The sequence below is a fragment of the Enterococcus sp. AZ103 genome, assembly GCF_051714685.1.
Taxonomy (GTDB): domain Bacteria; phylum Bacillota; class Bacilli; order Lactobacillales; family Enterococcaceae; genus Enterococcus_A; species Enterococcus_A alishanensis.
Genome location: NZ_JBIOSI010000001.1, coordinates 1,207,538 through 1,265,208 on the forward strand (window position 1 = coordinate 1,207,538; position 57,671 = coordinate 1,265,208).

A 57,671-nucleotide genomic window follows, 5' to 3' on the forward strand; every position below is an offset into this window, starting at 1 on the left:
GTCCTAGTACTAAAACACCAAAACTAGGAGCAAGAAAACAAGTAATGACCCCTAATAAAAAGAGTAAATTCGCCGTAATAAATAATTTCTTCACCGCAAAGTTTCTCATTAAAAAGGCAGAAACAGGTACAGTAATGGCGAGAGCTAACAAGTTACTGGTGGTAATCCATTGTACAGTTGTTGTGTTAATCCGGAATAAACGCATCAAGGTGGGAAAGGTGACATTCATTGAAGTTTCGATTAACACCCCGACAGAACTCATAATTGCAGTGGCGATCACGGCTGGTAATAGCCGCCATTTTTTTGTTTCCATAATAAACTCCTAACTAAACTAAAAATCAGCAAAAAAAAGCTGATATAACAGGGAAAATGACTATTAAATAATTAGTCTTTTCTGTTCTTTGGCTGTTATCTTAGCTTGGTTTTAGTTCGGGGTCAATCAATTTGATTACAAAAAAAGTCAACGAAATAGGTTCGTTGACTTTAGCGTTGCGCGTATTGTTTTAAATCAATTCCTCGCAGCTCGGCCCATTCTCTTGGCTGACCGGAAATAATCACTGGACTTTTAATTAAATCAGCTGTTTTTTCACAGTTGGTTAAGACATATAAGTGTTTCAACTCATTTTTCCAACTTTCGATCATGGCGATGGTTTCATCGACCCCTTTTGACATTAATTTGTCTAAAAATGTCGCTGAGATACCGACAGATTGGGCGCCAAGGGTCAGAGCTTTAAAGATGTCAAAGGCATTGCGAATGCCGCCAGATGCTAGAATATGTCCATCGTGAGAAAAACTTTTGGCTTCTAGTAGGGAGATCACAGTGGATTGTCCCCAATTGTCTAAATAATCAAATTCTCTTTTTTTGCGGCGGGTGTTTTCAATCTGTGTAAAACTGGTACCACCATTGCCAGAGACGTCAATATTTTTAGCACCTAAGGCTAATAATTGCTGAATCGTTTCACGGGTCATACCAAAACCAACTTCTTTAATAATAATTGGTTTTTTGATAGTGGTAAGAATTTCTTTTAGATTGTCTTGCCAATCACTAAAATCCCAATCACCCTCCGGCATGACAATTTCTTGTGGCACATTTAGATGGACTTGTAGACCGTCTGCTTGCATCATGTCGATGACTTTTTCAGCATCTTGGGCATTTCGACCTGCACCAACATTGGTTAGTAAGAGTCCATCAGGGTTTTCTTTGCGGACCACCGAGTAGGAATCAGCTACGGCTGGATCTCTTAAAGCAGCAGAAGCTGAGCCAGTCGCCATCATTAAGCCGGTTTCTCTAGCAATAATAGCCAAATTTTGATTGATCTCTTTGGTTTTTGGACTACCACCGGTCATAGCATTAATGTAAAAAGGAAAGTCTAAATGGAAGCCAGAAAATTCAGTCGAAAGATCAACATTTTCCAATTTAGCTGAAACCAATGATTGGTGAACAAAAGAGACTGCGTCAAAATCATTATTTGTTTTTGTGTGGTAAAAAGCTTTCGCTAAGGATACGTGTTGGTCTTTTCGATTCATCTTATTCTCCTAAATGATAGACATGTAACGGTAACGGTGTGATGCCAGCTTTTTCCCAAGCACTCATTAAGGGTAAAATACCGGCTTTTTTATCGACAATCACGATGCCGCAATCACCGCCGCCAGCACCAGAAGATTTAGCTGCACCATGATATTTTTCAGCTAAGTCGCAGAGCTTTTTCAGTTCTTCTGTTTCGATCACAACGTTACTAATCGTAGTTAATTGGGCTAATAATCTTCGGTTTTCCCGAATTTTTTCTTGAACAGCTTCGATATCACCTTGTTGGAAGTTTTCAATCATGGCAGTCACACAAGCGTTGCTGTCTTTTAGAAATTGTTGATAGGCATTTTCTTTTTCTTCCCGGGACTGATGAACTTGATCGACCAAGTCAGAAGTTGAAGCAGGAGAGCCAGTCCAACCAATCAATAAGCGCAAATCTTCCGGTGCTTCTAACGGCTCGATCCGCAAGCAAGGCCAGTCGCTGGCAATTAGATCCGTAATTTTTTGCTGTTTCAAACGTTCTAAGACCCAATCATGATCAAAGGTTGAGAAGGCTAACCAACCACCATAAACGCTAGCGGCAATATCACCACAGGAACCATTTCCTTGAACGTTTAAGTGAGCCAATGTGGCTAACTTGAATAATTCTAAGTTAGATAATTGTAAATCATAAAATGCATCTAAGGCTTTAACAGTGGAAACTGTCACGGCACCACTAGATCCTAGACCATATTTTCGTCCATTGGAATTATCCAACTCGCTAATCACTTTCAAATCAAAGAAGGCTAGTTGTTTGCCTTTTTCTAGGGCATATTTTTCGGTAAAGTGAATCGCCGCTAAAATATAATGGAAGGGATTGTCTCGAATATCTAAAACTAGTTCGCCTTTACGACGAGTCCAACGAATCGGCATATCACTATATTGGGCAGATTGAATAGAACCACTTTTTTTAGCGGCCTCAATTGTAACAGTGATAAATTGATCGATTGCTACAATAATCGCCGGGTGACCTGGTTCCACTACAGCATATTCACCAGCTATGTAAAGTTTTCCTGGTGCAGAAACTTCAATCATGGGTTCACGTCTTCTTTCGTTAAAATTTCAATTCCTGGCCCTGCATGGGCGACAACTAATTGTTTTTCTGGAAATTTTTCTTTTAAGGTCGCGATTAATTGTTCTTCATTTTTTCTCTCCAGTAAAATTTTTACATTTGGTCCAGCATCCATGGTTGAATAACAAGCAAAGCCTTCAGCTCTTAACTGTTGGACAAATTGCATGATGCGCAAACTTTCAGATGACCAATAAGTAAAAGGTGGATTTGCTGCTAAAGTAGTGCCATGCATTTTTAAAGAACTGGCTTCGGTCACTTCACCGAGGGCGGTAAAATCTTTTTCATGGATGGCTTTTTTAGCTTTGGCTAAATCATGAGGGACTGAATCCAACCAACCTTGATAAAAGGCTGAAGTTTCAACTGTTCTTTGCATGCCATCACGACTAGAAACGGCTTTTTCTTGGTCGTCAACAATCATAAAAAGCATTGTTAATTCATTCTCCCAATGATCAGAGGCAATCGGAACAGCATAAGAAGTTTGATCATCTGTGCCTTGCAGCCATTCAGCAAAACCGCCATAAATACTGCGACTGGCTGAACCAGATCCGCGTCTTGCTAGTCGAGACAATTCTTGGCTAGACAAATTTAAATTTAAAGCTGCACTGGTAGCGCCAGCTAAAGCAGCCAAGCCACTAGCAGAAGAAGCTAAGCCAGCAGCTGTAGGTACGAAGTTTTGACTTTTGATTGTTGCAAACTGTTTTACTTGGTGTTTATCTCGTAAAACATCTAAAAAATTACTGATCTTTGCGGTTGCTTTTTGATCTTGTAACTTTTCATCTAAATAAAACTGATCAGCTGGGAAATCATCTGAAAAAGTCACCGTTGTTTCAGTGTAAAAAGCATCTAATGTTAGCGATAGACTATTATTCATTGGCAGGACCAAAGCTTGATCTTTTTTCCCCCAATATTTTATCAGGGCAATATTCGTATAAGCGCGAGCTGTTCCACTAGACATGGGCATAGGCTCCTAATCCTTCTACCCAAGTATTATTGGCACCGGCAGAAAGTAATGTTTCTTGTAAACGATGGGCACTTACCTCATCTTGCGCCAGCGCGATCATACAGCCACCGCGACCGCCGCCAGTTAATTTTGCTCCTAACGCACCATGGGTCAATGCCGTTTCAATCAAATGGTCTAAGGCTTGATTACTTGTTCCTAAAGTTGTTAAAACATGCTGTGCTTGATTCATATAATCTCCTAAACGTTCTGGAGAATTAGTTAAAATGGCTTGTCGGGCTTGTTTAGTTAGTGAACCTAGTTTATGAATATGCGTGCCGATTTTTTTAGGCATTTTTTCCATTAAAGTTGCAACATCTTTGACAGCTTTACGGGTTTGTCCTTTGATACCAGTATCGGCTACAACTAAATAAGCATCCATGTTTAACTCAAATGGTTCGATCCCGATTCTTTTTTGATAAAGAATAGGTGATACGCCGCTGATAGTGGTAGCGTCGATCCCACTAGGATTACCATGAGCAATTTTTTCAGCTTGATTAACAAAATATAAGACATTTGCTTGTGTTGCCGGGATGTCTAACAAATCGAAAAATGCCCGGGTAATTGATACTGCCACAGCGGCACTTGAGCCCATCCCACGTTCTGCTGGTACAGTGCTATCTATTTTTAAATAAAAAGGTTGTTGGATTTTAAATTGTTTGATCATTTGCCAAATAAGCACTTTGACACTGTTCATGCTGTCAGGTGCTTGACCGATTGGTCCGGTAAAAAAGCTGGACTCAATCCAAGACTCGTTTACGGGATGAAAAGAGATAGTAGTTTGAATACCAGTCCCACTAAAAGGTAAAGCAATGGCTGGTTCCCCATAAACGACTGAATGCTCACCCATTAAAATTATTTTTCCACTGGCATAGCCGTGACCATTTTTTTTCATAATCATTCTCCTAGAAAATTGGCAAAGCTGCTTACCAATTATTTATGTTGAGAAGTCCTCTCAATAAATGCAATCTATCCTATTTTACTCATAGTTTGCGAACAAGTAAATGAAAGCTTCTTATAGAAGTAGTAAACTGAAAAATTTTTTAAACATTTCCTTAAAATATTGTAACAATTTTATTGATTGTTAAAAATTGACACCACTAAATGTTGGGGGTATATTAGATAAGTTGAAAGAAGAGACACTATATTTTGTATGAAACGAGTTGGAGGTTCATGAGTGTGATAGTATTAGCTGGAACGATTGGTGCAGGGAAATCAAGCTTAACGGAAATGGTTTCAAAACATTTAGGGACAGATGCATTTTACGAATCAGTCGATGATAATGAAGTCTTGCCATTATTTTATGCCAATCCTGAACAATATGCCTTTTTGTTACAAATTTACTTTTTAAATAAACGATTTGATATGATAAAAAAAGCGATGCAAGCAGATCATAATGTTTTGGATCGTTCGATTTACGAAGATTCTTTATTATTCCATCTAAATGCCGATCTTGGTCGGGCAACAGATACGGAAGTAAAAGTGTATGATGAGCTATTGAAAAATATGATGGAAGAATTGCCTTTTGCTGCCTACAAAAAGCATCCTGATTTGATGGTTCATATCAAAGTTTCCTTTGAAACAATGTTAGACCGCATCGAAAAACGGGGACGGGAATATGAACAATTAAGTTTTGACCCGACTTTATATGATTACTACCAAGAATTAAATAAACGTTATGACCAATGGTTTGATAATTACAATGAAAGTCCAAAAATTCAAATTGATGGTGATGCACTTAATTTTGTCGAAAGTAAAGAAGCCGAAAAAATGGTTTTAAAAATGATTGATCAAAAATTAGCCGAAATTGAAAGTGCTGAATGGGCAAAAGAAGCATAAAAAAGTCGTTGAAATTCATTTTAGAATTTCAACGACTTTTTGTTTGAATTATTATGCAGCTGGATTTAATTTTAGTTTGTCGTTACTTTTCTTTTCTAAATGCTTACCTTCAAGGTAAATGAGCGCAAAGATAATAATCGGGAACCACAAAGCTTTGTTACCAAAATTAGAGGTTAATAATGTACCTAGCCAACCACCAAAACCGAACCCTAATAAAATTAGAGAATATAAAGCTGATTTTTGGAAGGCCCCAGCTTGTTTAAAGAAGCCCTTCATAAGATAACTAAAAGCATTTTGAACAACTAATGTCACGGCAACATTACCATAAACTAAATCTTGACCAAATTTATGGAACGCATTGCCTTGCATACCAGATATGAAGGAAATGATTATACAAATTGTCATAGTCGATAAATTGCTTGTTGTGATATTTAATGATAGTAAAAATAAGATAATAATTTCAATAATTAAAACTTTAAAAGACCAGTCTTTGGAATCTTCTCTTTGGATAACTGCTGTAATCGCTGCGCCAATTCCAAAAGCTAGAATAGTTGCTGCAACTGTAAAGAAATGCGACCAGTTTTTAGTTGCTAATGTTTGTCCTAATAAGATAATGTTCCCAGATTGAACAGTACTAAAGACTTTTCCAATAAAGTACGTATAGCCATCCATACCACCAGCTGCTACCGCAAGTAAGAATGCAATAATAGGGAAAGACATGTAAGGTTCGTTATTGTGTATATCGTTATTCATTTTGTTGATGTCCTTTCTTTGTCAAAAATATTTACGCTGACCTTAGTTACTAAAGCCAGCGTAACAAAATGAGCCACTTTTTTTAAAAGACGTCTTTGGCGTTTAAGCCGTTGCTATCTTCTGATTCGAAAGGATTGTTGCTGGTATGTTTTTTGACCTCTTGATTAATTTTATCTTGATCAAACCAAATAACTGGGCTTGGTGTTTCTTCTTGTGGCAAGCTTTCGACAAACTCTTTGGTTAAGTTCAAATGATCAGCCACGATTTGTGAAGGTGTAGTAGCTATCCATTTGTTTAGAGAAATATCTGAGTACTCAGGAATTTTAAAGACTTCTACAAAGATTAATTTTTCAGTTCCGGTATTTTGAACATAATGTCCAGCAACTGTTGGGACATAACCAACATCACCAGCACGATAGTCATAAGTTCTAGCTAATCCATTTGAATTGAAGACGGTCATCCGAGCTTCTCCTTGAATATAATATTGCCATTCAGCGCCTTTTGGATGCCAATGTAATTCCCGCATTGCACCAGGTTCTACTTCAACAATGGCTGCTGAAATTGTTTGAGCAGCTGGGAAAACTTTTGAATCGACAATCCAAACTCTTCCAGCTTCAGATTCAATTGGTTTTAATGAATCCATATGGAAAGTTAATGGTAGTGGTGTTTCGCCATTGTTGTTAGGACGTTTAACTTCTTCAATTGGTTTTGGCACTTCGGCTTTGAAAATATATTTTTCTTTTTTAGGTAAGCTTTCCAACTCAGAAACTTTCTTTTTAAAGTTTGCTGCTACGACTTCTGGTGGAGTATGAGCCAACCAATCAGTAATAAGCATCGTATTATTTTCAGAAAAATCTGGTTCGCTGAAGATAAGTAAAAATTCAGTTCCTTGATCTAGCCCTTGAATAGAGTGAGCCACACCTGCTTCAAAGTTCCAGATGTCACCAGCTTTTACGTCATCGATAAAAGATTTACCATTTTCATCAATGGCAGTTACGCGGGCATTTCCGTAAAGCATTAAACCCCATTCTGCTTCTTTATGCCAATGCATTTCCCGATAAACACCAGGTGCTAAGTTCATATCAACGCCGGCAACTTGATCAGATGCTGGAATTTCACGGTTCGTAATTTCTCTGGCCCAACCACCATCTTCTAGACGGTTACGAACATCATCGTAGCTAAAGCGCATATTTGGTAAAGTACCGTGGTCAGTTGCTGGAGGAGTTAAAAAATCTGGTCCTTCAATGTCACGCATGGTATCGTGTGGGCCACGATTGTAATAACCTTTGCCATCTGATTTACGAATTGGTTGTGGTGCATTTTCTTCATTGTTCATAGTAAAACACTCCTTTTTTTTAGAAAATTTTAGAAAAATCGCTTGCTAAGGAAGGATAAGCTAAGATCGTTTCCCGCAATTCCTGCTTGGTCATTTTCATTTTTAATAACAAGGTAAAATAATTAATGAATAAATCGGCTTCATTGCTTAAACTAGTGACACCGACAATTTGTTGGTCCGCCTTACGGATCACAATTTTTGCTTTGGCAATTGGTTCATTACTGCGATGATAGTTTAACCAGTGATGCATATCGATTTCTTCAATTGAATAAATGTTTGGTTCCTTTAAAGCATCATTTACAAAGACGCCTGTTTGAGCAATTTTTGGATTACTAAAAACCGACATGGAGGCTATAGGATATTCGATCGGTTGTATTTTTTCACTAAGAATCAAATCAGCAACATAATTGCCTTGAAACTCTGCATAATTTGTTAGTTTTGGTGCGGTTGAATCATTGGAATCGCCAATGGCATAAACATTTGGATTAGTGGATTGTAAATATTCATTGACCGCGACTCCGTGAGGACCATAGGTGATACCAGCTTTTTCTAATGCTAAATTTTCAACATTAGGTATCCGACCAGCCACACAATAAATGACATTGGTTTCAAAAGTTAAGCCTTCTTCGGTAGTTACTTTAAATAAATCATCTTTTAGCTTCTCAACTTTTTTAATCGTATTGTCAAAATGATAATCTACACCACGCTGTCTTAGCTGATCGATTAAATCACCCACCAGCTCTTGGTCAAATGCTGCAAGAGCCCGATGATTATGCTGTAGTACATGAACTTGATCACCAATAACACTGGCAATATTAGTAATGGCAAAAGCGATAATACCGGCACCAATAATCGTGATGGAAGAAGGAAGGCTTTCTGCATTTAGAAAATGAGAACTGTACTGTAGATATTCTTTACCCTCAATCTCTAACTCTCGTGGTCTAGCGCCTGTAGCCAAAATGATTTTTTCACCATGATAATCAACACCGTCCACGGTTACAGTAGTCGCATCCTTGAACTTGGCGCCACCATAGATGGTGGTGATTCCTCGTTCTGCTAAATCTTGTTGAATCACCTTTGAGGTGTCTGCGATTTGTTTGTTTTTGAACGCCATTAGTTGTTGCCAATTAATTTCTGGGACTGTATCAAATCCCTTGCCTAAATGACCTTCGACAGCTTGTTTGGTTTCAACGGCAGATAATAAATATTTCTTTGGGGTACTGCCGTGATTTGGCGTAGTGCCACCCCATTGATAAAATTCGATGATTGCTACGGATAAGTTTTTTTCTCGCAATCTTTTGGCAGTAGTTAGACCTGCGATACCACTACCAATAACTAATACATCAAAATAATTTTTCATTACGACCTCCAATCTAGCTTTAGTTCTAACAACAAGTCCAGTATAATCCTTTAAAAAAAAAACACTAAACGAAAACCATTTTAATTAAAAGCTATTATATTTTTGAATTATATTAAACTTTTAAAAGCTATTTCAAAGAAAAATTGTGCGGCTTCTTTCATTGACTTTAAAAATGATAAATGCTAATTTTTATTCGAGGAGTGAGGTGCAACATGGCAAATAGGCAATTATTAACGACAGTCTGTTGGACTATGGTACGCAAAAAGTAGCATAGTTATTTATCATGTCTGTTACCCACATTCGAAGTAAAAGGTAGTTTTTACTAGCGGTGCTGATGGATAAGTCAGCACCCTTTTTGTTTAATAAAGGAGGAATAAAATGATTGTCAATCAAGTAGAGCAATTAATTGGGAATACACCGCTGTTTGAATTTGCTGCGGAAGATTTTGGTGGCTATTACGGTACGAAGATATATGCTAAATTAGAATACTTGAATCCTGGCGGTAGTATTAAAGACCGCTTGGGAGAATATTTACTAAAAGCAGCAATGAAAGCTGGAAAAGTTCAGTCTGGCACGACTATTATTGAACCAACTGCTGGAAATACGGGTATCGGTTTAGCATTAGCCGCCGTTCCATTAGGGCTGAAAGTCATGGTGGTGGTTCCTGAAAAATTTAGCCTTGAAAAACAACAATTAATGACTGCTTTAGGAGCAAAAATAGTCCATACAAAAACAGAGGATGGCATTATTGGTGCGATTGCTAAAGCACAGGAATTAGCAAAAGAGATCAAAAATAGTTACATCCCGCTACAATTTGAAAATTTTGATAATCCGGCAGCATATTATCAAACACTAGGCCCAGAAATTTTTTCAGAATTGGCTGGTGAGCTGACTAGTTTTGTAGCTGGTATCGGCAGCGGTGGTAGTTTTGCTGGAACGGGAAAATTTTTGCAAGAAAATAGTATGAATCTCCGGTTAATCGGGGTAGAACCAGAAGGCTCGATCCTAAATGGTGGACCAGCTGGCAGTCATGAGATTGAAGGTATCGGTGTGGAATTTGTGCCGCCATTTTTAGCAGAACTTCCCGTCAATGAAATTTATACAATCAGCGACTTAACGGGTTTTACTTATACAAGAATGTTAGCTAAAAATTATGGATTATTGGTAGGTAGCTCTAGTGGTGCAGCGCTGGCAGCCGCGATTGAAGAAAGTAAAAAATTACCAGCTGGCAGTAAAATCGTGACTATTTTTCCAGATGCAGGTGACCGCTATTTATCAAAAAATATTTATAGTCCAACTTTATTTGATTAATTTTTTAATAGAAATTGGTATAATTAATGATGAAGAGAAAAGGGGTGGGAAATTTTGGGTCAAACAATTTTAATTGTCATCATGATGTTATTTTTTATTCGCGAACAAACAAGACTATCAAAAGTCTCCCGCTGGCAATTTTTCATCTTACCATTGTTTTCTGCTTACTTATTTTTCAATCACTTAACTACGACTATTCACTTAGGTGCGTTTTTAGGCATTGCGGTAATAAGTCTGATGATTGGCTTTTATCAAAGTCGCAGTTTAGTGGTGCGAATAGTTAATGAAAACAGATATTTTTTTGTGATCGATGGTAGAGAAAGTCCGATGTATCAGAAAAATCTTTATAGTAAGAGTGGTCGAACATATTTGATCGGTTGGCTGCTAGCATTTGCTTTTCAAATAGTTATAGCAATCTATTTTCACGGATTCAATCGTGGTTTCTTTTATGAATTGGCTGATGTTTTCAGCTTAACTGGGACAAAAGCTGTTTGGTATGCTTGGGAGATTTATTTTGTCTCAAGTTTCAGTTATTTATTGTTTGCTATTAGTAAATCTAAACGTTTAAAAAATGCCCTATTGAAAATTAATCAAGAAGTTGGAGAATAATGATGGAAGTCAAACAAACATTTAATGCCGAAAAATGTTCTTGGATCAATATCGATACAACTAAAGCCCATGAAGTTGAAAATCTAAAAAAAGATTTGTCGATTAGTAATGAGATGTTGAATTATTCATTGGATAAAAATGAACGGGCGCGAGTGGAGTATGACGCTGAAGATGAAGCGCTGTTGGTGGTTTTCAATGTGCCGCATTTAACAAAAACTGATAATCATTACGAGACAAGTCCGATGTCGTTTATTATGAAGGACAGTTATTTTATTACCTTTGTTAATGAGCGAACTGATTATGTAGAAAAGATCATTGAGGACTTATTGAAAAAAGATAGTCAGCAAACTACGGCCAGCTTGTTATTTCATAGTTTATTTATGATTTCCGATAATTATTTTCCATTAATCGATGAAGTCAACAATCAAAGAGTGGCTCTAAATAAAAAGTTACGCCAAAAAACCACTAACAAAAACTTGTTAGAAATGTCCGACTTAGAAATTGGTTTGGTGTATTTAGTAACTGCGACCCGGCAAAATACAGTTTTACTAGAACAAGTCAAAGCCCAAACGATTTACCAAGCTTTCAATGCCCAAGAAAAAGAAGAGTTAGATGATGTATTAATCGAAGCGCGCCAAGCGGTGGAAATGACTCGCTTAGCTAGTGACATTTTAGATCAATTGTCTGGAACCTACAATAATTTGTTAAACAATAATTTGAATGACACGATGAAAATATTGACTATTTGGTCTTTACTACTAACGATTCCTACTATTGTAAGTGGTTTTTTCGGAATGAATATGCCGCTGCCGTTTGAAAATTCAGAAGCTGGTTGGATAATTTCACTAGTGATCAGCTTAGCGTTGTCAGCATGGTTGATTATTTTATTGTGGCGCAGAATTAAATAAAACAGCACGTTTTTCGGCGATTATGTACCGATTCCCCAAAGTTTAGACCAAAAATCTAATGTTTTGGGGGTCACTACATTTTCCGAAAATGTGCTGTTTTTTTATAGAATAAATTTTTCAATCATTTCAGCAATCGCACTTTGATTGTGGTCTGCCGTGGTAGTAAATGTTGCTAATTTTTTAACTTCAGGAACTGCGTTAGCGACTGCTACACCTAAGGCTGCAGTTTCCAGCATACTCAAATCATTGATATTGTCACCAATCGCAATGGTTTGATCCAAAGGGACGTCTAAATGCTGCGCTAATTTTTTCAGCGCCGCTCCTTTGGTTACACCAAGAGGATTAAATTCCATGTAACGATTTGAAGAATAACTAATGTCTAGTTGTGCTTTTAAATCTGCCGGAATAAGCTTTTCTAGTGATCGTAAATAAGTAACATCACTATTTTGAAAAATTATCTTGTAACAGGTTTGATTTTTTAAATTCGAAATATCAGGTGCCGCTAAAAGATGGTGCTGGGGACTATTGTTGTAGAAGTCCAGCATTTCACTAGCATTATAAATATACGACATCTCAAAAGTATTAACATGGATAGCCACATTTAAATCTTTGCCGATCTCAAATAAAGCTTGAATCATTTGAAAATCCATTGACGTTGAATCAAGTAATTTGGCCCCATAATTTTCCATGATGATGCCACCGTTGAATCCGATCATGTAATGTTCCTTTTGGTTTAAAGCTTGCAATTCAGTTAGAGTAGGTTCAATAGAACGATAACCCCGACCGGTTGTAGGGACGAAATAGACACCTTTTTCTTTTGCAGCAGCAATGGCTTGTCGATTTCTTTCAGAGACTTGTCGCTGGCTATTTAATAAAGTTTCATCGAGGTCACAAGTAATTAAACGATGCATAGTTGAGCTCCTTTAGTCGATTGGATAAATTTATTATAGCAGAAACAGAGAAGTCTTTTAGGTCTTGACATAAAGGTTAATACCCTGTATAATTGAAAAAGTTGAGAAAATGAAAGCAGAAGCACCCGCTTCTCGCCTTACGCGAAAACATCGCTGGGCTAGATAGGAAGTCTTATTCTTAGGAGTAAGTACGACTATGTGCGGGTTCGTAAAGAACTCGTTTTTTTTCGCTTTCTCTCAAAAAAATTCGGAGGTGAATGACCATAGCAAAGGATATGATGGTAAACGACGGCATTCGTGCAAGAGAAGTACGATTGATTGATCAAGATGGCGAACAATTAGGTGTAAAATCTAAAGTTGAAGCTTTACAAATTGCTGAAAAAGCAAATCTTGATGTAGTTCTAGTCGCTCCTGGCGCAAAACCACCAGTAGCAAGAATTATGGATTACGGAAAGTACCGCTTCGAACAACAGAAAAAAGACCGTGAATCACGTAAGAAACAAAAAGTGATTAACACAAAAGAAGTTCGTTTAAGTCCAACAATCGATATTAATGATTTTAATACAAAACTTCGTAATGCTCGTAAGTTCTTAGAAAAAGGTGACAAAGTGAAAGCTTCGATCCGTTTCAAAGGCCGCGCCATTACCCACAAAGATATTGGTCAAAAAGTTCTTGATCGCTTAGCTGAAGAAACAACTGACATTGCGACAGTTGAGCAAAAAGCGAAGATGGATGGACGTAGCATGTTCTTAGTGCTGGCACCGAAAGAGAAAAAAGACTAGCAAGTCACGAAAAGATTTTGAGGAGGAAAATTAGTCATGCCAAAACAAAAAACACACCGCGGTTTAGCAAAACGCGTAAAACGTACTGGTAAAGGCGGTTTGAAACGTTTCCGCGCGTTTACAAGTCACCGTTTCCACGGAAAAACTAAAAAACAACGCCGTCAATTACGTAAAGCAAGCATGGTATCAAAAGGCGATTACAAACGTATCCGCCAACAACTTGCTCGCATGAAGTAAAACTAAAAATCAAGATGAACTATTTAGGAGGAAATCAACATGGCACGTGTTAAAGGTGGAACAGTAACTCGTAAACGTCGTAAAAAGACTTTAAAATTAGCTAAAGGTTACTACGGTTCTAAACACACTCTATTTAAAACAGCTAAAGAACAAGTAATGAATTCATACAACTACGCATATCGCGATCGTCGTCAAAAGAAACGCGACTTCCGTAAATTATGGATTGCACGTATCAACGCTGCAGCTCGTATGAATGGCTTAAGCTACTCAAAATTAATGCATGGCTTAAAAGTTGCCGGTATTGAAATCAACCGCAAAATGTTAGCTGATTTAGCAGTTAACGATGCAGCTGCTTTCACAGCACTAGCTGACCAAGCAAAAGATTCATTAGCTAAATAAGCTTATAAACGTTGATTTAACAACGTTAAAACCCGCTCATTCGAGCGGGTTTTTTGTTTGACCCAAAGTTTGACCCACACGCTTACCATTTGCCATAAAATCATCAAAGAGTGAGGCTGTTTCATCTTTTCCTTCTTGTGTAACATGGATATAGGTATTCATTGTTGTCTTAATATTGGTATGTCTTAATCGATCTTGTGCTTGCTTCATATCCGCACCTGCCTCAAAAAGTAACGAGGCATGGGTATGACGAAATCCATGAACCGTAATTTTTTTTATGTTTGGATGATGATGGTAAAAAACTTGTAACCAAGTAAGTGGCGTCCTTGAGTACAAAAGGGAATTTTCTTCGTCTTGACTAAAAACTAGTTGTTCGGTAGAAGCAATATGACCGAATCTTTTCAAGATACTATTCTGTTGAGCGCGCCATTCTTTTAAAGTGTTAATGACAGTATCATCAATGCTAATAGTACCGTTGCTTGCTTTTGTTTTTGGTCGTTGAATTATGCGAGCACCATTTTTACCAGCAGCCAATGTTTTATTGATTGTAATTGTTTTTCTATTAAAATCAATATCTCGCCAAGTGAGTGCTAATGCTTCACCTTTACGCAATCCAGTGAAACCCAAAAGTAAAAAGAAGGCGTAGCGTTTAGGTTGATCAAGCTTCTTGTACGCCGCTAAAAAGGCCAATAATTCTTCTCTTGAATAGAAATTCTTCTTTGCTCTTTCGTCATCAAACACTACTGGAATAATGATACGATCCAAAGGATTTTTTTTAATTTCATCAAGTGTTTCAGCATATTTGAAGACCATCCCAGCGTAATTTAAATATCGTTTGAATCGTTTTGGATGCTCACGTGACCAATTATTCGCCAATTTTTGACAAAATGTGACAGAAACATTATCGATTTTTAGATTTCCCAAAGCGGGTAAAATATGCTTTTCAAAAGGGATGAGTGTATTCCAGTAAGTGCTTTCCTTTACTCGGTTTTTATATACTAGTTTATACCATTCATCAAAAACCTCTTGATAAGTTCGCTTCCTCTTTTCAGGTGAAAAACCATTTTCTTCGAAATCAATTTCTAATTTAGCTAATGCGATTTTTGCTTCTTTCAAAGTTGAAAAACCTCGCCGAGTTGTTTCTTTCCGCTTTTTAGTGACAGGATCTATACCTAAATATTTTTTGAACATATAAGAAGTTGTGCCATCTTTTTTCTTGTATTTTTTGATTTGTGTTGCCATTTCAAATTGCTCCTCCCAACGTGGGGCGCTGAAAAAAGCTTATTTCAAATAGAAAATCCCATCATATGTGGAATTTCCATTCATAGTAAACACAGGAATGGGTTCCTGTTTATCAGTTAATGAATAGGGGATATTTTCAATTGCTGAACGCGCAACTAATTGCAGAAATATCGGTTCTAAATCGTAAATATTGAATTCTTGTTCGTTCTTTTTAATATCTTTTATTTTGATATTGATTGCTAATGCTGAATTGTTACTAAGATGTGGAATTTTTTCTAGGATTTCTAATTGTCCATCCAAATTAGCATCAAATGAATCACTAACTACACGCGATTTATAAGAAAAATGAGTTTTATCTTCTTGACCAACGGCTACATCAAGCAAAGTGAATTCCTCCTGTCCCCCAAACTTCAGCAATTCAGATGATGAGAGATCAAATATACTTGCGATTTTCTTTAACATATCGATGTTCGGTTCACGATTTCCATACTCCCAATTCGAGTATGCTCCTCCAGAAACGCCGATTTTTCTTGCCATATCAGCTTTTGATAATCCTTTGGATTCTCTAAGATTTTTCAGTCTTGTTGATAAATCCGACATGATACCACCTCCTCATAAATTTATTATACAATAATCCTACGAAAAAAACTATTCGAAATGAATAGAAAAGTGTTGACTATTCATTTCGAATAGATTATTCTGTAAATACGAAGTTATTCAAAATGAATAGAAATGAGGCGTGTGTATGGGAACAATAACAAACACGGGAGAAAAAAAGCTATCAATTAAAAAAGAGCGTGATCCGACCAACTTATCAACTCCAACAGCGAAACGTTACTTAAATAAAAAGGAAGCAGCAGAGTACTGTGGAGTTAGTTACAATACGCTGCAAAAGTTTATACATAGTGGTCTTAAAGTAGTGATGATTGATTCTTTAGTTAGGATTGATCGATATGATATTGATGATTTTTTTCAGCATTATAAAAAATAGATACGTGGGGCGCTGAAAAGATTCGATTCAAACGTTTCAAATATCACTATCATAAATGGAAATAAACACACCGCAAAAACATTTAATAAATATTGAAAGGATTTATTGCAATGAATAAAATTTTAAAATTGAAAACACCAACATATTTAGACGCGCTTATACAAAAAATTAACTCTCAAAACATTTCGGATGAATATGTTTTTGAATATGGAAAATCCGCTTTAGATGAACTTACTGCTTATGTTGAACTAGAAAATGAAGGTGTAGCTAAAAATTTACAAAAACGTCTTCCAGCACAACTACCTAGCCTTGATTGTGCTGTACTCCTTGCTCGACTTTATGAATTTCGTAAAGTCCATATGAGTGACAATTCAAAAGATACACTTCTTTCTGTTTACGATAGCGATACGGGATTATATCGTAGCGACAAAGAATATCTCGAGCAATTAGTAAAATTAGTTTCACCAAATAAAACTATGAGACAATGTGAAGAGGTTGTTTCAGATATTAAGACATTAGTACCAGTCGCACACAGAACAAACGCTAAACATTTGATTGCTGTGGAGAATGGAATCTTTAATAAGGAAACAAAAAAATTGGAATCATTCAAACCTAAATACATCTTCTTCTCAAAGTTGGCTATAAAGTATAACGAAGCGAGAGCACTCCCACAGATTCAATCGAATGACGGTTTTCACTGGAATGTCGAAGAATGGTTAACAGAACTTGCCAATAATGATAATGAAGTATTAAAGCTTTTCTGGCAAGTTATTTCAGATGCTATTCAAGGCAATTTTTCAAGAGGTAAAGCTATTTTTTTCTTTTCACAATCTGGTAATAATGGTAAAGGGACCATTGGACAACTGATTAAAAACATTTTAGGCAATGGAAATTATAGTAGTTTAAGCATTGACGATTTTCGACAACCTTTTTTAAAAGCTCAACTTGTAAATGTGATTGCTAATATTTCAGATGAGAATAGCGTCGATCAATATATTGATTCTGTTCGTGACTTCAAAGCGAGTATAACAGGTGATGATATAATAATTAATGGTAAATTTGAGAAACCTTATCCATTCCAATTTCAGGGTGCAAATATCCAAATGTTAAATGGATTGCCCAAAACCCGTGATAAATCCGAGTCGTTCTACCGTCGAATTATACTAGTGCCTTTTTTAAAATCATTTCAGAATAATGGCGAGCGTAAAGAAATTAAGAATGATTATATTGCTAGAAAAGACGTTTTGGAATACGTTCTGAAAAAAGCTCTGCTATTAGATTTTGATGAATATATTGTACCTGAAGTTAGCCTGAAATTAATGGATCAATATAAAGAGATAAATAACTCCGTTCTAGAGTTTTGGAAGGAGATTAAGACAGAATTAGCTTGGGATTTTGTCCCTCGAAATTTCTTGTACGATCTTTATAAATCATGGTTTTATCAGAGTACACCTTCAGGTCGAGTGTATAGTAGGCAGCGCTTTTATGAAATTATTAGCGGGATTATTGAAAATGATAAACAATGGACTCTTTCTGAGTATCCTATAACTGTTCAAAAAAGAATGGATGCTGATGAGCCGCTCATTACTACATATAGATTAGAAAACTGGTATGATCAAAGTTATTCAGGTAACAGTTTAAAACGAGCCCGAGCTTTTGAACGAGCTGATCGATATCGAGGGATTTGGAAAGTTTAGATATGTAGAGGTACAGGAAACTGTATCTCTTTTTTGTGCATAAGTACAATAAACAATCTTAGACGTGTGCAAAAAAGAAAGTAATAATGGGTGATATATCAGTATTTAGTACAATTTGAAAGTCACAGACACAGAAAACACAGAAATGAATAACCTTAGTGGTATTAACAGCCCCATGTCCAATAATATATATTTTCTATATTATATTATTTAAACTTGTGTATTTTGTGTTTTACCTACTTTGATTTGATGTATCAACGATTCGTGTACACAAAAAGCACAAAACTAAATTTTATGCTATGAAATACTGTGTTAGTAGTGTTTTTGTATTAACAAATAATCTTGAGTCGATTTGAAAATTCTTAGTATTTAAAAAGGTTGCTTGCAGGGATAATCAAAGACTTAATTTGTTGTGGGAAGGATTTTTAATTAATGACACATCTCTAGTGTACTAATCTATATCCTGTTTGTAGAGAGGACAGGTTTTAAAAAGTAAAATCCCTCACCGTAACAATGGCGAGGGAAGGCGGTGTGAATACATTAGTTTCCTGATTTTTTCATCATTGTAATTGTTCCTTCTTTTCTACCTGCTTTGTAAACTATGCCAGTAACCTTATCGCCTTTCATTTTCAAATCTCGTATTTCTCTAACTTTCCATTCATTTCGCACTGAAAAACCTGCTGCTAGTGTTAAAGTTGCACTGTCGTCTGATTGATCAATAGTTGCTATAGTCTCAGATTTACCAGCTTTTTCAGCTTTTTCTACGCGTTGTTGGTAGGTGCCGGCTTCGCGCTCAAAGTCGTCGAATGTGTTGTAATATTGTAGATAATAGATAACGCCATCGCGATTTTTTCCAAAATATAGACCTCCGTGCAAGTCATCAGTGTCTCCCTTCGTTTTCAACTCGTACTCAAATGCTTGTTTATTAAAAACTTCGTTGAAATCTGCTTTTTTGCTACATGAGCTGAGAGCAAAAACAGCAAAAAGTATGGCTACAAAACTAATAATCTTTTTCAATTTGAAAAACTCCTTTTAACTAATCAATAAAAAGCTGCGTTGCGTATACTTCATTTCTTACAACATGAACACCGATTCCAATTTTGCTGAAACGAGAGCTTAGCATCGTTGCTTTGTGTCCAGTGCTATCAAGCCATTGGTTGTATAGTTGCAAACCAAGTTTGTTGCCATCACGTTCGCTTGTGTTGCGATCGGCAATATTCTCACCGGTTTGTCTGTAGTTAATACCTAACTGATCTAATACAGTGAAAAATGCAGAATTATTCGGACGGATGTGGTCAAAGTTAGTTTCTAACTCTTGTGCGCGGATTGCTGCCGCGTTATTTAGTAATGCCACTTGGGAAACAGGAGCTACTCCGGCTGATGCACGTAGTTCGTTTACTTTTGCTAAAATTGTTGATTTCAGTTTTGCTGTTTCTGTTTCGTTTAATTTTTTGAATGTGTATACATCAAACTCGTACTCGTATGTTTGACCGCCGATCCAGTTTTTGGTTGCATACGTGACTCCATTTGATAAATCATATTCGTTTGGATCAAGTCCTAGATTTTTTGTGGCAGGTTGATATGATTCTCCTTGACTGATTGTTTTAACAATTGTTGTGTAGTACACATCATCAACGTAGATTTTTAAATTAAACGTATCAATCAACGGAACTTTTTTGTAGTCAAATGTGATAATTATGTCTTTATCAACAGTCACCGTCTTGATGTTGTATTCATTGAGTACGTAGCCTTCGATTGTTTCTGCTTGGGCTGTGTATTGTTTGCCGCTTTCGACGTCAGTGCTTTTTGATTTAATGATTTCTCCATTGCAGACAGCATTGACTGTTACTTTGTATTTTGATGGTGCAACTGGATCTTTTGTGTAATTAAAGGTGATTGTTTTATCACTATTAACGGTTACAATTTGTGTGTTATCGCCTTTAAGCGTGTAACCCGCATATGATCCAGCATTCGCTGTGTATGATTTTCCTTTTTCTACAGGCACTGTGAGATTTCCTAATAATTTGCCATCTGAACCTACATGTTTAATTGTCACATTATATTTGGTGACTGGTGTAGGATTTTTGGTGTAGTTAAAGGTAATGGTTTTGTTGCTGTTTACAGTTACCGTTTGAGTATTGCTGCCTTTTAAGGTATAGCCACTGAATCTTTCAGCTTTTGCTGTATAGTTTTTTCCTTTTTCAACAGTTGCTGATACGGATTTTAGTGTTTTACCATCTGATCCAACATGTTTGGTAGTCACAGTATATTTTGTTACAGGTGACGGGATGGGTTTTGGCGTAGGTGTTGTTGTTTTGTTAACACCATACCAAGCGATACCTTCATCACGCCATCCGTGTTTTAACAAGTTCTTTTGCTCACCATAATTCACAGTGTAATTATGTGACCCTGCTTTTGCGTTTGGATTGTATGCACGGTAGAGTGGTACAGCTTTCTTGGTATCTGAGTACCATCCAATTCCTTCGTATTTCCAGCCAACTTTTACAAGATGGTTTTTCTCGTTGGCATTCATTGTGTAATGATGATCGCCAGCGTTTTTGTTGTAAAGGCGATAGATGGCATTTCCACTATTTGGTGCGGTCCAACCAATACCCTCTGATTTCCATCCGACTTTTACTAAATGATTCTTTTCATTTGTATTGGCAGTATAAAAGTGTTCACCTGAATTTGGGTTGTATAGCCGATGCATGTCAGCAGCTTCTGCTGCATCTGCAAATACGATTGTTGCCGATATCGCAAGTGCAGATAACCCCAATGCTAAAATATTCTTCTTTTTCAATTCTAAATCCTCCTTTTTTTGTAGATGGTTTTGATGCAGGGAAAAATGTTGATTAGCGTTAGCGATGTATTGATAAAGATGAAATGATACATATATAGCGTATTTTACACTAATGTAATACATTTATCATCTGATTTTTTAGGTGAAAGAAATCTATCATAGATGAGAGAGACGAGGTGGTATGCTATTCTAAATGATCAAATTTCGCGTCAAATACGATTTTATCGTAAAGAACGCAAGATGACATTAGCTGACTTAGCTGTAAAAAGTAATATTGATGATACTTATCTTGGACGTGTTGAGAGAAATGAAATCAATATAACGCTTAACACATTGGACAAAATTATTGATGGTTTAGGGATGACCAATAGTCAATTTTTCGCTTTCTTGGAATTCGAGGAAAAACAGCCAGATATTTACAAGTTAATACAGAAAATATACGAATCACAGGAACGTGACAAAATACTTGATTTGATTAAGGGTATATTGGACTTATATCCGAGCTGACTAAAGCTACTCTTTGCAGAGAGTGGCTTTTTCTTTTCCTCAAATCCAAACCGAAAACGATATAAAAAAGACTCAACCGTAAATCGGATGAGTCTATGATATATCAATATTTTCTTAGTTGTAAATAGGTACGAGAGTCATGATTTAATTTTCGTTTTTGTATAAAATATTTTGTTAAAAATTAATTTTTAACATATGTGTCAAGTTACATCAATCTTTTGTTTTGTTGACGATCCTTTCGATTTTACGGTGAGTGTGATGTGCATACACCCGTGCAACAACTTCTGGAATTTGTTTATGTGCTGGGTCTAGTAAGTTAAGTTGTACCATGATTTCGCCAGCTTTTTTGTAGCGATTTTGGATGGTTTCGTCGTCGTCATTTTTGTCAGATATCAACATCAATTCATTTAGCTCTTTTTCCAAGCCCACACGTTCTGTCGCGGTTAAGTTTGTTTTCATTATAAGTTTTTTACCTCCGTTTTTTTTCTGCTTATGCACCAATTGCTAAAGTGGGAACTCATAATCCTCAATACTTGGAGGTTTGGATAATTTAAATTTACCCACTAATTCATCTAAGCGCGACTCGTACTCACAAATATATAATCCTGCTATAAACTTAGCGCGAGCATAATCACCAGCTCTCGATAAATCAAAAACACCGTGTGTGAAAAAAATATTAGTGTTAATTTTGCTATGCACCGAAACAATGCTCGTTTTAAAATTAAACTCAACAATGAAGACATGAATACCATCATGAGATTTTTGCGACCAGCTTGTTTTTTGCCGTGTGTAATAATCATGAATCAACTTAACCGCGTTGTCGTCGTATTTGTTGATATATTTGTCAACTACCAGATAGGATAAATAAGTTGTTCGCTTTTGATTCATGATTCGTTTTTTTTCGCGTGTCGTTAGTACACTGACATTTGACATTAAACCAGCCTCGATTCTTCACGGTAAGAGTAATAAGTATTGTTGTCAGTCACGATTATGTGATCAAGTAAATCAATTCCAATTAAATCACACACTTTCTTCATCCTCTCCGTGAATGCATCATCATTTGTTGATGGTGTAGGATTCCCGCTAGGATGGTTGTGTAGAATTGCTATTCTGGCGGCATTCGATAATAACGCTCTTTGCATTACATCGCGAGGGTGTGCTATTGATTGATTTAACGATCCAACACTAACGGTTGAATAGCAATTGATTTGATTTTTAGTATTTAGACAAACAACAATTAGATGTTCACGACATTCTGTGCCGATCACTTTACTCATCCAATGAGCTAGATCAAAAGATGACACGATCTTCTCAGGAATATCCTTATTATTGCGTTTTCTTTTAACCTGTTTCAACGTCATGATTTCCTCGCATATAAAATTATTATTCATACCAAAAGTCCTCCATTTCGATTTTTGCATTTTGCTCTCTTTCAAATCGTTCCATTTCTTTTCTTTCTAAATCAGTTTTACGCTTTTCTTCAATCCGATTTTTACGATCACATCGATACTGTTTTATTTTGTGGCGTAGTGTTTTTACAGCAAAGTGTGCAAGAATTACGCCAAAAACGAGAATATAAAACGATAGATCAGCACCAGCAAATAAATCCATAAAAATATAGTAGATCATTAATGTTTGCTCCTTTTTCGTTCGTCATACAGTTCACCGTCGACATTTTTAATGGCGAAAGCACTTTAAAATAACGCGGCGTAAGCCGATGGAGCACCGACACGTTAGTGGCGGCAAGGAAAACAGCGTTAAGCTGATTGACGCAGTAAGAGTGCGGACCGGCTCCTGCCGGTTGACGGAAAATACGGCTGAGTATTTTTTGTCATACAGCGCTCTTATGCTCTTTCCCCGGTGCGCTTCGATAAGGCACCAAAAGCGCTTCCTCCCCGAAAACGCTGGTATATTAATGTTTCTAGGTCATGGTTTTTGTTACCAGAAGCGTCGAGGGTGTCTCCTCCCTGTTGTAAACCTTTAGTGGCGTGAGGGAGGAGACGCTTCCTCTCCCTAAAATTTAGTATTTTTTGTATGCGCAAGCGCTAGGGGGTGGTTTTTAGTCGATTTTTATTAAAGAGCAACGGGGCGTTAAAAGTTTTAGAGGAATTTGCTGCGGTTACGCGCACGAGAAGACTGTCTGTCAAGACCGTGAAAATAACGTCTCAAAAAGGCGGTGGGACGAAGTGAGCAAGATTTTTTGAATTGAGTTAAAAGAATAATTTCGTGAACGAAGTGGGGACCCGCTGACTTTTTATGTTGCTTTAAAAAAAGAGATGTTTGGCTGCACGGAGGTGCAAGCAAATTGTTAGCGGAAAGGTAGCATACTGTTAGCAAAGTGTTAGCAGATTGCTATCAATATGATGTGCGAGGAAAGTCGATGGCGGGTGTGCTGTCAAAATGGTAGCAAGTAGATAACAAGGTGTTAGCAATTTGCTGTCAAAGTGGTAGCAACTAGTTAAGCCGGTTTCGTGAAAAAAAAGAGGACAGCTAAATAGCCATCCTCGTATCACGCACGGTATTCGATACCGAAAAACGTTTTTTATTATACTAATTGCGATGTTGTACATTCTCGAGCAACGACTTTTAGCAAGCATACTGACTCAGCTGCTGATAAGCCGTTTACTCGTTTGATTACACGTCCTTGCGCGATCGCGCGACTCAGCAGCATTCTGACAGCAGGAAATCTGTAATCCCATAATTTCAAAGGTACGTCGTTTAAGTCAGGGTCTTTTGATTTACACGCAGATTCTGGTACTAATAATTCGAGATCATCAAATGCTATCGCGTCTGCCAACTCTAAGTAAAATTCCTCGTGTGAGATTTTGTTTTCTAAATACAATCTGCGTTGTTGATCATAGTTAAATACCATTAAAGTCACGCTCCCGATATTTTATCAAATGATTTACCGGGGCGTAAGTCCATGATTTTACTTCTCAGGGTGGTTAAAAAAGTAGGCTCACTTGATTCTCAAATTACTGCAAATCATCGCAAATCTTTGATATCAATTTGTCCGAAACACTAGCGTATATTCGCTTTTTTTTACACAATGCAAATTTGCGCGCAAAAAAAGACTCTAAATGCTAGCAATTTATGCACAAAAAAATGTATATTTATATTTTCTTGTTCCATTGAAAAATCAGTATTTTCGGATTAACATATAGGAACCGTATCATAAATGATGATATTATTATTGGTTTACGAAAATTTCTGATAAAAACACTATATAAGTCTTCACCTTGTCAAAGATAGAATTTATAGAAAAGTAAATGAACCCTCAGAGTATCTATGTAAAATGATAACCTGAGGGCTTATTTTTTATGCAAATATTTTATCGAATCATAACTAAACTTAATTACTCATTTTTATGATTCAATCGAACCAAATCGTGACATCATTTTAATGGGCCCTTGTACTATTATTTTTAATCATTAAAATAACAGGTCTTTTAATTACTAAACGTAAATCCTAATTTTTATTCTAAAAATTGCGTTTTTTCTTTTATTTATATAGTTGTAACTAAAGATTGGTAAACTAAGTGGTTTCTTATGGACTTTCAAAGAACTTCCACAATAGATAAGGAACCTTATGTAATTGTTAGCGCTTATACTGCATGGTATCTTAAACGTGTAAGGAAGAACGTTAGCTAACAGAAAGGTGATACCCATGAACAAAAGGCAAATTAAACTTGCGCGCTTGCTAATTGAACATGATGAATTTTTACCTGCTTCTTTTTACAGTAAAAAATTGTCTGTCTCAACTAAAACAGTATTTCAAGATTTGGAGACATTGAGACTTTTCGTCAAGCCCTATTCTATTGATATCGAAAGACTTCCGTCAGTGGGGATTCGTTTATCAGGGCAAGAAGAAGCAAAAATAAGATTTCTGAATGAACTAGAAGACGAGCTTTCTCAAGATCAACTCTCTCCAGTTAATCGGAGAATCAAAATCATACGAAGTGTTTTTTTTGAAGAGTATACCCCGACCCTAGAATTGCTATCAGATCAGTATTTAGTGAGTAAAACTTCTCTTTATAACGATCTGAAGATTATCAATGAAACGATTGCTGTAAATAACATTGAGATCATATCTAATAATGATGGATTGAGCACTCAAGGGCCGGAGAATAAGATTCAACCAGCAGCCAAGCAGTTAGTCTCACATTTTTCAAGTCTCTTAGAAGAACAATCCATTAAATTCAAGATGGGTCACTTCTTCGAAAAACAGCTTGTAGAAGTAATATTCAAGGTGCTGCTAACAAATTTTCAAAAGCTCACAGAAAATGTCTCTGATTATTATATGGAATCGTTGATGACAACTGTTTTAGTTCAATGTCGACGAATTCAGCTAGGCTATCATGTTGAAAGCGAAAATGACTATCTTTTCAGCAGTATTCGTTACATGGAGACTTTTGTCGTTGCGAATGAAATGACTGAACAAATCTCACAAGAAAGTGGACTCTTTTTTAGTGAAGCAGATAAGGATTACTTATCTCGACAACTTTTTGCTCACCGAGTAACAACCGAAGCGAAGGCTAGCGATGATGCATATGTCGATTTAGTCTATCGGCTGATTTCCCGAATGAGTAAAATCGAAAAAGTTGATTTGACTCAAGATCAACACCTATTTAATTCACTGCTTTATCATATTCCAGCCATGATCCTGAGATTGAAACGTGGAATTCGGATTGAAAACCCATTACTGGAAAGTATTCGTGATCAATATTCTGAGCTTTTTAGTATCGTCTGGTATGCACTGGTAATTGTTGAGCAACAGTATGATGTGATTTTGAATGATGATGAAATTTCATTAATCCTTATCCACTTCCAAATTGCACTGGATCGTCAGTCCAAAGCAAATAATATTATTATCGTTTGCCAATATGGAATGTCTTCTGCCCAATTTATCTTTTCAAAAGTGCGGAAGTTTATACCTGCTCACGACAATGTCGAAATATCGACAATGGAAAAGTTTAATCAGAGTGATAAAGAAAATATTGATTTGATTATCAGTTCCATTGATATTCCACAGTCAAAAATTCCTTTTGTAAAAGTAACTCCTTTGGTAAGTGATCAAGACTATATCAAGATTATGGAAGCTTATACTAAATATCTGATACAAGGAGATCCCTTTGGAGTAACAGACTCATTAGATAGCAATTTCGTAACAGAGACATTAAACAAGTACATCAAAACAGATTTGGTTGAGCTACAAGCAGATTTTTCTAGTAAAGTCGACTGCTTAAATAGCATGATAGACGAATTAGAAAAATGCCAATTTGTTACACCAGCATTTAGAAAATCTGTCTTTGAGCGAGAAGAAATTGGAAATACTAATTTGGATAGTGGGGTGGCATTGCCTCATGCTGATCCAACAACGATCATGAAATCGCACATTTACTTTGTCACACTTAGAAAACCAATTAATTGGGGTGACCGAAATGTGAAGTTAATTATCATGGTGAACCTCGGAGAAGAAGACTTACAAGAAATCAGAGAGGTTGTTGAGGAACTTTATCAATTTATCGATGAGAAGAAAAAAGTTGATGCACTTGTAAAAATAAAGTCTACCGAACAATTTTTACAAATTTTCAGTACTGGAGGAATTTGAAATGTTTTTTGATCAAGGATTGTGTTTGTTTCATACCAAACCTGAAAATCAAGAGCAACTATTTAGAAGCATGTATAAAGAGCTTTATCAAGCCGGATGTGTCAAGGCAAGCTATATCGATGGAATTACTGCAAGAGAATCGGAATACCCAACTGGTTTGGAGTTTAATGGTGTTGGTTTTGCAATCCCACACACCGATTCTGCTTATGTTAATAAGTCTCAAATCTGTTTTGCATCATTGGATGAACCGGTTATCTTTCAAGATATGACGGATAAAAATCATGACATTGAAGTGAATTTAGTATTCATGTTGGCGATGGCAAGTCCGCATGAACAAGTAGAAACGCTGCAAAATCTAATGACACTCTTTACAGAAGAAGAGAAGGTCAAAAAGCTGCAAGAGTTATCATCACAGGAAGAATTTATCAAACTACTAAGTGACTCTGGAGTTTATTAGACGATCAAGGAGGAAAAAGTTAATGGATGCTATTATGCATGGTATTGAATGGTTTATTGGATTAGGATCTACAGTTTTCTTACCGGTTATCATTTTTATTATTGGTTTATTCTTTGGATTGAGGCCGGGGAAAGCGTTTATTTCCGGGATAACGGTTGGAATCGGGAATATTGGATTAGGATTGGTGTTGGATTTACTGTCTGGTGGTTTGGGAAGTGCCATCCAGCAAATGGGTGAAAAATTTGGTACTTCTTTAAATGTTCTTGATATTGGGGTTGGGGTTGGCGGTCCCTTAGCCTTTTCGACATCACTCGGAATATTGATGATTCCAATCTCATTGATTTTGAACTTTCTTTTAGTAATGCTGGGTTGGACTAAAACGTTGAATGTTGATATTTGGAATTTTTGGTTTCCCATTTTCTTAGGTTTGCTTGTTCAAACTGTAACTGGAAATTTCTGGTTTGGGATTATCGGAGCAATCGTTGCCGTTCTTTTACAATGGATCTTAGCAGATGCAGCACAAAAAGAGGTCAGTGAATTTTTTGGCTATCCAGGAATTGCAATTACTCATATGATGGCACTATCTGGTGTTTTATTTGCTAAACCGATGAACTGGATTTTTGATCGCATTCCAGGATTTAATAAAATCGATGCGGATGCCGAAAGTTTGACGAAGAAATTTGGTGTTTTCGGGGACACAGTCGTTATTGGATTGATAATCGGGATCGTTGTAGGGATTTTAGCAGGATATGACGCAGCGGGTGTTGGTTTACTCGGGATGCAAACAGCGGCAGTTATGAAGGTTATGCCTAAAATGGTCGCAATGTTCATGGAAGGATTGCTACCGATCGCAGAAGCAGCTAAGGACTTTACCGATAAAAAGCTAAATGGTCGGGTAGTAAACATTGGGATGGATGCAGCTTTAACGGTTGGACATCCAACAGTTATGTCTACTTCATTATTATTAGTACCAATCTCATTGCTGCTTGCGGTGGTTTTACCTGGAAATCAAGTTTTGCCATTTGGTGATTTGGCCTTCTTCACATTTGCGATCTGTTTGATGGTTCCCTATTTTAAAGGAAATATTATTCGTTCATTAGTAGGGTGTTCTCTGTATTTGATCATGACTTTTTATCTATCCACTTGGTTGGCTCCTATAGTTACGGATCTTTTTGCAATGGCAAACTTCGATGTGGGCACATCAGGCACGGTAACTATGCTATTGAGTGGCTTATGGCCAGCTGGACTGTTTGTATTATTGGCACAAAGGCTAGGAATCTTCGGTATTCTCCTTTTGGGTGTAGTGATTCTAGTAGGGATGCTCTACTTTAACAAGCTTAAAGGAAGCAAAGAAAAAAGTGTTCAGGAAACATAAATAAAAGAAAGCGGGAATTAAACATGAAAAAATTATTAGTCATCTGTGGTGCAGGTCATGCGACCTCAACAATTGCGGTATCAAAAATCAATAAATGGTTAGCAGCGGAGAATTATACGGATCAGGTTAAAATCTATCAATCTAAAATTGCGGATGAATTAAATAAGATGGATGAGTATGATGCGGTCGTCAGCACGACGATTGTTCCAGATTCTGTTAAAGATAAGGTAATCAACGGATTAGGCTTGTTGACAGGAGTTGGTGCAGACAAGATACTTGAAGCTGTTGAAGCCCGATTGGATTTGAAATAAATGATTAAACACGACGAAATCAAATTGCACACAGTAGCAGGTCGTGCTTCTTATCATGATCTTCGTGAGGACCTAGTCGAAATCACACACAAGGCGGGGTTAAAAGACGGGCTTATGACTATTACTACACCCCATACTACCTGTTCCTTTTTCTATGAAGAAACAATGCATGATGTCAATTATTTCGGAGATGATCTGTTACACGTTGATATTAACGAAGTGATGGAAAAAATTGCCCCAATGATGGTAACCGAAGGACAATACCATAGTCCCGGACCAGAACATATTGCCTTTGGAACATCGCTAAGTGACCCTAATTATCCTGCGGAAAAGTGGGTGATGCTGAATACAGATGCTCATTTGAAAGCATCTATTTACGGGACCAATTCACAGTCATTGATTTTAAAAAATGGCGAGCTTCAGATCGGATCATTAGGACGAGTCTATTTTGTTGATTGGGATCGTTTACGGGAAAGAGATCGGACAATTAACGTAGTGATGATGGGGGAATAGATTTAATGAAAGAATTCATTTTGGCGCCTTCGTTATTTAGTTCGAAAATCAGTCGCTTGAAAGATACGTTGAGAATATTAAAGGAGACGGATATTCGATGGCTTCATGTGGATGTGATGGACGGCTGCTTTGTACCGGATATGGCTTCAGGGCCAAGCATTGTGAAAGAGTTAAAAGAGCTTGATGATACTTTGTTGGATGTTCACTTGATGGTGGAACAGCCTGAAAAAATTGTACCGGCTTTTCTAGCGGCTGGCGCCGATGCTATTACGTATCATGCGGAAGCAACCAACAATGGGATGCATATTATCCAGATGATCAAGGAACAAGAAAAGAAGGTAGGTGTTGCTATTAATCCGGCAACCCCAGTATCATTGATTGCCCCTATTTTATCGGAAGTCGATCTGGTGTTAGTCATGACGATCAATCCTGGCAGACCGAATAAGGAGTTTATTCCAATGACGGTTGCTAAAATTGGTGAGCTCATTCGCCTAAGGCAGTCTGATGATTATGATTTTTTAATTGAGGTTGATGGTAAGATTGATAGTGAGTCGATTAAACTTTGTGCGAAAGCAGGGACTGATATGTTTGTATCTGGCGGCTATATTTTTGGTGAACAGGGCCAAGAAATCGAAAAGATCAATAATTTAAAAACTGCGCTGACAGAAATATAGGAGGTACGAATTGAAAAATTATACTTTAACTATCCTAAACGAACTTACACAAAATGCTGAAAAGATGAATACTGACCAAATTACCGCTTTTCTTGCTGAGATCAAAAAGGCTAAGCATATCTTTCTTTCAGGAGCGGGGAGATCAGGTATTGCCATCCAAGCATTTGCCAATCGCCTTATGCACTTAGGGTTTGATGTGAGTATTGTTGGTGAAATCAGCTCACCTCATTCACATTCTGGCGACCTCTTAATCATTTGCTCTGGTTCTGGAGAAACAGGCAGCTTGAAGAGTCTGGCGGAAAAGGCCAAACAAAGCGGAGTTGATTTGGCTTTGGTCACAATGAAAAAAGAGTCAACAATTGGAAAACTTGCCGATGCTGTATTAGTCTTGCCCGGAACGACGAAAGAAGAAAATGACCGCAACGCAGATGATTTAGCGCAACCAATGGGTTCTGCCTTTGAACAGTTAGCATTTTTGATGTTTGATGGCATGGTCTTGAATTTAATGGAAGAAACTGGAGAAACATCAGAAAAAATGTTCGGTCGACATGCGGATTTTGAATAGTTGGTTGAAGGGTGAATCTGTTTTTTTTAACAGCTTCACCTTTTTTTTATAAAGAAGGCTCAGAATTGTTGCTGTACTTCAAAACTAGCTAAAGGTTTCATTTATCAAACGACATTGGGGGAGAAGTGAATGGAAGAAACAACTGTAAAGGCAGTGATTTTTGATATGGATGGCGTTTTACTTAATACTGAACCAATATCAAAACAGGCATTTGAACAAGCGTTTAAATCAGTAAAAAAAATTTTGGATGAGCAAACCTATCAAGAAATTCTTGGAAGAAGTTTAAGCGATATTAGTTATTTTTTATCTGATAAATTTGCGGACATTAAGATCGGAGAAAAAATCATTCAGGAACGAGATCGATTCTTTTTGAATTATTATCAGGAGAATCATGTCGAGGTTTTGCCTGGAGTATGCTCCTTTTTAGAATACTTAACTAAAAGAAAGTACAAGTTGGCGGTTGCGACTTCCGCTAGTAAAGAAACGGCAGAATTTCTATTGAAAAAAGCCAATATTTTTCATTATTTCGACGCGTTCTCTTTTGGCTCAGAAGTAGTGAATGCAAAACCAAATCCAGAGATTTTTCTTAACGCTGCGGAGAAACTGGAGATTGAACCAGCATCAGCGTACATTGTTGAAGACGCGGTCTCTGGAATCGTGGGTGCTATTTCAGGTGGATTTATTCCAGTCTATATTCCTGAAAAGGAAGTTGATGAAGAATTTACTTCTGAGTTTAAGTGTCAGGCTTTTCGTGATATGGAATCCTTCCATTTGCATGTGATTGAATCAAACTTTCAACAAGCTTTAGAGCGATAAGTGTGAAAATAATGGATAATTGAGAGAGTTCATTATGAAAATCTCTCAATTATTTATTTGGATATTCCTTTGAAGAAAACAGTCTGATTCATTCTTAGGGCTGGCACTTTTTATCAGTGACAACTTGATTCTTTTTCTCATTTAATTATAATCTATAGACGAGTCACGAATGAGAGCTTAGGAGAGGTGTTTTTATGGGGAGACGTGAAGAAGTATTATCGTTTATTAGTGAGTGTAAAGTATCCAAAGTTACGACAGCAGATGTGTCTGAGCATTTGCTGATTAGTCGTACAGCGGCAAGTAGAGAGTTGAATGCTTTAGTTAGAGAAGGCCGAGTTGGGAAACAAAAAGGGAAGCCGGTACATTATTTTATGAATAATGACTACCAGTTAAATCAATCCGATGGTTCCAAATCTCCTCAAGAAACGCATACTCCTAATTCATTGATAAAAACATCGGAAAAACTGAATGCGTTTTCTGGGTTTATTGGTGCCGAAGGAAGTTTGACCACACACATTAATTCCGCTAAAGCAGCGATAATGTATCCGCCTAATGGATTACATACAATCATTTTGGGTTCTACTGGGGTCGGGAAAAGTACCTTCGCCCAAATAATGTTTCAGTATGGTCAAGAAATCGGCAGATTTAGCAATAAAAGTCCCTTTATCCATTTTAATTGTGCGGACTATTCAAATAATCCGCAACTTCTCTTATCGATCTTGTTCGGATATGTCAAAGGGGCCTTCACAGGAGCTGATACAGATAAAGCGGGTATTATCGAAAAATCTAATCATGGCGTATTGTTTTTAGATGAAATTCATCGTCTACCACCTGAGGGGCAAGAAATGCTTTTTACAATTATTGATACTCAGAAATTTCGTAGGCTAGGCGAAGCGGATACTGCGGCCAGAACGGTTAATGTACTAATACTATGTGCGACAACAGAAAATATTGACAGCTCATTATTGCAAACGTTTAACCGACGTTTTCCGATGGTATTAACATTGCCAGATCTTAAGGATCGGACCTTCAAGGAACGGATACAATTGATTGACTACTTTTTTTGTATCGAATCCAAAAAAATTGAGCATGAAATTAACGTTGAAAAAACAGTTATCGACTATTTAGCAACGTATTCATGTCCAGGAAATATTGGTCAATTAAAAAATGATATTCAAATTTTTTGCGCTAAGGAATTTGCGCAGGCTATGATACAGGGAAAAAGAGCGATCTGCATCACATTTGATCATATAGAAGCTCATGAAGTGATTGAGTCTAAAGAAAATAGCCGCGTTCAGGATACGGTGTATTTTCAAGGTGAAAAGATGCGTTCTGATCAGTCCTTACCGATAACTATTCCAGAAGCAATCGGAAATGAGACCTCCTTTTATCAATCGGTCTTGGAAAGGTACTCAACTCTGCTGAAAGAGGGTCGATCAATCAAGGAAATCCAACAAAAAATCACATCATTCATCGATGATTTTTTCAAGGTCGACTTAAAACCTGATCATGTGGATGCTCATTCGAATAAGGGAATCGAAAAACTAGTTTCCAAAGAGATATTGGATATTGTGGAAGAAATAATTCAAGAAATATCAGTAGATTTAGAAGTTAAAAGTGACCCGCATATCACTTATAACCTGGCTCTGCATATTGAGGCCTTGGTATTAAAACTTCAAACAAGTAATAGCCCTTATCGATCAAAAAAAATTGTTGAGCTTAGTTCAGAGACGTATTTCAAGAAATATGCAGATAAGTTGATCATTGAAATCAATCGAAAAATGGGCGTAGAAATACCAGTCGAAGAACAGGAAATCATCGAGCTATTTTTAGATACCATTTATCAAAATGTGCGACAAAACCCTATTGGAATTTTGATACTTATGCATGGCGTTGGTGTCGCCACTAATTTAGCCAAAATGGTTAATGACTTATTGGGGATAAGCCACGCCGTCGGAGTCGATATGCCGCTTGATGAGAGCGTTGAGAATGTGTATCACAAAGCTTTGCAGACCGTTAAGCGAATTGATCGCGGCTCTGGAGTACTCTTGCTAGCCGATATGGGGTCCTTCTCATCTTTTCCAAGTAAAATTGCAAAAGACACAGGAATTGAAATAATGGTCATTGACAATGTTACCTCGCCAATCATCATTGAAGCCACTAGAAAAGCTTTGTTTGCCAATATGGGTATGAAAAAACTCGTTAATGAGTTGTTAGAAGAAAGCACCTATTTCATGGGCAATAAGCGTGACTCGAATATTTTTGATTACTCGAGTCGCCGGCTGATAAAAAATAAGGATCATCTTTTTTATAATTCATTAGAGAAAAGCGTGATATTTTTGAATGTCTATAAGGCAACTGAAGCCCTCGATGAAATATTGATTTCACTGGCTAAACGAATGAATTTTGAGATTATTGATACCCTTGTCATAAAATTCTATTTTCATTGTCTTGGAATGTTGGAGCGAGCAATTCGTAAAGAAAGCCTTGATTTTGAAGTAGAGGAATTGGAGAAGGATGATGATTTTAGAGAAGTAAAAAGAGAAGTGGGTATTTTGGAAAGAATGTACGGAGCTGCTATTTCTGATAGCGAGATTTTATATGTGACTAAGATTATCAAGGGATTTTTATAAAAGGATCATCTGTTACAGCAGAAGTGTAACAGATGGTCTTTTTTACTTTGCACACATTGGAAAAATAGTCATGTGTGACAAAAAGATGTTACACATCAGGAAGGTTTAGCGGAAAAGCTTATCATAAAGCGGTTTCAATGTGTGCAAGAAACCTGGCACGCTAGTTGCTTTATATTAAGTTGAAAGGAAGGGTGAGTGTATGATTGGAATTTTAGTGTTGAGTCACGGCAATCTTTCGCAAGGGATTGTAGAAAGTGGAAAAATGATTGTCGGGACGAATGAGAAAGTTGATTATCTGGGTCTTTATGAAGGCAACAACATTGATGAGTTCTACGATCGAACGGCTGAAAAGATTCAAGAAATGGATGATGGAGAAGGTGTGCTGGTATTTTCAGACCTCTACGGGGCGAGTCCCTTCAAGGCGACGGCTTATTGTGTGAAAAAGCTGCTAGACACGAATTATCGTTCGATTTCAGGCGTTAATTTCTCCATGTTTATTGAGAGCGTTTTAGTGCGAGACTCAATGGGGCTAGATGAGTTGGCAGCCCATATCATGGATACAGGAAAAACGAACATCAAGGAATTATTCACAGAAGCAAAAACACTTTCTAAGGAGGAAAAATAATGAGAAATATTGTATTTACTCGAATCGATGATCGTTTGATTCATGGTCAGGTAATGACTGCTTGGGTTCATGAAACCAAAGCAAATGAAATTGTGATTATTGATAATGAAGTAGCACAGGATGATTTTCTAAAAATGATTATGACTTCATCAGCGCCTGCCGGTATCAAGGTGCTGATTATGTCTGAGGAACAGGCTATCGATTATCTGAAACAGGAGCCAGATGGAAATAAGCTGATTGTTTTAGCAAAGAATCCTAAAGTAATCAAAAATATCACTGATGGCGGTGTGAAGATCGAAGCATTAAATGTCGGCGGGATGGGTGCACGGAAAGACCGCACACAATTGTATCGAAATATTTCTGTCAGTGATGAAGAGCGGGCTTGCTTCAAACAACTCATCACAGATGGAACTTCTGTTTACGTTCAAGTAATCCCAGAAGAAAAAAGTGCAAATATCGAACAATACTTATAAAAGGGAGAGAAGAAAATGGAGATTAATGTCTTTCAAGCATTATTGATTGGGTTGATTTATTACCTGAGTATAAATGGGACACCTTGGCTCACATTATTGGGTAGTACCGTACTAGCACGTCCATTGATTTGTGGGACATTGGTAGGTTTGGTCCTTGGGGATGTCGTTCAGGGTTGTGTGATCGGTGCGGCGATCAGCTTGCCGTACTTAGCCTATATTTCTGCCGGTGGTACTGTTCCGATGGACCCAGGCTTGGCTGGAACATTAGGAACAGCTTTAGCTATGGCAGCGAATGCTTCACCAGAAGTAGCAGTTTCGATGGCAGTGCCGATCGGCTTGTTGGGAACCGTTATTTGGATCGCTCATATGACAGTCAATATTTCGTTCTTACACTTGATCGATAAGGCAGCGGATGAATTAAATTCTAAAAAGATTGATCGTATTCAGATGTTTATACCACAGCTCTTTCTAATGCTGATTTCAGTGATTCCGGTATTTATTGTTGCTTATTTTGGATCTGGTGTAGTGAAGGATGTTCTTGATGCATTAGAAGGCAAGCCATTACATGTGCTTGAAGTAATTGGTGGTGTGCTGCCTGCATTGGGGGTTGCGATGATTTTGAAATCGATCATGAGCAAGGATACTGCGGCGTTCTATTTCTTAGGATTTGTTTTGGCAGTGTATTTAGAATTACCCATCATTGCCGTTTCTATTTTAGCCTTTATCACGGCATTTGTTTATACGCAATTATTCTTTAAGCCCAATCAAGTTTAAATAAGAGGAGTGTGGCCGATCAATGGAACAAACAGTAGAAAAGAAACTCACTAAAAAAGAAATCAAAAAAAGTTTTTGGCGTTGGACGTGTTTTTCCCATTCAAATTATAACTATGAACGAATGCAATCATCTGGTTTTTTACATGCCATGCTGCCAGTCTTAGATAAACTTTATGGGGATGATGAAGAAGCTCTTCGAAAAAGTTATCATCGTCATCTGGAATTTTTCAATACGGAACCTCATTTTGGTGGAATCATCGGTGGTTTGACGATTGCTTTAGAAGAAGAAAAAGCCGCAGGTGCGCCAATTACTGGAGATGCGATCAATTCAATTAAAACAGGATTGATGGGTCCATTAGCTGGAATTGGCGATACGTTGTGGCAAGGAACCCTTGTACCGATCCTTTTATCCATTGCGATTAGTATTGGTTCAGAAGGCAATGTCTTTGGTCCGATTTTCTACATCGTGTCGATGTTTGCCATTATGCTGGGACTTGCATATTACTTGTGGATGCAGGGCTATAGTTACGGGAAAGAAGGAATCCAGAAATTGATGGGTGGCGACCTGCTGAAAAAAGTAATGCTGGGCGCTAAAGTAATGGGCGGTGTTGTTATCGGTGCATTGACAGCGAATTATGTCAGCTTGAGCACAAGCTTAGTGTTTAAATTTGATGATTTAAAGCTGAATGTCCAAACCGATATCTTGGATAAATTATTAAAAGGCATGCTGCCATTAGCTGTAACGATGATTGCCTTGATTTGTTTGAATAAAAAAATGAAATCTACCACCGTGCTGTTGATCTTAGTCTTGATCTCAGCTGTCGGAGCGATCATCGGAATTTTCTAAGGGGTTAGAAGCAGTCATCCGTTTTAGCTTGAAGGTGTAATTCTAAGAAAGAGAAACTCGAGATAGACCTATCCAATTTGCCTATCTACTACTAAAAAAACAAAGGACGTGTGCAGTTCATGGGATTAAATAAATTTATTTCTCCATCAATCATGGTTCCAAAAATTTACGAATATGAAGAGTACATGAAACAATTTGAACAGTATAAGCTCTCCGTCATTCACTTTGACGTAATGGATGGTCATTTTGTCCCAAACATCATGCTAGGGACATCTGTCTTTAGTGATTTAAAAGAAATGACCGAGATACCGATAGATATTCACTTGATGGTCAACGAACCAGAGAAATACATTTCTATGTTTACGACAAGAAAGAATGACTGGGTTAGTTTTCATCCAGAAACAACGAATCAATCCTATCGATTGCTTCAAACAATCAAAGATATGGGCTGTAGAGCCGGCCTAGTAATTAGCCCTGGGACGCCAATTTCTTATTTGGAAGAATGTCTTGATCAACTTGATTACGTGACCTTAATGACAGTAAATCCAGGATTTGCAGGACAGACATTAGTCCCTAATTCTTTTGATAAATTAAGAAGAATCAGGCAGCTGCTAGATTCTTTCAATCCTGAAATTGATCTTGTAGTGGATGGAAATACGACACCAGAGAACAGTAAAAAAATGTCTGAAAGTGGCGCAAACGGCTTTGTCGTTGGCAGTGCCTCTAAAATTCTCAAAAATCCAAGTACCTTTGGAAAGTATCACGATGAATTTATGGCTGTATTAGGATAAAGCGAAGGGGTCTAGTTTAATATGAAAAAAGCATTAATCTTTGGAGCAGGAAAGATCGGTCAAGGTTTTATTGGAGACCTTCTTCATGAAGATGGTTACGAAATTATTTTTGCTGATGTATCTGATGAAGTGATCGAGGACATCAATAGAAATAATTGTTACAGTCTATTCTTAACGAACCATAATTATGAGGAAAAGATCATTGATAATGTTTCTGCCCTATCACTTCTAAATAACCAAGAAGAAATCATTGAAGCGATCACGCAGGTAGATCTCATTACGACATCTGTCATGAAAACAAATTTAGTCAGCGTAGCGCCTATTCTGGCTAAAGGGTTAAAAAGAAGGTTATCTGAGGGGCGAAGTAGAGTTCTTGTGATGGCTTGTGAGAATGCTATTATGGGCACAGACACGCTAGTAAATCTTATGGTTGATACAGGGATTATTACGATGGATCAGTTACAGGAGATTGGCGCGTATCCAAATACTGGTGTTGACAGGTTTGTATTTGGTGGAATTTATAATGGTAAAGAAGGTACCGCAGTTAGTGATTCTCATGAACTGGCGATTGAGCGTCAGAAATTAGATGAGCCGGATAGTCAACCGATTAAAGGAGCAGAGTACGTAGATAATTTAGAAGCGGTACTTAAAAGAAAAATTTATTTAGTGAACTGTTGGCTCGCAATAACTAGCTATATTGGTAATACAAAAGGCTATAAAATGGTTGATGAAGCCTTGCGTGATGCAGATATCCAGAAAATAGTAAAAGAAGCGGTCCTTGAATCTGCAGCGGGATTGGAAAAGAAATTCGGATTTTCCAGTAAAGAAATGAGTAGTTATATCAACGATATGATCATCAAAAGATACGATGATTATAATCAAGAGGGCATCAATGATCCGATCGCTAGAGTATCACGTCAGCCGATCCGGAAATTATCTCCAGATGATAGAATATTGGGACCGGCGAATATTGCTTATGAATATGGCTTGCCCAATGATCATTTGCTATATGGTGCGGCGTATGCTTTAAAGTATGATGATCCTGATGATGAAGAAGCGGTAAAATTACAAGAGAGTATTCAAAAAGATGGGATCGAGAACACGATTGAAAAAATTTCTGGACTTCAAAAAGGTTCAGATATGTTTAACAAAGTTTTGGAGTATTACAATGCTATTTGACGTTTAATTCTCTACCTCAGTAATACAAATGAGTAGAATAATCTTTTCTTCAATCTATGATATCAGCTAAAAGAAATTCTGATCGAAAAAACGATTTCTAATAGCTGTTCAATCTTTACTGGAACTAGATGCTAGAATAGCGCTTTCTGCTTAGATGCAGTTAATTAGTTTTAAATGAAAGTAGCATGTAGACTTGATGTTTCAATAAATTTTACAAATATATATTATTACTATGAAGCCCGATCATCTTAATTTGATGATTGGGCTATTTTTGTGTCTTAAAAGGAGGATCAACCAATGTTCGATACACAAGAGAATCGCTACATCACGAGGGAAGTGAACGAACAAGTACCAAAGGAAATGCAGCAACGATGTTTTCAGTTGATTGATGAGAAGGCGAAACAAACGGGTGTTGAGTTAGATTATCTACAGATATTCGAGTTCAATAAGGACGATCAACGAGGAACAATCACGATTGTCCATCGGCAAGAAGAACCATTCTTCATTGATTATTCTGAGATCCGAATTACAAAAGATTTAGTAAATTTCCAAATAAAAAAGCTCTGGGTGATTGATGATCATACACATCAAACGATGTTATTACCAGAAGAGTATTAACATCAATCACTGAGTAAACAAATAAGAAGTTTCCAAAAGTAATCGAAAGAAGGTCTTGACAATGACAAACCAACAAGTGAAATCTGAGCCTAAAAAGCGAGTGAATATCGTTTCTTTGCAGTTAGTAAAGGAGTCATCAGTATTATATGCAGGAAGAAAATGCAATAGCCCTCAAGCGTTGTACTAGTTATTTTCTCCCTTTATAGAACATAAAGATAGAGAATTTTTAGTGATGGCGGGGCTTTCTCAAAAGTTAGAACCAACCACTATCCAGACGATTTACATTGGCACGATCAATCAATCGTTAGCTTACCCAAGAGATATCTTGAAAGCTGTATTGTTATCTAATAGTGTGTCAATTTGCATTGTACGTAAGCCCCCTTCAGGAGTGGTAACTTCCTCACTTGCAGGCGATCAACCGCTTGTGTTGCATTCCTTGAATTAGCAAATGACTGCTAGACTTGACTTTGACATGATCTTTGCTCAATAACTGAGAACAGGACTCCATGAGTTTGTAGAACTCTTGTATACACCATAAAGTGAAAGAACACGAGATACTTCTCAGCGTCTCGTGTTCTTCCATAGCGATTGACCGCCGAAAGTAGGCAGTAACAGATTTTCAGGTATTGCTATTGTGCAGCGTAGCTCTCCGCAGCAAAACAGATATAGTAGCTTAGTCCTGTTTGCTGTCCCTCCAGCATTTTTCGATGGAAGTCATCGGTCATAAAAAATCTTGACTGTGCTGCAAATCCTTGTGCGTCAAGCGGCATATCTTTCTGTAAAAACAAGATATGCTTCTTAATAGCTGCGTGAACATTTTTATCATTGACACTAACACCATCTTTCAAGGACTTTGCCATGAACGACATAAACTCCATAGCTTCATTGGCTTTGTCATTCATAACATCTACGTCAATGCTGTCGATGTTAAGCTCAACACCATAGTTATTTTTCAGATGGTCGTTCTGTTCGGAAAAATTACCTTCCCATTCTTGCTTGTTAAGTCCTTTGAACATCGTTTCTTTACTCATATTTTCTCCTTTCTCTGCATAAGAAATTGCTTCGTTCAACGTGTGCAATATACCATTCATTCTTTGTTGACGTACTTTCAACAAAGCCCTTTGATCGCATAAGCAACGTAAACGAGACGGTTCATTTTGCATAGCAATTTTGATTTTTTTCAGTGGAAATTCAAGCTCACGATAGAACAAAATTTGCTGCAATAACTCCAACTCACGGTCACTGTAAATCCGATATCCATTATTGGCAATACTATCAGGATGTAACAGGCCTACCTTTTGATAATGATATAGCGTTTTGATTGTGACACCAGATAGCTTTGCAACTTCATGAACAGTATATTTCATGAGTTTCACCTCCTAAATCAACTATAAGGTCTTCCCTTAGGTTGGAGTCAATATTTTTTTTGAAATTACTTATAAGATATCAAAAGTAGATGGTGTTTGCTTATTATCATGTAGCCATTATTGTGCTCTACTTGGAAAACTGCTATAACGTGAAATCTTCTTTTACTTGCAAATCTTTTAATTCAATCGAGATGATCAAAGAGGCACCATTACGATCATCCATCGACAAGAATTATTGTTACTTATTAGATGTCTAAATATGAAATTTTTTTCTAAATCCCTGAATATTAGCAATATATTCACTACTATCTAAATAAAACAGAAAGCTAAACTTATTTGTTGTGTGCGTAGCCGTACCTTAAATGATGATATTTTTTGTCAACTTTGTTGGTGTATAATAATTTCTTGATCTGATTAAGTGTGAGTATAGAAAAATGCAACTAATTAATTCTTTACGAATAGTATAGTTGCATTTCTAAATATATAAGTAAAAGTCATTCATAAGATATAGACTAGTTCATATTACTTTTTATAAACTAGTAGACTCCCTAAGGATCAGCTTCGTAGAATATTTTGAGATCGAATAGGGAATGTCAGGCTCAATCAAGCGGTCCATGATAAGATGGGCCGCTTTTCTACCCAAGTAGATTTTCGGTGTATCGATGGTAGTTAACCCTGGCAAAATTCGCTCGGAATTTGGGATATTATCAAACCCGATCACGTTGACATCGTCCGGTATTCTATACCCCAGCGCCTGCAGGGCGTAGATCAATTGGATCGCTAGCCAGTCATTTCCGCACAAGAAGACATCAGGGACTTTTTTCATGGAAGTGAGCAATTCTTTAATCTTCTCGAAATTCTCAAAAATAGTATCTGTATCCTTGAGAATCGAAGCGTGACTGTTGATTTCCAGCTCATGCTTTTTTAGCGTATTAAAAAAAGCATAATAGCGTTCCATAAATCCAAGACCCGTATTTGGTGAGTATAAATCACCAATAAACGCAAAATCAGAGTAGCCTTTTTGAATAAGCATCTCAGTTATTCGTTCAACATTGGAATGATTTTCCATCATAACAATGTCACACTTTCCAATCAAATAATTGGGATTTTTTGGTGCATCCACCGTGACGATTGGAAGATGAGTCTCCAATAACTTATCCCAGACTGGTCGGAAATTCATTTCAACCACAATGATTCCTTTCGTATTAGAACTATAGACTGCTTCGGGCAATCGCCCTTCTTCAATATCCTTTTTCGATAACGTTGCGATCGTCAACTGATAATTTGTCTCGGAAAGAACCATCTCGATCCCCGTCAAAACATTGCTCCAAAATTGAGAATCATTCGCATGACTGATATTCAGAAACAAGATATTTCCTTGATCAATCTTATATTCTGTCCGTTCTTCTTTTGTAAAATACCCCATCGATTCTGCTTTTCTTATAATGTTTTCTATTGTTCGTTGAGATACTTGAGGATCGTTCTTAAGCGCTTTCGAAACAGTATTCCTTGAGTACCCTGTTTCTTTAGCAATATCATTGATCGTACATTTCATTTTTCACCCTCCCAAGTGCAGTATAACTGCTTGACGCACAGAAAAGCAATAATATTTTGCACGAAAATGCACAAAAAAGCAAAAAAGGCTTGCGGTTAAGCGTTACCAAAATTATTCTAAGGGTGTTAAATGATTAATTAAGTTTAGGAGAGATGCTGAATGAGTTTATTTTATCGGCCTGAGAATGCATGGGTAGGCGATTTGATCCCATATTATGAAGATGGAACTTTCTATGCATATTATTTGCATGATCCAAGAATCATCGAGGGCAAATATGCAGAAGAAACAACGTGGCACTTGGCTACAACCAAAGATTTTGTCCACGTTAACTATCAGGGAGAAGCAATCAAGCGTGGAACTAAGGAATCCTACAACCTCAATAATTACACAGGTTCAATCATTAAAGACGCTCAAGGCAAGTATCATGCTTTTTATACTGCTTTTAATGAGAACAAACCTTTTGTAAATGGAAAGAGCGTCCAGCTAGTCATGAAAGCGGTCGGCGAAAGCTTGTACGAGCTCGAGACAGATCCGAATTTTCTATTTCCATCTGACGGGAAGATATACGAAGAGTTTGACTGGCGCGATCCTTTCGTTTTTTGGGTAGAGGAAGAGCAATGCTACTTCATGTTGTTGGCGTCCAGACGTCAAGGGGCGGGAGATCTGAGAGGCGGTTGCATCTCCTTGTCGAAGTCCAAGGATTTGGAAACTTGGGAATATTGCGAACCGTTCTATGATCCGAAAATGTACATCACGATGGAGTGTCCAGAGGTTTTTAAGATGGGGGATTACTGGTATTTGGTATTTTCAACATTTTCAGACCGCTTTACGACACATTACCGTTATGCCAAAAACTTAGAAGGACCGTGGATCATTCCAGAAGACGATGTGTTTGATACACGCGCCAACTATGCAATCAAAACAGCTTCAGATGGAAAAAGAAGAATTGCTTTTGGATGGGTTGCGACAAAAGAAGGAGAGAATGATTTTGGTCCATGGGATTGGGGCGGAACAATGATTTTCCATGAATTGATCCAAAACCCCAAAACCGGTGAACTGAAGACCGTGGTGATTGATACGATTGGTGAGTTCTATAATGAAAAATCGGAGATATCCGCACCAGTCTTTTTTAATGATCATAGTAGTGATAAAAAGAAAGTTACAAGCGACACTTTAGGAGCCGTGTTATTTGATTGTCCATCAGACGCCTTTTCAGCGACATTAGACTTTGAAGTTTTGAAGGCAAAAGAGTTTGGAATTGCCCTTCATGTGGATGAAGGGATGGAAACGGGCTATTTCTTACGGATGCTACCGGAACAACAGCTGATCGCATGGGATCTGTGGCCGCGAGCTGAAAAGGGCGAGTATCAGTGGCAGATCAAAGGAGATATTCCCTATCAAGTGGAGACAAGCCGGCTTCTGCCGAAAGCGTCACACTATCGTGTCCGCGTGTTGCGAGAAGGAAGTATGTGTGTCGTCTATGTGAACGACGAAATTGCGTTATCGACGAGATTATACAATCACAGCGGAAAAAAAGTAGGGGTTTACGTGGTTCAAGGGGAAGTAGTGTTGCATGAGATCGAGATAAAAGAATAGGAGTTGTTTCTTCCATGATAAGAAAAGTTGGAATTTTGGTTAGTCTTTTAGGCGTTCTTTTTATGGTAACAGCCTGCGGAGGGAAAAAGGAAGATGCTGCCACTACGACGGTCAAATGGCTGACCTCTCGACCAGTTGGTGGGGCAATTGACGAGACTATGCGGGAAATTGCCGATCAGTACAGCAAAGAAAAAGGTGGGAAGTGGAAAATTGATTTTGAAACCACGGCGGACAGACCTTCGTATTTACAGAAATTAAAAACATTAGTTGCCGGAAATAACATGCCGGATATCATTGATACCGATCCAGACCTTTACGCAAAAGAGCTTGTTAAAGCTGGGAAGCTCGTAGACATGAAAAAATTTCTACAAAAGAACGACTACTATCAGAACTTTTATCCGACAGCACTGAAGTACCAAGAATTTTCGGATGGATCGATGTATACGCTCCCTCTGGAATACCATGTCGAGATGATCTGGTACAACAAAAAATTGTTTTCTCAACACGGAATTAGTGTTCCAAAAACCTTCGATCAATGGTTAGTGGCATGTAAAAAATTGAAAGAAGCAGGCGTGACACCAATCTCTGTAGATGGGATTGATCGCTGGCCGGTCCAACGCTACTTGGCAATGCCAGCTTTCAGACAAACGGGAAATCAGTTCATTGAGAATCTGAGTCAAGGTAAAGAAAAAATGTCTAGTCAAACAGGTATTGATTCGGTCAAGTTCGTAAAAGAGATCGGGCAATATTTCAATGAAGGATTTTCTGCCACCGATTACGCGACAGCACAATCGATGTTTTTAGATGGCAAGTCAGCGATGTATTATATCGGGGACTGGGAGATAGGAGCCATGCAGGAGAAATACGACGCGGGTGAAATTGATTATTTCTATATGCCGACAACGAAAGACAGTGTGACAGCAGCCAATGAATTTTGTGTAAACTCTGGAATCGGCATGGCCTTCAATGCTGAAACATTTGATGAAAAGACGAAGGATTTTCTCTTATACGTGCTGGATCATTATGCAGATATTTACACGAAAAAAATGCAGATGTCTCCAATTAAAACGGAGTTGCCAAAAGATGTCGATTATTCAAGTTTATATTTGAGAATTCGAAAAGATATGGATAATACCGGAGAGCAATTTATGAAGCCATGGGATACCTATCTGGATTCTTCAACGAATACGATCGTTCAAGACAACTTGCTGCTTGTGGGTTCGGGGGACATGAAAATTCAAGATTTTGTGAAAATGATAGATGACTCGATCAAAGTGAATGTTGTAGATCAATAAAGGAGGGGAAAATATGGGTGTTTTACGTGATAAGAAGGCATTTTTCGTTTTTCTAATGCCTGGACTACTATTCTATCTGCTCTCTGTTTTTATCCAATCACGGAGTCGCTTCGTTTAAGTTTTATCAAATGGAACGGAATTACTCCACAACAGTTTGTTGGCTTGGAAAATTACAAGCGGCTCTTTCAGGACCCGGTATTTTATAAAGCATTAATCAATAATTTAATTTATTTAGTGGTCGTTGTCATTATTCAATTGTCGATTGGCTTACTATTTGCGGTGTTATTGACCTACTTGAAAAAGCGGGCGAATTTAGTCAAGACGCTCTATTATGTTCCGTGTATCGTTACGACAGTAGCTATCGCGCAGCTGTTCAGAAGTATCTATTCAACACAGCCAGAAGGATTGCTGAACCAAATGTTATCGGCAGTAGGTTTGGGTGGTGTGGCAACTTCCTGGTTAACGAATTTGAATACGGTGTTAGGTGCCGTCTCGATTCCAGAAGGCTGGCGCTTCATCGGAATGTACATGGTCATCTTTTACGCAGCGCTTGTTTCATTAGACGAATCGGTCTACGAAGCAGCGAAAATCGATGGCGCAACAGAACTGCAGATCCTTTTCAAAATCAAGATTCCTATGATCAAAGACATTCTGCTGCTCACCTTCACGATGTGTTTGACGGGTGCGTTGAGAGGATTCGATATTCCTTACCTGCTGACAAACGGTGGTCCGGGGAATGCAAGTGAATTGATGTCCACATACATGTATAAACAAGCCTTTACCAATAACCAATACGGATATGGGAGTGCCTTGGCTGTCTTCATCATTATAGAAAGCGTCTTAATCATCTTCATTTTGAGAAAAATATTTGAAAATTATGATGTGAAAGCACAAAAAAAGGCAGCGAAGCAAGCGCTAACGTTAAGCAAACGTAAGAATAACAAGGAAGGCGGTGTGGTGTAATGAAAGAGAAAGCAATAAAGTATTTGTTTGTCCTTTTATTGGTCATCTTTTTAATCATACAAATTTATCCTGTGATTTGGCTGTTCATTGCAAGTCTGAAAGACTCTGTAGAACTATCGACGACGCCATTCTCATTGCCGAAAGCTGTGACATTTGAGAATTATAAAAATGTGCTGGGCGATGGTGTCATTGGTGGCTATATGTGGAATAGTTTGAAGATCACCATGATCTCGCTGGTGCTGATTTTAGTATTAAGTGCAACGATCGGCTTCGCATTATCAAAATTCCGCTATAAACATAGCAAGAAAATCTATTCATTCTTCATGTTCGGCATCATGGTACCTGTCCAAATCACACTGATTCCATTGTTCATTTTTTATAGCAAAATCGGGATCTTAAACACTAGTATGGCGATGGTCCTGCCGCAAGTAGGCTTTGCATTGCCGCTATCTGTCATGATGTTTGTCAATTTCTACAATTTCGTCCCAGATGAACTGATCGAAGCGGGAATCGTTGACGGCTGTTCACCTTACCGTGTCTTTTTACAGATCGTCGCACCGTTGGCTAGAAATACAATGATCACTATCGCTTCAATGTACAGCATTTTGATTTGGAACGACTTCATATTTGCCAATACATTTATCAGCGATTCTTCTGCCAAAACCATCACCATGGGCTTGAAAGATTATGTGGGAGCGTTTGGAAATGTGGATTGGGGTGCGACCTATGCGGCGATATCGATCGCCATCTTGCCGCCGATACTGATTTATTTCTCGCTGAATAAATGGGTGACTTCGGGTATGACCGCTGGCGCAACGAAAGGATAGCTTATGAAGAACGAAGCAAATCAATATATCGAAAAATATCGAGCTTTAGCCGTAAAAAGCTCTCAACAGCCTATCCTTCACTTTACACCGTCGTTAGGATGGATGAATGATCCAAATGGATTGATCTTCTTCAAAGGGGAATATCATTTGTTTTATCAATACCATCCATACAAAACAAAATGGCACCAAATGTATTGGGGGCACGCGGTAAGCAGCGATCTGATTACCTGGCAGGAACTGCCGATTGCTTTGGCACCTTCTGAAGAGTATGAGGATAGTCCAGATGGCGGCTGTTTTTCAGGAACAGCGCTAGAACATGAAGGAATGCTTTATCTATTTTATACAGCTGTCGCGAAAAATACAGCAGGGCAACTGATACAAAAGCAATGTGTCGCAATGAGCGAAGACGGCCGTCACTTTTCAAAATACGAGAACAACCCCATTATTCATATAGACCATCTTGGGAAAGAGAATCCTCATTTTAGAGATCCTAAAGTCTGGCAAAAAGGTTCTACCTTTTACATGCTTGTAGGCGTCAGTAAGGACCACGTTGGAAAATTGCTTATGTACCGATCAGAGAATCTTTTGGATTGGACAGCGATGGGGGTAGCCTTTGAAGAACCTAATGCTTGGATGCTGGAATGTCCAGATTTTTACGAGTTAGATGGCAAGGAAGTATTGACTTTTTCACCAGTAGGAATAAAAGGCGAGTATTCGACCTATCTAATCGGTCATATGGATTATGAAAAGGGGCAATTCCAATTGGAATCCAGAGGTATTCTTGATTATGGCGTTGATTTTTATGCACCTCAGACCTTTTTAACACCCGAAGGTGAACGATATGTTATCGGCTGGCAAAACGGTTGGGAATGGATGGATGAGTGGAATGGCTTCGGTGAATTAACAGAGAATAGCTGGTGTGGCGCGATGAGCATACCAAGAAAAATTAAGCTAAAAGACAACCGGCTACAGTCTGTATTGCCGAATAAAGTTTCAACATTGAAAGCGGCAAAGACAGTCATTTATGATACACAAACTGACGGATATCAAAAGCCTGTTTCGACTATTCAGGAACCTACGATTATTGAGCTGTCGCTGGGATCGGGGATAGCACCGATTAAACTGATGTTTAAAGATAAAAGAAGTGAGAGTGAAGACACATTCATCATTGACGAGCAGCTGCACTACTATTCAACCGGAAATCCATTGGGAAGAAAGACGTTAACGATGCCGCTTTCTAATAGGAGTAAAACACTTAAGATACTGCTTGATCTATATGCCATTGAAGTTTTTGATGAAGAAGAAGGAACCGTCCTAAGCGTGAACAGCTTTTTCAAAGGAACGTTAAATCGAGACTTTTCTTTCAGCTGTAGCGGACAAAAACGGCTCAAGCAGGTAGTAATGACGGAATTAAGTGCAAAACAATTGATCAAGAGATAAGCGAAGGGGTAGATGAACGATGTTTGGAAGTATCGAAGCAGGAGGAACGAAATTCGTCTGTGCAATAGCCACGGATGAATTAGAAATCGTGAAGCGGGAAAGCTTTCCTACCACGACACCTGAAGAAACCATGAAGGATGTTCTCGAATTTTTTTCGCCATATAAAGAATCGTTGAAGGGAATAGGAATCGGTTCATTCGGACCCATTGATATTCAATATGAATCACCAACCTATGGCTACATCACTTCTACGCCAAAATTGGGCTGGCAACAGTTTGATTTTGTAGGAACAGTGAACAAGGCTTTCCCTATACCGATCGCTTGGACTACCGATGTGAATGCAGCCGCCTATGGAGAAGCTGTTTTTGGAAACGGAAAGGGCTGTTCAAGCGTCGTTTATTATACGATCGGAACGGGTATCGGTGGCGGTGCATTGCAATACGGGCGTTTTATCGAAGGCTTCAGCCATCCAGAAATGGGACATATGCTTGTTGATCGGCATCCAAAGGACACTTATGAAGGAAATTGTCCGTTCCACAAAAATTGCTTAGAAGGAATGGCATCTGGTCCAGCCATCGAAAAGAGAGCAGGAAAAAAAGGGCAAGAACTGAGTGAAGAAGATGAGCAATGGGAGCTGGAAGCATACTATCTTGCACAATGCGCCTACAATACGACACTCATGCTCTCGCCCGATGTCATTATTTTTGGCGGAGGTGTCATGAAGCAACGCCAAGTGTTAGAGAAAATGAAGGCAGCCTTCAAAGAATTGTTGAAGGATTACGTTGAGGTACCAGAACTCGATCAATACCTTGTTCTTCCGAAATTAGGCGACAACGCGGGAACCTACGGATGTCTGGCATTAGCAAAAGAGCAGTAGCTGCATTCTTAATAGAAAAGAAATGGGTGAACACATATGACAGAACTAAGCTTGAAACATATTCATAAAAAATACGACAATGCAGAAACGTATTCAGTAACTGATTTTGATTTAGAGATCAAGGACAAAGAATTTATTGTGTTTGTTGGTCCATCTGGTTGCGGGAAATCGACGACCTTGCGAATGATCGCTGGTTTAGAAGATATCTCGGAGGGGGATTTTACGATTGATGGTCAGCGGATGAATGATGTAGCTCCCAAAGACCGAGATATCGCTATGGTTTTCCAGAATTATGCGCTGTACCCACATATGACCGTCTTTGATAACATGGCATTTGGCCTAAAACTTCGCAAATATGAAAAAAGCGAAATCACGAAACGAGTAGAAAATGCAGCAGAAATTTTGGGGCTTTCAGACTATTTGTATCGAAAACCAGCAGCCCTGTCTGGCGGACAGAGGCAGCGTGTTGCATTAGGAAGGGCGATTGTACGAGATGCTAGAGTCTTTTTGATGGATGAACCATTATCGAATTTAGATGCTAAATTAAGAGTTTCGATGCGGGCCGAAATTGCAAAACTACATCAACGGTTAGGGACGACGACGATCTATGTGACTCACGACCAGACTGAAGCAATGACGATGGCCGATCGGATCGTCATCATGAAAGACGGTGTGATCCAACAAGTCGGCTCTCCGCAGGAAGTTTATAATACGCCAGTGAATGTTTTTGTGGCCGGATTTATCGGCTCACCAGCAATGAATTTCTTTCAAGTGACATTGAAAGACGGGGTGCTAACGAATAACCATGGATTAAAACTCGTGATTCCCGAAGGGAAAAATAAAGTATTAAAAGAAAAAGGCTATGAAGGTAAAGAAGTCATATTTGGGATTCGTCCAGAAGATATTCATGGTGAACAAATCGCTCTTGATGCCGCACCTCAATCGACAGTCCGTGCACAGGTAGTCGTTTCAGAATTGCTAGGGGCAGAAACGATGCTTTATTCGGTTATCGGTGATACTGAATTTGTCGCAAAAGTGGATGCGAGAAACTTTCACGAACCAGGGGCTTATGTCGACTTGGCCTTTGATCTGAATAAGGGGAATTTCTTCGATAAAGAAACGGAGGCAGTTATCAAACTGCCATAATAATGAGATGACAGAGTTTCTTCTCGAAATAAGAGAGGAAACTCTGATTTTGTGAGATTAATTCATAGTAGTAAAATTATTCGAACCTGTGATAGTTTGAGCTATAAATCTAATTGGAAAGATTTAGTTGAATTTTCTATATGTATTCATTTTATAAATATATATTATTACCATGAAGCCTAATCATCTTAATCGATGACTGGGCTATTTTTATGCTTAAAGGAGGAATCATCAATGTTTGATACACAAGAGAATCGCTACATCACGAGGGGAGTGAATGAACAAATATCAAAGGAAATGCAGCAACGTTGTTTTCAGTTGATTGATGAAAAGGCAAAACAAGCGGAGATTCAGTTGGATTATCTACAAATTTTTGAGTTTAATCGTGATGATCAACGAGGCACCATTACGATTGTTCATCGGCAAGAAGAACCTTTCTTTATTGAGTATCACGAATGTCGGATAACGAATGGTTTAACAAGTTTTCAGGTTAAAAAAGTATGGGTGATTGATGATCATACACAACAGACTTTAATGATACCGAAAGAGAATTGATCACAGATAGTAAGCAAATGGGTAAGAAATTTCCCAATGGTTTAAAGACAGATTGGGAATGACAAAAAAGAGATATAGTCTGAGTAAGAAAAACGAGTAACCTCATTTAAAAGTGGCTAAAATTTGGCTAAAATCGATCTTCAATTCTCTGCAAAACAGTGCAAACTTTCGATAATTGATTTTAACAGAATAGCGTAGAATCGCTGTTGTTTCAACGCATTGCAACCTTAAATACAAAAAAGCCAGGCTCTCGATAAGTCTGGCTTAAAAAAAGAAGTAAGATAATCAATTATGCTTTGAGATGAATATTTTTAAGTGTTTATATCCATTATTTTAATTGATTAATGACTTAGACTCACTTGGGTTGGGATATTATTATCACAATACGAGCTGTTAGCAGAGATATTGAGATTATTATAGTGAAATAATTGATTAGATTTCAAAAATCATTGATACAAAAAACACAAGTAGTATACTTTCAATATATACTGATTATTGGGAGTGGATAGCTATTATTTATCTTAGTGTGCCGTATTCAGAAAAAGATGAAGCAAAGAAATTAGGTAGTAGGTGGGATCCAGATAAAAAGAAGTGGTACATTTCAGAAACCAGAGACTATTCTAAAGTTATCAAGTGGATACATGGAAATATAATCATCAAAAATCAAATCTTTATTGTGGAAGGAAATCAAACGTGTTGGAAGTGCGGTAAAGCAACCAATGTTTATGCTATCGGGGCTCTTTCTGAGGATGTCATTGATATTCACGACGAAGAAAGTACATCTTTAAAAATTGAAACCGGATTTGATTTACAAATATGGCCGATTGAAAAACATATTTCTACTAGATTGACAAATGACTTGAAACAAAAATATGGTTGTAAAGTAAAATACTCTTTTACCGAAAAAAGGTCTTATTTAGCAAGTGTTTGTTCAACTTGCGATAGCTTACAAGGAAACTTTTTCTTATTTAATGAACCTGAAAGTCCTTTTGGTTGGATGAATGATAGCGAACTGACTTTATTTAAATATTCACTTAAGTTTGATTTAGTCACCTGTTTAGATGTAAATCATCAAATTTGTCCCTCATACTCTTACTTAGACAGATCGAAGATTTTAGATACGAGGAAGAGTGTTTGAAAATAAAAAAGGGTTTCAATTATGAAGAATTTCAAATTTTTGACAAGGAGAGAGTTATGGAAGAGAAAGAGGTGTTAATTAGCCGCTTACAAAATTTAGCTATTACAAAAAGGTTAAATTTTTTAATAGGATCAGGAGCTTCTAAACCTGCAATACCTCTAATGGGGGAATTCAAAGATTGCAGAAATAAAACGCGCAACCAACAACTCACTGAAAGAATTCAAACAATTAGTAAGGTTCTTGAAACTGATTGTAAAATGAATAAGAACGCCTATAACATTATGAAAAAAATTGAGGAAACATCTATAGCTTACAAACAATTCATTGAGGCAATAATTCATCTGCTGAATTTATCCAATTCTAGACAGATACCGAGAAGTGCAAATATTTTTACAACAAATTATGATTTGTTTTTTGAAAAAGCAATTGATAAAGTTTCCAGAAATAGAAGATTGGTTTTTAACGACGGTGCAAAAGGATATTTAACTCGTCTTCTAGATAGTTCAAATTATAATCAAGTCGTTTCTTACAAGGGATTGAATGATAATTATGTAAGCGAAATTCCTTCTGTCTCTTTAATTAAGCCTCATGGTTCGGTCAATTGGATGAAAAATAGAGATGAAATTATTGTAACGAATACTGTTGTCAAAAATATGGAGGTAGTAAATCCTACGGGTGGTGAATCAAAAGATACTTTTCTAAGTAATCACTTTTACGAGATGCTTCGTATATTCCAATTAGAATTAGATAAACCTCAGTCTGTATTGTTTATTTTAGGATTCTCTTTTCAGGATAAGCACATTGGAAAAATGATAAAAAGAGCATTAAAGAATCCAGAGTTAATAGTATATGTCTTTGGTTTTTCGGAGTCTGACAGAAAGATTTTTTTGGATAATATTGGATTAGATAACGAGCTTCCAAACTTCAAAATCTTAACTCCTGAAAATTTTAGTGATAACTATATAACTAAGAATCATGATGATAAAACAGGAACAGCTTGGTATAGCTTTGTTCTATCTAATTTAACAGAAGTTTTAACTATAGATAAATGGGATGGAGGTTCTGAAAGTGGAACCATCTAAGCGATTGGGGGTCATTGTGGCTGTTGATGGAGATATGTCCCAAGTTGGAATGTACAATATGTCTAATGATGCAGAATTTATTTGGTATGGAGATATACTGACCGGTCCTAAAATAGGAGCCTTTTTGACAATTAATCAGAATGGTATAAAAATTATCGCAACAGTTTCAACTGAAAAAGTTATGGATCAAAAAAACACTGTTAGAAGTGTTGAATTTGATAACCGGTATAATAAGAATTCAATTAATAGAATTGTGACATTAAAAACAAAGGGAGTTATTGAAAACGGAAAATTCCAAGTAACTAGTCGGTATGTTCCCATGATAGGAAACGAAATTACTGTAACAACAAAAGAGGATCTAAAAATTATTTACGGCATTGAAGATAATTCTCCTTCTATCCCTATTGGAGAGTCAATTCTTGAAGGTCAGAAAGTTAGCATTCCTATTGATAATTTTTTTGCCTCTCATATTGGTATTTTTGGGAATACTGGTAGTGGAAAATCAAATACTTTGCATAAATTATATTTGCAATTACTGAATTCTTCTTATCGTCCTAAAATACTTGAACGTTCACAATTTTTTGTTATTGATTTTAATGGAGAATATACAGGGGACCAACATTTTGGCGTTTCTCCGACAGAAGGTAAACGTATTATAAAAACAAATACACGTAATAAGAGTATCGGTGATAAGATACCGGTAAAAAAGAGATATCTGTTTGATGCGGATATCCTTTCGATTCTCTTTGATGCAAGATCTGCCACGCAAGTTCCGTTTTTAAGAAAGGCAATAAATTTATGGAACGAACAAAATTTTAATGGAGAAAGAATTGCCAAATTTGTTGTAGGAACCATCAAAAAAATATTGACCAGCGGTGATGCAGCTAGTTCTGATGCAAAGGATAATTGGATTTCCGTTGCAAACACATTCATTGATAATACTCAGTTATTTGAAAATATTCAAAGTTTAGAATACCACTCTCAGTGTAAAGCTTATATGTATCCAGGAGATTTCAAAACAGAGTATATTAATGATAAATCTGAAATAACCATCGAAGATGAAAGTTATCTACGGCTTAATGAAATAACGAATCAAATCGCTACTTGTTTTAATCAAAGTAATGAAATAGTGAAGTTAAAAATGCATTTAGAATTTCAAAAAGTGCACCAGTCTGCATGGAAATCAACAAATATTGAACATCTTAACCCACTATTTAATAGAATTGACTCATCATTTAAAAGTCTTGATAAAGTTATAGATGTTGTTGATGATATTTCTGACGAATATAAAGCAATAAATGTCATCTCTCTTGTACACGCTAATCAAGAAATAACACGGTTAGTTCCTATGTTATTATCTAAAATGATTTATGATGAACAAAAAGATTCTGTATCTGGGAGTTCGATAACTCAAACAAAACACTTGATAATTGATGAAGCACATAATATTTTGAATGCCGACTATAGAAATAGAGGCGATGACTGGCAAGACTATAGATTGTCAGTGTTTGAAGAAATCATTAAAGAAGGTCGTAAATTTGGTTTTTACTTGACATTATCGAGTCAGCGACCGGCAGATATATCTCCGACAATCTTATCTCAAACACATAATTACTTTATTCATCGATTAGTGAATGATAGAGATTTAAGGATGTTAGAAAATACAATGCCAACATTGGATAGAAGTTCGTTTCGAATGATACCTAGTCTAGGTCAAGGTGAAGCAATTATTACTGGTAATGCAATGAAAGTTCCTGTGTTTGTTAAAGTAAAAAAAGAAGAGATAAATAGACCAGCTAGTGATGATGTGGTTTTAACTAAATTGTGGAATTTGTAGTTTAGTCGGAATTTAAAATTTTAAATAAACGCATTTGGAAACTTAAAACAAGTAAAATAATTTGCTGAAGTGCCTATAAAAGTTATTCAAATTGATATAATTTAATTTGATGTTTTTTGATATAATTATGTGATTAGAAGTGATAGAATTGGAGGTTTTTCACATAAAAAAATTTTTTCAGACTTTATTCTATAAAATAATCAAAAGATTAATCACATGGTTACAATCTTTATCTAATAAGCTTGAAAAGAAAGTAACTAAAGAAAAATCGCTTCAGAATAGTTTGGCTCCCAAACTGCTGGTTGGACAAGAGTTAGAAAAAATAGAACCTTATGTTAAAAGGATTGATGATGGGATAAACCAACCTGATATAAACAATATTGCTCTGATGGGAACATATGGCTCAGGAAAAAGTACTATTTTGAAAAATTTTGAGATTCTTCACCCCGAGCATAAATTTTTGAATTTATCATTAGGCTCATATTCTAAAAAGGAAGGTTCTAAAGAAGGAAGTCAAGCAAAGGCGATTAGCAACGATGATGATTTAAGCGAAAAGTTAGAGAATAGTTTAGTTAAACAAATGATTTATAGAGAAAAAAATTCAAAATTACCGTATTCTCGTTTTAAGAAAATAAATCATATCTCGTTAAAAAAACTAGCAATGTTCTTTTTATTAGTCATGTGTTCAATTACAAGTTTATTATATTTGAAAGATTTTTTGAATTTCAAAAAGATATTAGTGAGCAACAGTCGACTTATTAGGGATAACATTAGCGTTTTCGACTTAACTTTTTATAGCATTTTCTTAATAGGATTATTTGTTATAATGTTTCTATTGTTCCAAGTAATACTGCGACAATTCAAACTATCAAAATTAAATTTTGCAAATGTCTCTATTGAAAGCAATGAGAACAATTTTTCTTATTTTAATAAGTATATCGATGAGATTCTGTACTATTTTGAATCTAGTAAATTTAATGTTGTCGTGATAGAAGATGTGGATAGATTTAAAAGCATTAAAGTATTCGAACATTTAAAAGAGCTTAATTTGCTTTTAAATAATTCAAAGCAAATTGATAGAAATATCACGTTTATTTATGCTGTAAAAGAGGATATATTCTCAAAGTCAGAAGAGGATATTGAAGAAAAAGAGTCGGAACTAAGAACTAAGTTTTTTGAGCTAATTATTCCAATAATTCCTGTAGTAGATACCTTTAATTCTAGAGACTATTTGATACCTATGATGGCAGAAAAACAAGAAAAAAAACTAACAAAGAATTTCGTTTCATTCTTAAAAGATATTTCACTATATATAGATGATCTAAGACTATTAACCAATATTGTCAATGAGTATTACACGTATTTAGAAATACACAAAAATTTATCTGGAAGTATGAATGAAGAATCGTTGTTTTCAATAATTACGTTGAAAAATTTAATCCCATCAGCATTTACAGATTTACAAAAATCTCAGGGGTTAATTTATGACTTGCTTGTACAGGGCTTGTATAATGAATTTATAATTCAAGATATAGAACATGAAATAGAAAAAATTAAGGTAGGGTTTAAAGAAATTGAAGACCAAATAGAATTAGATAAAATATCAGAAACGAAAAAATTCCTATTTGATCAGGGAATCTCAAGTGAAAATAAAATTATATTAAATGGTCAGTACAGAGTACTATCTGCAATTAATAAAGAATTGATTGAGGAAATTATTGATGGAGATGACTTTATCTCAGGTAATGATAAGTATGGTTATGATAAATCTTTTAATAAATCAGGTTTAATCGGAATTATAAAGGGAAAAGATAAAATCTTAAATGATTTGAAGGAAAGTAAACAAAAGGAGTATGATCGTAAAAGAGATGAGATAGATAATTTTTATAGGCTTTCATTTCAAGAAAAATTGAGTAGATTTCCTAATCTAATAAATTGTATCTTTAAAACACAAGAAAGTAGTTATTATAAAGACAAAGATTTAATATTGTTTTTATTATCCAATGGATATATCGCCGAGGATTACTCGACATATTTGTCAATATTCTATGAAGAAAGAAGTTTGTCATCAGATGATAAAAAAATATTAGTTAAATTAAAGTCAAATCAAAAAATTGAGTTCGATGGGAAAATTAGTAATATCTCAGGAGTCGTTGATGAACTACTAATTCAAGATTACGAAAAACAAGGAATACTAAACATAAATATACTAATGTACTTATTTTCAAATGATTATGAAGATAATCATGGTGTTCGTGATATCATTTTGGAAAAACTATGCAATCAACCCCAAAATGTATATTTACAATGTTTAAACATAATTCTCAGTTACGAAAAGGAACGGATAGCCAATCTGATTTTTGAATTAGTAAGAAAGTTTAAATCTGATTTTTTTGATATGTGTGAAGTGGAAA

At 36.9% G+C, this 57,671-nt stretch carries 59 protein-coding genes and 1 other annotated feature (2 of these 60 running past the window's edge); of the genes, 39 read left to right on the top strand and 20 right to left on the bottom strand.

What is annotated here, in order from left to right; translation table 11 throughout:
- From ID741_RS06250 to mvk, 5 genes are all read right to left on the bottom strand, one after another.
- Positions 1-313 carry the 5' end (the start) of an MFS transporter gene (locus tag ID741_RS06250; protein ID WP_438719433.1) on the bottom strand. Its footprint begins 1,034 nt before the window's first position, so the window shows 313 of its 1,347 coding nt (coding positions 1-313); it begins with the start codon at positions 311-313; its stop codon lies beyond the left edge, outside the window.
- A 170-nt stretch (positions 314-483) separates the two neighbouring features.
- On the bottom strand, positions 484-1,527 hold the full coding sequence (gene fni, locus ID741_RS06255) for a type 2 isopentenyl-diphosphate Delta-isomerase (protein ID WP_218326403.1): 1,044 nt from the start codon (positions 1,525-1,527) through the stop codon (positions 484-486).
- Between the two features lies 1 nt (position 1,528).
- On the bottom strand, positions 1,529-2,602 hold the full coding sequence (locus ID741_RS06260) for a phosphomevalonate kinase (RefSeq protein WP_218326402.1): 1,074 nt from the start codon (positions 2,600-2,602) through the stop codon (positions 1,529-1,531).
- Positions 2,599-3,594, bottom strand: a complete 996-nt coding sequence (gene mvaD / locus ID741_RS06265; protein ID WP_218326401.1) for a diphosphomevalonate decarboxylase — start codon at positions 3,592-3,594, stop codon at positions 2,599-2,601. Before mvaD ends, ID741_RS06260 begins: the two co-directional genes overlap by 4 nt.
- A complete protein-coding gene (gene mvk, locus ID741_RS06270) occupies positions 3,587-4,531 on the bottom strand; it encodes a mevalonate kinase (RefSeq protein WP_218326400.1) in 945 nt (314 codons plus the stop codon). The genes mvaD and mvk overlap by 8 nt, the downstream gene beginning before the upstream one ends.
- 278 nt (positions 4,532-4,809) lie before the next feature.
- Here mvk and ID741_RS06275 point away from each other — a divergent pair, with 278 nt between their 5' ends.
- A complete protein-coding gene (locus tag ID741_RS06275; RefSeq protein WP_218326399.1) occupies positions 4,810-5,475 on the top strand; it encodes a deoxynucleoside kinase in 666 nt (221 codons plus the stop codon).
- A 51-nt stretch (positions 5,476-5,526) separates the two neighbouring features.
- Here ID741_RS06275 and ID741_RS06280 read toward each other — a convergent pair whose 3' ends face one another.
- From ID741_RS06280 to ID741_RS06290, 3 genes are all read right to left on the bottom strand, one after another.
- Positions 5,527-6,228: a YoaK family protein gene (locus ID741_RS06280; RefSeq protein WP_218326397.1), complete on the bottom strand. Its 702-nt coding sequence runs from the start codon at positions 6,226-6,228 to the stop codon at positions 5,527-5,529.
- A gap of 82 nt (positions 6,229-6,310) precedes the next feature.
- Positions 6,311-7,564 carry a cupin domain-containing protein gene (locus ID741_RS06285; protein WP_218326395.1) on the bottom strand — a complete coding sequence of 418 codons (1,254 nt, stop codon included), beginning with the start codon at positions 7,562-7,564 and terminating at the stop codon, positions 6,311-6,313.
- Positions 7,565-7,583: 19 nt separating this feature from the next.
- Complete coding sequence (locus ID741_RS06290; protein ID WP_218326394.1) at positions 7,584-8,924, bottom strand: FAD-dependent oxidoreductase; 1,341 nt, start codon at positions 8,922-8,924, stop codon at positions 7,584-7,586.
- Positions 8,925-9,302: 378 nt separating this feature from the next.
- Between ID741_RS06290 and ID741_RS06295 the strand changes: the two genes are divergently transcribed.
- Genes ID741_RS06295 through ID741_RS06305 form a run of 3 tightly spaced genes read left to right on the top strand, consistent with a single transcriptional unit; the run spans position 9,303 to position 11,752 of the window.
- Positions 9,303-10,235, top strand: a complete 933-nt coding sequence (locus ID741_RS06295) for a PLP-dependent cysteine synthase family protein (RefSeq protein WP_218326392.1) — start codon at positions 9,303-9,305, stop codon at positions 10,233-10,235.
- A gap of 54 nt (positions 10,236-10,289) precedes the next feature.
- Complete coding sequence (locus ID741_RS06300; RefSeq protein ID WP_218326391.1) at positions 10,290-10,844, top strand: hypothetical protein; 555 nt, start codon at positions 10,290-10,292, stop codon at positions 10,842-10,844.
- A 2-nt stretch (positions 10,845-10,846) separates the two neighbouring features.
- Positions 10,847-11,752: a magnesium transporter CorA family protein gene (locus ID741_RS06305; protein ID WP_218326390.1), complete on the top strand. Its 906-nt coding sequence runs from the start codon at positions 10,847-10,849 to the stop codon at positions 11,750-11,752.
- Positions 11,753-11,853: 101 nt separating this feature from the next.
- On the opposite strand, the gene ID741_RS06310 is transcribed toward ID741_RS06305, so the two are convergent.
- Positions 11,854-12,663, bottom strand: coding sequence for a Cof-type HAD-IIB family hydrolase (locus ID741_RS06310; protein ID WP_438719434.1), 810 nt, complete (start codon positions 12,661-12,663; stop codon positions 11,854-11,856).
- A gap of 107 nt (positions 12,664-12,770) precedes the next feature.
- Positions 12,771-12,898: a sequence feature (ribosomal protein L20 leader region), on the top strand.
- Between the two features lie 22 nt (positions 12,899-12,920).
- Between ID741_RS06310 and infC the strand changes: the two genes are divergently transcribed.
- Genes infC through rplT form a run of 3 tightly spaced genes read left to right on the top strand, consistent with a single transcriptional unit; the run spans position 12,921 to position 14,081 of the window.
- The gene (gene infC, locus ID741_RS06315) at positions 12,921-13,445 is read left to right on the top strand and encodes a translation initiation factor IF-3 (RefSeq protein WP_218326388.1); all 525 of its coding nucleotides are present in this window, start codon (positions 12,921-12,923) and stop codon (positions 13,443-13,445) included.
- Between the two features lie 36 nt (positions 13,446-13,481).
- Positions 13,482-13,682, top strand: a complete 201-nt coding sequence (rpmI, locus tag ID741_RS06320; protein WP_010747119.1) for a 50S ribosomal protein L35 — start codon at positions 13,482-13,484, stop codon at positions 13,680-13,682.
- Positions 13,683-13,721: 39 nt separating this feature from the next.
- Positions 13,722-14,081 carry a 50S ribosomal protein L20 gene (gene rplT / locus ID741_RS06325; protein WP_010747118.1) on the top strand — a complete coding sequence of 120 codons (360 nt, stop codon included), beginning with the start codon at positions 13,722-13,724 and terminating at the stop codon, positions 14,079-14,081.
- A gap of 36 nt (positions 14,082-14,117) precedes the next feature.
- Here rplT and ID741_RS06330 read toward each other — a convergent pair whose 3' ends face one another.
- Both ID741_RS06330 and ID741_RS06335 read right to left on the bottom strand, forming a co-directional pair.
- Entirely contained in the window at positions 14,118-15,323 is a 1,206-nt protein-coding gene (locus ID741_RS06330; protein ID WP_049220599.1) for a tyrosine-type recombinase/integrase, read from the bottom strand.
- 39 nt (positions 15,324-15,362) lie between these two features.
- Positions 15,363-15,923 carry a helix-turn-helix domain-containing protein gene (locus ID741_RS06335; RefSeq protein WP_053089560.1) on the bottom strand — a complete coding sequence of 187 codons (561 nt, stop codon included), beginning with the start codon at positions 15,921-15,923 and terminating at the stop codon, positions 15,363-15,365.
- Positions 15,924-16,068: 145 nt separating this feature from the next.
- On the opposite strand from ID741_RS06335, the gene ID741_RS06340 reads away from it, so the two are divergent.
- Entirely contained in the window at positions 16,069-16,314 is a 246-nt protein-coding gene (locus ID741_RS06340; RefSeq protein ID WP_049220601.1) for a helix-turn-helix domain-containing protein, read from the top strand.
- Positions 16,315-16,424: 110 nt separating this feature from the next.
- Positions 16,425-18,011: a DNA primase family protein gene (locus ID741_RS06345; protein ID WP_049220604.1), complete on the top strand. Its 1,587-nt coding sequence runs from the start codon at positions 16,425-16,427 to the stop codon at positions 18,009-18,011.
- Positions 18,012-18,551: 540 nt separating this feature from the next.
- Here ID741_RS06345 and ID741_RS06350 read toward each other — a convergent pair.
- Complete coding sequence (locus ID741_RS06350) at positions 18,552-19,028, bottom strand: LptM family lipoprotein (protein ID WP_049220606.1); 477 nt, start codon at positions 19,026-19,028, stop codon at positions 18,552-18,554.
- A gap of 19 nt (positions 19,029-19,047) precedes the next feature.
- Positions 19,048-20,811 (bottom strand): MucBP domain-containing protein, encoded by a 1,764-nt coding sequence (locus ID741_RS06355; protein ID WP_438719435.1) that lies wholly within the window; start codon positions 20,809-20,811, stop codon positions 19,048-19,050.
- 162 nt (positions 20,812-20,973) lie between these two features.
- Between ID741_RS06355 and ID741_RS06360 the strand changes: the two genes are divergently transcribed.
- Positions 20,974-21,318, top strand: a complete 345-nt coding sequence (locus tag ID741_RS06360; RefSeq protein ID WP_225844227.1) for a helix-turn-helix domain-containing protein — start codon at positions 20,974-20,976, stop codon at positions 21,316-21,318.
- Positions 21,319-21,528: 210 nt separating this feature from the next.
- Here the strand turns inward: ID741_RS06360 and ID741_RS06365 are convergent, their stop codons facing one another.
- The 5 genes from ID741_RS06365 to ID741_RS06385 form a co-directional block, all read right to left on the bottom strand.
- Positions 21,529-21,777, bottom strand: a complete 249-nt coding sequence (locus tag ID741_RS06365) for a hypothetical protein (protein ID WP_049220607.1) — start codon at positions 21,775-21,777, stop codon at positions 21,529-21,531.
- A gap of 45 nt (positions 21,778-21,822) precedes the next feature.
- Positions 21,823-22,251, bottom strand: coding sequence for a hypothetical protein (locus ID741_RS06370; protein ID WP_438719436.1), 429 nt, complete (start codon positions 22,249-22,251; stop codon positions 21,823-21,825).
- Positions 22,251-22,709 (bottom strand): JAB domain-containing protein, encoded by a 459-nt coding sequence (locus ID741_RS06375; RefSeq protein WP_438719437.1) that lies wholly within the window; start codon positions 22,707-22,709, stop codon positions 22,251-22,253. Before ID741_RS06375 ends, ID741_RS06370 begins: the two co-directional genes overlap by 1 nt.
- Positions 22,702-22,947 (bottom strand): hypothetical protein, encoded by a 246-nt coding sequence (locus tag ID741_RS06380; RefSeq protein ID WP_049218451.1) that lies wholly within the window; start codon positions 22,945-22,947, stop codon positions 22,702-22,704. Before ID741_RS06380 ends, ID741_RS06375 begins: the two co-directional genes overlap by 8 nt.
- A gap of 916 nt (positions 22,948-23,863) precedes the next feature.
- Entirely contained in the window at positions 23,864-24,190 is a 327-nt protein-coding gene (locus ID741_RS06385; RefSeq protein ID WP_049218454.1) for a hypothetical protein, read from the bottom strand.
- Between the two features lie 794 nt (positions 24,191-24,984).
- Between ID741_RS06385 and ID741_RS06390 the strand changes: the two genes are divergently transcribed.
- The 17 genes from ID741_RS06390 (at position 24,985) to ID741_RS06470 (ending at position 40,024) form a co-directional block, all read left to right on the top strand.
- Entirely contained in the window at positions 24,985-26,928 is a 1,944-nt protein-coding gene (locus ID741_RS06390) for a BglG family transcription antiterminator (RefSeq protein ID WP_049218457.1), read from the top strand.
- 1 nt (position 26,929) lies between these two features.
- Entirely contained in the window at positions 26,930-27,385 is a 456-nt protein-coding gene (locus ID741_RS06395) for a PTS sugar transporter subunit IIA (protein ID WP_048718006.1), read from the top strand.
- Positions 27,386-27,407: 22 nt separating this feature from the next.
- Complete coding sequence (locus ID741_RS06400) at positions 27,408-28,760, top strand: PTS galactitol transporter subunit IIC (RefSeq protein WP_049218459.1); 1,353 nt, start codon at positions 27,408-27,410, stop codon at positions 28,758-28,760.
- Between the two features lie 23 nt (positions 28,761-28,783).
- Entirely contained in the window at positions 28,784-29,071 is a 288-nt protein-coding gene (locus ID741_RS06405; protein ID WP_048722453.1) for a PTS sugar transporter subunit IIB, read from the top strand.
- Positions 29,072-29,584: a YjbQ family protein gene (locus ID741_RS06410; protein ID WP_049218464.1), complete on the top strand. Its 513-nt coding sequence runs from the start codon at positions 29,072-29,074 to the stop codon at positions 29,582-29,584.
- A gap of 5 nt (positions 29,585-29,589) precedes the next feature.
- The gene (locus ID741_RS06415; RefSeq protein WP_049218467.1) at positions 29,590-30,258 is read left to right on the top strand and encodes a ribulose-phosphate 3-epimerase; all 669 of its coding nucleotides are present in this window, start codon (positions 29,590-29,592) and stop codon (positions 30,256-30,258) included.
- Positions 30,259-30,268: 10 nt separating this feature from the next.
- The gene (gene hxlB / locus ID741_RS06420; protein WP_049218470.1) at positions 30,269-30,823 is read left to right on the top strand and encodes a 6-phospho-3-hexuloisomerase; all 555 of its coding nucleotides are present in this window, start codon (positions 30,269-30,271) and stop codon (positions 30,821-30,823) included.
- Between the two features lie 129 nt (positions 30,824-30,952).
- The gene (locus ID741_RS06425; protein ID WP_438719438.1) at positions 30,953-31,639 is read left to right on the top strand and encodes an HAD family hydrolase; all 687 of its coding nucleotides are present in this window, start codon (positions 30,953-30,955) and stop codon (positions 31,637-31,639) included.
- A gap of 194 nt (positions 31,640-31,833) precedes the next feature.
- Entirely contained in the window at positions 31,834-34,272 is a 2,439-nt protein-coding gene (locus tag ID741_RS06430) for a sigma-54-dependent transcriptional regulator (protein WP_049218475.1), read from the top strand.
- Between the two features lie 199 nt (positions 34,273-34,471).
- Positions 34,472-34,897, top strand: a complete 426-nt coding sequence (locus ID741_RS06435) for a PTS sugar transporter subunit IIA (protein WP_049218478.1) — start codon at positions 34,472-34,474, stop codon at positions 34,895-34,897.
- Positions 34,897-35,370, top strand: coding sequence for a PTS sugar transporter subunit IIB (locus tag ID741_RS06440; protein WP_049218480.1), 474 nt, complete (start codon positions 34,897-34,899; stop codon positions 35,368-35,370). Before ID741_RS06435 ends, ID741_RS06440 begins: the two co-directional genes overlap by 1 nt.
- A gap of 15 nt (positions 35,371-35,385) precedes the next feature.
- Positions 35,386-36,144, top strand: coding sequence for a PTS mannose/fructose/sorbose/N-acetylgalactosamine transporter subunit IIC (locus ID741_RS06445; RefSeq protein ID WP_049218483.1), 759 nt, complete (start codon positions 35,386-35,388; stop codon positions 36,142-36,144).
- Positions 36,145-36,166: 22 nt separating this feature from the next.
- Complete coding sequence (locus ID741_RS06450; protein WP_049218484.1) at positions 36,167-36,991, top strand: PTS system mannose/fructose/sorbose family transporter subunit IID; 825 nt, start codon at positions 36,167-36,169, stop codon at positions 36,989-36,991.
- Between the two features lie 119 nt (positions 36,992-37,110).
- Entirely contained in the window at positions 37,111-37,782 is a 672-nt protein-coding gene (gene rpe, locus ID741_RS06455; RefSeq protein ID WP_049218487.1) for a ribulose-phosphate 3-epimerase, read from the top strand.
- A gap of 21 nt (positions 37,783-37,803) precedes the next feature.
- Positions 37,804-38,961: a mannitol dehydrogenase gene (locus tag ID741_RS06460; RefSeq protein ID WP_049218489.1), complete on the top strand. Its 1,158-nt coding sequence runs from the start codon at positions 37,804-37,806 to the stop codon at positions 38,959-38,961.
- A 297-nt stretch (positions 38,962-39,258) separates the two neighbouring features.
- Complete coding sequence (locus ID741_RS06465; RefSeq protein ID WP_065422856.1) at positions 39,259-39,579, top strand: DUF960 family protein; 321 nt, start codon at positions 39,259-39,261, stop codon at positions 39,577-39,579.
- A 202-nt stretch (positions 39,580-39,781) separates the two neighbouring features.
- Positions 39,782-40,024: a JAB domain-containing protein gene (locus ID741_RS06470; RefSeq protein WP_225844367.1), complete on the top strand. Its 243-nt coding sequence runs from the start codon at positions 39,782-39,784 to the stop codon at positions 40,022-40,024.
- Between the two features lie 184 nt (positions 40,025-40,208).
- On the opposite strand, the gene ID741_RS06475 is transcribed toward ID741_RS06470, so the two are convergent.
- Positions 40,209-40,946 (bottom strand): MerR family transcriptional regulator, encoded by a 738-nt coding sequence (locus ID741_RS06475; RefSeq protein WP_049218492.1) that lies wholly within the window; start codon positions 40,944-40,946, stop codon positions 40,209-40,211.
- 529 nt (positions 40,947-41,475) lie between these two features.
- Positions 41,476-42,501, bottom strand: coding sequence for a LacI family DNA-binding transcriptional regulator (locus ID741_RS06480; RefSeq protein ID WP_049218496.1), 1,026 nt, complete (start codon positions 42,499-42,501; stop codon positions 41,476-41,478).
- 159 nt (positions 42,502-42,660) lie between these two features.
- On the opposite strand from ID741_RS06480, the gene ID741_RS06485 reads away from it, so the two are divergent.
- The 12 genes from ID741_RS06485 to ID741_RS06540 all read left to right on the top strand — a co-directional run.
- Positions 42,661-44,097: a GH32 C-terminal domain-containing protein gene (locus ID741_RS06485; protein WP_049218498.1), complete on the top strand. Its 1,437-nt coding sequence runs from the start codon at positions 42,661-42,663 to the stop codon at positions 44,095-44,097.
- Positions 44,098-44,111: 14 nt separating this feature from the next.
- Positions 44,112-45,392 (top strand): ABC transporter substrate-binding protein, encoded by a 1,281-nt coding sequence (locus tag ID741_RS06490; protein WP_049218501.1) that lies wholly within the window; start codon positions 44,112-44,114, stop codon positions 45,390-45,392.
- A 162-nt stretch (positions 45,393-45,554) separates the two neighbouring features.
- A complete protein-coding gene (locus ID741_RS06495) occupies positions 45,555-46,355 on the top strand; it encodes a carbohydrate ABC transporter permease (protein ID WP_438719440.1) in 801 nt (266 codons plus the stop codon).
- Positions 46,355-47,182 carry a carbohydrate ABC transporter permease gene (locus tag ID741_RS06500; protein ID WP_049218508.1) on the top strand — a complete coding sequence of 276 codons (828 nt, stop codon included), beginning with the start codon at positions 46,355-46,357 and terminating at the stop codon, positions 47,180-47,182. Before ID741_RS06495 ends, ID741_RS06500 begins: the two co-directional genes overlap by 1 nt.
- Positions 47,183-47,185: 3 nt before the next feature.
- Positions 47,186-48,622 (top strand): glycoside hydrolase family 32 protein, encoded by a 1,437-nt coding sequence (locus tag ID741_RS06505; RefSeq protein ID WP_049218510.1) that lies wholly within the window; start codon positions 47,186-47,188, stop codon positions 48,620-48,622.
- Between the two features lie 19 nt (positions 48,623-48,641).
- Complete coding sequence (locus ID741_RS06510) at positions 48,642-49,499, top strand: ROK family protein (protein WP_049218513.1); 858 nt, start codon at positions 48,642-48,644, stop codon at positions 49,497-49,499.
- Positions 49,500-49,535: 36 nt separating this feature from the next.
- Positions 49,536-50,645, top strand: coding sequence for an ABC transporter ATP-binding protein (locus tag ID741_RS06515; protein WP_049218515.1), 1,110 nt, complete (start codon positions 49,536-49,538; stop codon positions 50,643-50,645).
- Positions 50,646-50,879: 234 nt separating this feature from the next.
- Entirely contained in the window at positions 50,880-51,200 is a 321-nt protein-coding gene (locus tag ID741_RS06520) for a DUF960 family protein (protein ID WP_065422857.1), read from the top strand.
- Between the two features lie 526 nt (positions 51,201-51,726).
- Positions 51,727-52,338: a DUF5710 domain-containing protein gene (locus ID741_RS06525; RefSeq protein WP_225844226.1), complete on the top strand. Its 612-nt coding sequence runs from the start codon at positions 51,727-51,729 to the stop codon at positions 52,336-52,338.
- Between the two features lie 56 nt (positions 52,339-52,394).
- Complete coding sequence (locus tag ID741_RS06530) at positions 52,395-53,420, top strand: SIR2 family protein (RefSeq protein ID WP_049218534.1); 1,026 nt, start codon at positions 52,395-52,397, stop codon at positions 53,418-53,420.
- The gene (locus ID741_RS06535; RefSeq protein ID WP_049218519.1) at positions 53,392-55,257 is read left to right on the top strand and encodes an ATP-binding protein; all 1,866 of its coding nucleotides are present in this window, start codon (positions 53,392-53,394) and stop codon (positions 55,255-55,257) included. The genes ID741_RS06530 and ID741_RS06535 overlap by 29 nt, the downstream gene beginning before the upstream one ends.
- A 139-nt stretch (positions 55,258-55,396) precedes the next feature.
- A protein-coding gene (locus ID741_RS06540; RefSeq protein WP_260620696.1) for a YobI family P-loop NTPase crosses the window boundary here: on the top strand, positions 55,397-57,671 show its 5' portion. Its footprint extends 1,745 nt past the window's final position; the window shows 2,275 of its 4,020 coding nt (coding positions 1-2,275); its start codon is at positions 55,397-55,399; the stop codon falls past the right edge of the window.

Excerpts from the sequence above, each read along its gene's own strand:
- fni (WP_218326403.1), bottom strand. The coding sequence starts at position 1,527 with ATGAATCGAAAAGACCAACACGTATCCTTAGCGAAAGCTTTTTACCAC.
- ID741_RS06260 (WP_218326402.1), bottom strand. The coding sequence starts at position 2,602 with ATGATTGAAGTTTCTGCACCAGGAAAACTTTACATAGCTGGTGAATAT.
- mvaD (WP_218326401.1), bottom strand. The coding sequence starts at position 3,594 with ATGTCTAGTGGAACAGCTCGCGCTTATACGAATATTGCCCTGATAAAA.
- mvk (WP_218326400.1), bottom strand. The coding sequence starts at position 4,531 with ATGAAAAAAAATGGTCACGGCTATGCCAGTGGAAAAATAATTTTAATG.
- ID741_RS06275 (WP_218326399.1), top strand. The coding sequence starts at position 4,810 with ATGAGTGTGATAGTATTAGCTGGAACGATTGGTGCAGGGAAATCAAGC.
- ID741_RS06280 (WP_218326397.1), bottom strand. The coding sequence starts at position 6,228 with ATGAATAACGATATACACAATAACGAACCTTACATGTCTTTCCCTATT.
- ID741_RS06285 (WP_218326395.1), bottom strand. The coding sequence starts at position 7,564 with ATGAACAATGAAGAAAATGCACCACAACCAATTCGTAAATCAGATGGC.
- ID741_RS06290 (WP_218326394.1), bottom strand. The coding sequence starts at position 8,924 with ATGAAAAATTATTTTGATGTATTAGTTATTGGTAGTGGTATCGCAGGT.
- ID741_RS06295 (WP_218326392.1), top strand. The coding sequence starts at position 9,303 with ATGATTGTCAATCAAGTAGAGCAATTAATTGGGAATACACCGCTGTTT.
- ID741_RS06305 (WP_218326390.1), top strand. The coding sequence starts at position 10,847 with ATGGAAGTCAAACAAACATTTAATGCCGAAAAATGTTCTTGGATCAAT.
- ID741_RS06310 (WP_438719434.1), bottom strand. The coding sequence starts at position 12,663 with ATGCATCGTTTAATTACTTGTGACCTCGATGAAACTTTATTAAATAGC.
- infC (WP_218326388.1), top strand. The coding sequence starts at position 12,921 with ATGACCATAGCAAAGGATATGATGGTAAACGACGGCATTCGTGCAAGA.
- rpmI (WP_010747119.1), top strand. The coding sequence starts at position 13,482 with ATGCCAAAACAAAAAACACACCGCGGTTTAGCAAAACGCGTAAAACGT.
- rplT (WP_010747118.1), top strand. The coding sequence starts at position 13,722 with ATGGCACGTGTTAAAGGTGGAACAGTAACTCGTAAACGTCGTAAAAAG.
- ID741_RS06330 (WP_049220599.1), bottom strand. The coding sequence starts at position 15,323 with ATGGCAACACAAATCAAAAAATACAAGAAAAAAGATGGCACAACTTCT.
- ID741_RS06335 (WP_053089560.1), bottom strand. The coding sequence starts at position 15,923 with ATGTCGGATTTATCAACAAGACTGAAAAATCTTAGAGAATCCAAAGGA.
- ID741_RS06340 (WP_049220601.1), top strand. The coding sequence starts at position 16,069 with ATGGGAACAATAACAAACACGGGAGAAAAAAAGCTATCAATTAAAAAA.
- ID741_RS06345 (WP_049220604.1), top strand. The coding sequence starts at position 16,425 with ATGAATAAAATTTTAAAATTGAAAACACCAACATATTTAGACGCGCTT.
- ID741_RS06360 (WP_225844227.1), top strand. The coding sequence starts at position 20,974 with ATGAGAGAGACGAGGTGGTATGCTATTCTAAATGATCAAATTTCGCGT.
- ID741_RS06365 (WP_049220607.1), bottom strand. The coding sequence starts at position 21,777 with ATGAAAACAAACTTAACCGCGACAGAACGTGTGGGCTTGGAAAAAGAG.
- ID741_RS06370 (WP_438719436.1), bottom strand. The coding sequence starts at position 22,251 with ATGTCAAATGTCAGTGTACTAACGACACGCGAAAAAAAACGAATCATG.
- ID741_RS06375 (WP_438719437.1), bottom strand. The coding sequence starts at position 22,709 with ATGAATAATAATTTTATATGCGAGGAAATCATGACGTTGAAACAGGTT.
- ID741_RS06380 (WP_049218451.1), bottom strand. The coding sequence starts at position 22,947 with ATGATCTACTATATTTTTATGGATTTATTTGCTGGTGCTGATCTATCG.
- ID741_RS06385 (WP_049218454.1), bottom strand. The coding sequence starts at position 24,190 with ATGGTATTTAACTATGATCAACAACGCAGATTGTATTTAGAAAACAAA.
- ID741_RS06390 (WP_049218457.1), top strand. The coding sequence starts at position 24,985 with ATGAACAAAAGGCAAATTAAACTTGCGCGCTTGCTAATTGAACATGAT.
- ID741_RS06395 (WP_048718006.1), top strand. The coding sequence starts at position 26,930 with ATGTTTTTTGATCAAGGATTGTGTTTGTTTCATACCAAACCTGAAAAT.
- ID741_RS06400 (WP_049218459.1), top strand. The coding sequence starts at position 27,408 with ATGGATGCTATTATGCATGGTATTGAATGGTTTATTGGATTAGGATCT.
- ID741_RS06405 (WP_048722453.1), top strand. The coding sequence starts at position 28,784 with ATGAAAAAATTATTAGTCATCTGTGGTGCAGGTCATGCGACCTCAACA.
- ID741_RS06410 (WP_049218464.1), top strand. The coding sequence starts at position 29,072 with ATGATTAAACACGACGAAATCAAATTGCACACAGTAGCAGGTCGTGCT.
- ID741_RS06415 (WP_049218467.1), top strand. The coding sequence starts at position 29,590 with ATGAAAGAATTCATTTTGGCGCCTTCGTTATTTAGTTCGAAAATCAGT.
- ID741_RS06425 (WP_438719438.1), top strand. The coding sequence starts at position 30,953 with ATGGAAGAAACAACTGTAAAGGCAGTGATTTTTGATATGGATGGCGTT.
- ID741_RS06430 (WP_049218475.1), top strand. The coding sequence starts at position 31,834 with ATGGGGAGACGTGAAGAAGTATTATCGTTTATTAGTGAGTGTAAAGTA.
- ID741_RS06435 (WP_049218478.1), top strand. The coding sequence starts at position 34,472 with ATGATTGGAATTTTAGTGTTGAGTCACGGCAATCTTTCGCAAGGGATT.
- ID741_RS06440 (WP_049218480.1), top strand. The coding sequence starts at position 34,897 with ATGAGAAATATTGTATTTACTCGAATCGATGATCGTTTGATTCATGGT.
- ID741_RS06445 (WP_049218483.1), top strand. The coding sequence starts at position 35,386 with ATGGAGATTAATGTCTTTCAAGCATTATTGATTGGGTTGATTTATTAC.
- ID741_RS06450 (WP_049218484.1), top strand. The coding sequence starts at position 36,167 with ATGGAACAAACAGTAGAAAAGAAACTCACTAAAAAAGAAATCAAAAAA.
- rpe (WP_049218487.1), top strand. The coding sequence starts at position 37,111 with ATGGGATTAAATAAATTTATTTCTCCATCAATCATGGTTCCAAAAATT.
- ID741_RS06460 (WP_049218489.1), top strand. The coding sequence starts at position 37,804 with ATGAAAAAAGCATTAATCTTTGGAGCAGGAAAGATCGGTCAAGGTTTT.
- ID741_RS06465 (WP_065422856.1), top strand. The coding sequence starts at position 39,259 with ATGTTCGATACACAAGAGAATCGCTACATCACGAGGGAAGTGAACGAA.
- ID741_RS06475 (WP_049218492.1), bottom strand. The coding sequence starts at position 40,946 with ATGAAATATACTGTTCATGAAGTTGCAAAGCTATCTGGTGTCACAATC.
- ID741_RS06480 (WP_049218496.1), bottom strand. The coding sequence starts at position 42,501 with ATGAAATGTACGATCAATGATATTGCTAAAGAAACAGGGTACTCAAGG.
- ID741_RS06485 (WP_049218498.1), top strand. The coding sequence starts at position 42,661 with ATGAGTTTATTTTATCGGCCTGAGAATGCATGGGTAGGCGATTTGATC.
- ID741_RS06490 (WP_049218501.1), top strand. The coding sequence starts at position 44,112 with ATGATAAGAAAAGTTGGAATTTTGGTTAGTCTTTTAGGCGTTCTTTTT.
- ID741_RS06500 (WP_049218508.1), top strand. The coding sequence starts at position 46,355 with ATGAAAGAGAAAGCAATAAAGTATTTGTTTGTCCTTTTATTGGTCATC.
- ID741_RS06505 (WP_049218510.1), top strand. The coding sequence starts at position 47,186 with ATGAAGAACGAAGCAAATCAATATATCGAAAAATATCGAGCTTTAGCC.
- ID741_RS06510 (WP_049218513.1), top strand. The coding sequence starts at position 48,642 with ATGTTTGGAAGTATCGAAGCAGGAGGAACGAAATTCGTCTGTGCAATA.
- ID741_RS06515 (WP_049218515.1), top strand. The coding sequence starts at position 49,536 with ATGACAGAACTAAGCTTGAAACATATTCATAAAAAATACGACAATGCA.
- ID741_RS06520 (WP_065422857.1), top strand. The coding sequence starts at position 50,880 with ATGTTTGATACACAAGAGAATCGCTACATCACGAGGGGAGTGAATGAA.
- ID741_RS06530 (WP_049218534.1), top strand. The coding sequence starts at position 52,395 with ATGGAAGAGAAAGAGGTGTTAATTAGCCGCTTACAAAATTTAGCTATT.
- ID741_RS06535 (WP_049218519.1), top strand. The coding sequence starts at position 53,392 with ATGGAGGTTCTGAAAGTGGAACCATCTAAGCGATTGGGGGTCATTGTG.